The organism is Actinoallomurus purpureus (genome assembly GCF_024055795.1).
Taxonomy (GTDB): domain Bacteria; phylum Actinomycetota; class Actinomycetes; order Streptosporangiales; family Streptosporangiaceae; genus Actinoallomurus; species Actinoallomurus purpureus.
Genome location: NZ_JAMXMY010000007.1, coordinates 287,052 through 341,935, shown reverse-complemented (window position 1 = coordinate 341,935; position 54,884 = coordinate 287,052). Strand labels below are relative to the sequence as shown.

Sequence of the window (54,884 nt, the reverse complement as noted above, 5' to 3'; positions counted from 1 at the left end):
GCGGGGGGTGACGGCCGGCTCGGCGTCCCTTTGCGAGCCCGCGCTCGCGTGCGGCGATTCACTTGACGATCTCCAGGACCGCCATCATGCCCGCGTCCTCGTGATTGAGGATGTGGCAGTGCAGCACCGTCCTGCCCGTGAAGTCGGTGAAGTGGATCCGGACGACGATCCGGCCCTTCGGGGGAACGCTGGCGGTGTCCTGCAGGCCGTGGCCGTGGTGTGGCCGGCCGTTGATGCTCATCAGCTGGAAGTCGTCGACGTGGACGTGGAAGGAGTGCTCTTCGTTGCTGTCGTTGCGGACGACCCATTCCTCGACCGTGCCCAGCTTCGACCGGACGTCGACCCGGTTCATGTCGAACTGTTTCCCATTGATGTAGTACTTGGTGCCCGCCGCGTTCTCGGAGAACACGAGGGTGTGCCGTGCGGCGATCGGGGCGTGGCTCAGGTCCTCGACCGGTGCGAAGGCGGTGGGCAGCGTGACCGGGTGGACCGGCGTCCCTGCGGAGACGACGGTGGCCAGGGTCGCCTGGGGGAACTTGTTTCCACCGGGCCCGGTGCTGTACGGGAGCGTCTCCAGCCGGGTGGTGCCTGGTGGACCGCCTTGGACGAGCACGTCGAACCGGGTTCCCGCGGCGAGGAGGAGTGAGTCCGCGGTCCAGATCCGGTCGACCGGGTTGGCGTCGTGCGCGATCACGTGGAAGCGCTGTCCCCGCAGGTGGACGTAGTAGTAGACATTGGCGCTGACGTTGGCCAGCCGCCAGAGTTGGACCTCGCCCGGCCGGATCTTGATGGTCGGGTCGAGTTGACCGTTGACCGTACGGGTGGTGGGCGCGCTGATCTTCAGGTTCTGTGTCTTGACCGTGTCGCCCTGAACCTGGAAGTCCTTGAGCGCGATGACGTGGTCGGTGATGCCGCGCAACGACCGCGGCAGGTGTTCTTTGAGCCCGTCGACGATGATGATCCCCGACATTCCGCCGGCGACCTGGGGCGCGGAGATGGGGTCCGCGTGCGAGTGGTACCAGTAGGTGCCGGGCGCCAGGTCGCGGGGGAACCGGTAGGAGTAGTGGAAGGTCCGGCCGGGCTCGATGCGGACGAAGATGTTGTCGGAGTGGCCGCTGGGGGACACGTGCATTCCGTGGACGTGCAGGTTCGTCGGCGAGGTCAGCCGGTTCTCCATCGCCAGATCCAGCCTGTCCCCGGGCCGGATCCGCAGTGTGGCGGGCATGTACCGGCCGTTGTAGGTGAGGGCCCACAGCTTGCGACCGCCGACGTCCACCCGGCGTCGTTCCACGACGATCTTCACCCGCAGGAGCCCGTCGTGGCTCACCAGCTGGGGTGGGTCCCGTAGCGCCGCTCCCCCCGGCGCCGATGGTGACGGCGACGGCTCGCCGGCGGAGCCGCTCGGCAGCGGAGCGATGACGAGGGCCACCGCTGCGTACAGGTAGGTCAGGCCGGCTCGAGAGCGCATCACACCCCCCGATGTCGATGCAAGGTCGAACGCCATGCTGGGAGCACCGGATCGGCACCCGTGGGTCACTTACCGTTATCGGCCGGAAACGGACGATTTAAAACATTGTCAAGGGCCCACGGCCACGCCGTACGGGCTGTTGCCGACGGTGACGGTCGCGGTGACCTTGAGGGTCTTGGCGTCGATGACTGCGAGGGTGCCTGCCCCCTGGTTCGTGACGTAGATCGCGGAAGAGCCGACCGCCACGTTGAACGGGTCGGTGCCCGGGGGGCCGACGGAAACGGTCGCCGAGACGCGGTGTCCACGGGTATCGATCACCGAGACCTTCCCGGGGCCGAGAACGGCGACGTACGCCGAGCGGCCGTCCGGTCCGAGCGCCACGTCGAACGGGCCCTCGCCGACCGGCACGGTGGCCGTGATGGTGCCGGTACGGGTGCCGACGACCGAGACGTTCGCCGCCGTCTCGTCGGCGACGTAGGCCGACCGGCCGTCCGGGGCGACGGCGACGCTTACCGGTGACCGGCCTGCGCGAATGGCCCGCACGACCCGGTGCGTACGGGTGTCGATGACCGATACGCTGCCCGATCCGGCGTTGGCGACATAGGCCGCGTTGCCGTCCCGGCTGACGGCCACCTTCACGGGGGACGTGCCGACCGGGATGGACCTGGTCACCCGATTGGTCCGGGTGTCGAGTACGGAGACCCTGTTCGAGCCGCCGTCCGCGACGTAGAGCGCCGTGCCGTCCGGGCTCAGGGCGACACCGCTGGGACTCTTCCCGACCGGCACGGTCCCGACGATCTTGTTGGTCCGGGTGTCGAGTACGGAGACGCCGGCCGATCCGCTGTCCGCGATGTAGGCGTGGCCGCCGGCCGGAGCGACCGCGACGCCTGCGGGTGCCGTGCCGGCCGGCACGGTCGCGACGACCCGGTTCGTTCGGGCATCGATCACGGAGACCGTGTCGTCGAGTTGGTTGGTGACGTACACGTGGCCGTCGCCACCCGAGCGGACGATCGCGGAGGACATCGTCGCCGAGGCCGACCCGGCCGATGCCGCGAGGAGACAACCGGACGCCGACAAGAGCCCGAAAGCGGCCCCCCGCACCGGCCCGAGAGCCCTCCCGCACGGCCGGTCGACGGCACCAGGCCGGTTTCGCCAGGTGGAACGCATCTCGCCTCCTGTGCGCATCGCAGGGGATCCGGTCGTGGCCCGGATCGCCTTTTCGCCGGAGACCGGTCGGCCTGGGCGGCCCCGGTCAGGTCAGGAGTCCACGGGCGTAGTAGTCCTTGTCGTCACGCACGCCGGGAAGGGCGAAGAAGTAGCCGCCGCCCCGCGGGCTGATGTACGGCACCAGCATTTCGTCTTCCAGCCGGTTCTGCATGGTGATGTAGGTGTCGAGCTCACGCTGGAAGCAGCAGAACGCGTGCCCCAGGTCGAGGCCGCCGTGCACGTCGGGGCTTCGGTCGTAGTCGTAGCTGCGGCGCAGGATGGAGCTGGTCGACGCGGTCTGCGGGGTCTGGGGATTGGCGAGGCGGACATGGGAGTGCAGCGGGGTGATCAGGCCCTGCGGGTCGTTGGTGTAGATGGGATCCAGGTCGTCTGACGTGTTGTCGGACACGGCGTACATGGGGGCACCGCTGACCTTGCGGCGGCCGAAGATCCGCTCCTGCTGGGCGACGGGTACCTCCTGCCACTTCTCAAGATCGAAGTGGACGATGCGCACCACCTGGTAGGTGCCCCCCGTCGCCCAGACAGGCTCAGTGGTACGCGGTTGCGTCCAGACGAGCTGGTTCAGCTGGGCGGTGTTCGTCGTGTCCGGGTTGGAGATGCCGTCTTTGAAGCCGAACCAGTCCCGCGGGATTCCGTCGGGGCGCGGTGGATTGCGCTGGCAGTGGATGCGCCAGCGCTGCCTCATCGCGCCGTTGGTGTGGGCCAGGATGTCGAGCAGCGCGTGCACGGTCGTGTCCCGGTGTTCGGCGCAGAGCTGCACCAGAATGTCGCCGTGGGACAGCGCGGGATCCAGGTCGTCGTGCGCGAATGGACTCATGGTGACGAGCTGGGCCGGCTTGCGCGCGGCCAGTCCGTACCGCCCGAAGAGGGTCGCGCCGACGGCGACCGTGATGGTGAGATCATCCGGCGCGGCGTCGGGGCCCAGGATGCCGGTGTCCGGTGGCGCCGCACGCGGCGGCGCCTTCGGCAGCGTGCCTCCCGCGGTGAGGGAGCGGGCCCGCCTGGTCAGCGTGCGGAACAGGTCAGTGAGTTCCGCACGGCCGGAGGCGGTCACGTCGAAGGAGGCGAAGGCTCCGATCGGCTGCGGAGGAGTGGCGATGCCCGCCTGATGGGCGCCGTGGAACGGAATCGCGCTCGTCCTCGCGCCGTCGCCGCTCGCCGAGTCCGCGAGGGCCTCGTCACCGCCCAGCAGGCTCCCGCCCGCGGCCCCGACGAGACCGGCGGCCACTGTGCCCCGAAGGAACGACCGCCGCGCGAGGAGATCCGCCGGACACCCCCCGCCGCGCCACCTGTCCTCTGGGGTGGGAGGCCTCTCGTCAGTCATGGTGTCCTCCCGGAACGAGTCCGGTGGTGTGCCGTGTCTGCGCAGCCCGTATGACCACCATACTCTCGGCACACGCAGGTGTAAGCGCGATCATCTGGTGCCCGGGCGCGAGCGTGCGGGCGTCGGTCTCGTACCGCGGACGCGTGGGCTATGCGAGCGTCTCGGCGAAGCGGTCGACCTGCCCGGGGTCCGGGGACCAGCAGTAGAAGATGATCTCATCGGCTCCGATGCCGGTCAGCCGGTCGACGGCGGCGCGGATCTCACCGGAGGTCGTGAGCATCCTCTGCACGACCAGGTCGGTGTAGTTCGGCGGCAGCTCCGTGTACTCCGGTCCGCTGTAGTAACGGCGAATGTGACCACGCGCCTCTTCGAGAGTCTGGTCCGGGCCGAGCGCGGCGTTGAGCTGGGCGACCAGTTTCGGGCTGCCGGTGCGGTCGGCCGATCGCCATGCCTGCTCGGTGGCGCGGAAGAGGCCGTCCACGTCGTCGATGGGCGACGCGCACAGCAGGCCGTCCCCGAAGCGGGCGATGCGCCGGATGGTCGCCGGCGCGAAGCCGCCGAACAGGACCTCCGGACCGCCATCGCGTGCGGGCGCCGGTCCGATCGGCCCGATGTCCTCGGCGTACGGCTCGCCGGACCAGATGCGACGCATGTCCGTCATGATCTGGTCGAGGCGTGCCCCGCGGCCGTGCTGGTCGATGCCCGCGGCCTTGTAGTCGTCGCGCCGGGCGCCGAGCCCGATGCCGAGCGTGAGGCGGCCGCCGGACAGGCGGTCGAGGGTGGCGGCCTGCTTGGCCATCAGCGCCGGTTGGCGAAGCGGGGCGAGCAGGACCTCGGTCTGCACGCGGATCCGGCCGGTGGCGCCCGCGATCGTGGCCAGCGCCACCAGGGGTTCGGGGTTGTCGTACACCAGGCGATCCAGCAGGGCCAGGGTGCTGAACGGGCCGGCGTCCGCTTTCCGCGCCCAGTCGAGCAGGACCGACGGATCGCCGCCGGGCAGGCCGAGGCCGACGTTCATGTAGGACACCCCCCCGTGTATTCGAACCTACCCAGGTGGTACCCGGGCGGCACGCAGGTGTCATTGACAGCCGTTCGTCGACTCCTTACGCTCACCAAGCGGGCGCTAGGTTGGGTGGAGGTCTGCGTGGCGGCACTGGCCAGTGACATCGGAGGCACCTTCACCGACGTGGTCCTGGTCGCGGACGGCCGCGTCCACGTGGCCAAGACCCTCACGACCCCGGACGATCCGACCGAGGGACTGGTGCGCGGCATCCGCCGGGTGCTGGCCGACGCGGGGGTCGCGGCGGCCTCGGTCGACCGGTTCACGCACGCGACGACGCTCGCCACGAACGTCATCCTCGAGCGCCGTGGCGCGGACGTCGCGTTCGTCACGACGCGCGGCTTCGGTTCGATGCTCGCGCTCGGCCGTCAGGCGCGCGTCGAGGAGGAGCGGTACGACCTGGCGTTCTCGCCGGGCGAGCCGCCGGTGCCCGCGACCCGTACGTTCGAGGTGCCCGAACGCCTCGCGGCCGACGGCACCGTCCTGACCCCGCTCGACGAGAGCGCCGCCCGGCGGGTCGCCGAGCGCGTCGCCGACCTCGGCGTCGCGGCCGTGGCGATCTGCCTGCTGCACTCCCACGCCAACGACGCGCACGAGAAACGGCTGGCGTCCCTCATCGCCGAGCGGCTCCCGGAGGGCACGCCCGTCGTCGTCTCCTCGGAGGTCTGGCCGGAGCTCGGAGAGTACGAACGCGCGACGACGACGCTCATGTCGGCGTACGTCGGTCCCGTGATGGGTTCCTATCTGCGCCGCCTGCGCGATCGCCTGGCCGAGCTGGGCATCACCGCGCCGGTGCACGTCATGGAGTCGGCGGGCGGGGTGCTGCCCGCCGAGCTCGCCGCGTCCCGCGCCGTCTACACGATCGAGTCGGGCCCGGCGGCCGGGGTGGTCGCGGCGACGCGGGAGGGCGCCCGGCACGGACTCGCCGACCTGATCTCCTTCGACATGGGGGGCACCACGGCCAAGGCCGGGCTCGTACGAGGCGGGCGCCCAGGCGTCACCCACGAGTTCCAGGTCGGCGGCAAGGGCAGCTTCGGCGGACGACGACCGGGCACCGGCGTGCCCATCAAGGTCCCGGCGATCGACCTGGCCGAGGTGGGGTCGGGCGGTGGCTCGATCGCCTGGGTCGAGGCCGGCGCGCTGCGAGTCGGGCCGCGTTCCGCCGGGGCCGCGCCCGGCCCGGCGTGCTACGGCCGGGGCGGAGCGCTGCCGACGGTCACCGACGCCGACCTGGTGCTCGGCTACCTCGACCCGGAGGGCTTCGGCGACCTTCGCCTGCGCCCCGACCTGGCCGAGGAGGCCATCGCCCGGCACGTCGCCAAACCGCTCGGCGTCGACGTGGTGGAGGCGGCCGCGGCCGTCCACGACATCGCCGGCGCCCAGATGGGGACGGCCGTGCACGTCGTGACCGTCCGGCGCGGCATCGACCCGCGCGGCTTCACCCTCGTCGCCCTCGGCGGCGCCGCCCCGACTCACGCCGCCGGCCTCGCCGAGCGGTTCGGGATCCGCCGGGTGCTCGTCCCGGCGCGCTGCGGCGTCGGATCGGCCGCCGGGCTGCTCCACGCCGACCTGGCCATCGAGCGATCGCGGACGTTCCTCGCACCGGCCACCACGGCCGACCCGGTCGCGCTGGAGGCCGTGCTCGCCGACCTGGAGAACGCCTGCCGCGCCGACCTCGGCCTGCGCGACGCACGGTGCCGGGTCACGCGTTCGGTCGGCCTGCGCTTCGCCGGGCAGGCGCACGCCTTCACCGTCGAACTCGGCCCGGAGGCGGTCACTCGCGAGGTCGTCGACGCCGCCGTTGCGGAGTTCTACGCCCGGTACCGCGAGTCGTACGGGATCGACCTGCGCGACCCGGCCGAGCTCACCGTCGCCCGTGCGCGCGTCTCCCTGCCCGCCGACGCGGCACACGTCCGCGGTGCGGACCCGCCGCGACCGGCTCCGGACCGCACCCGTCGGGCGTGGTTCGGGGGCGCGTTCCGCGAGGTGCCGGTGCGGGAACGCGCCGCGTGCGCTCCCGGCGAACGGTTCACCGGCCCCTGCGTCGTCACCGAACCGCAGGCGTCGCTCGTCGTGCCGCCCGGCTGGAGCGGCGTCCTGGACGACCACGGCGCGGTGTCGCTGGAGAGGGAGAACGCGGATGCGTGACGACCTGATCGCGGAGATCCTCCGCAACGCCCTGCGCGTCACGGCCGAGGAGGCGAGCATCGTCGTCGTCCGCTCGGCGTACTCCACCTTCATCGTGGAGGGCGCGGACGCGGCGGCGGCGATCCTCGACGCGAACGGCCGCCTGGTCGCGCACTCGCTGTCCACCGCGATCATCCAGTGCGCGAGCCTGCGCAGCGCCCTCCCGTACGTCATCGAGGCCTACCCGCTCGCCGACATGAGCCCGGGCGACGTCTTCTGCCTCAACGACGTCTACCAGGGCGGCGTCCACGCCAACGACCTCCTCGTCTTCCGGCCGGTCTTCCTCGACGGGAGCCCCGCCTACTTCACCGGCACGCTCATCCACGTCGCCGACCTGTCCGGCCTGTCGGCCGGCGGGATGGCCAGCGACGCCACCGACGTGTTCCTCGAGGGTCTCCAGCTGCCGCCGGTTCGGATCGCCACCGCGGCGGGCTGGGACGAGGGCCTGACGCGGGTGCTCGCCGCCAACAGCCGTACCCCCGACAAGCTCCTCGGGGACCTGCGGGCGCTCGTCGCCGGCGCGAACGTCGCCGCCCGCCGCCTGGAGGCACTCGCCGCCGAACAGGACCTCGCCGCCGGGATCGACGGCTACCTCGCGCACACCGAGGCACGGATGCGTGAGGAGCTCGCGCGGCTGCCGAGGGGCACCTACGAGGGCGAGTACGCCGTCGAGGACGGTGACGACCGGCACTGGGTCCGCGTCGCGGTGACCGTCCACGACGACGGCGTCCTGGTCGACTTCACCGGCACCGACCCCCAGGTCGCCACGCCGGTCAACTCGGGGTTCTCCCAGACGCTCGGCGGCGTGATGTACGCGCTGCGCTGCTTCGTCGACCCGTCACTGCCGATGAACGAGGGCTGCTTCGCGCCGGTCGACGTGCGCATGCCCGAGGGGAGCCTGGTCAACTGCACCAAGCCCCACCCCGGCGGAGGCCGGTGGGGGACGGTCGCCGCGGCCGAGGAGGCGATCTTCGCCGCACTCACGCGGGCGCTTCCCGGCCGCGGCGCGGCCGCCTCCGGCATCCTGCAGGCATTCAGCATCAGCGGCGCCGCGCGCCCGTGGCTGCACATGGCGTTCGAGCTCGGCGGCATGGGCGCGCGGTACGGCCGCGACGGTCCGGACGCGACCGGCGCGCTGTTCGGCGGCGGGCGCAACATCATCCCGCAGGTCGAGCCGATCGAGGCCCGGCTGCCGGTGCGCATCGAGGAGGTCGCGCTGATCCCCGACTCCGGGGGCCGGGGCCGCCGGCGGGGCGGGCTCGGAACGCGCACGGTCATCCGGGTGCTGGAGGACGCGCGGGCCGACACGCGCGGCGACCGGCTGCGCCACCCGCCCGCCGGAGCCGCGGGCGGCGGGCACGGGCGCGGCGGCGGCTACTACCGCGAACGCCCCGACGGCACCCGCGAACCGCTGCCGTCCAAGGCGACGCGCTCGCCGCTGCGCGCGGGTGAGGCCCTCGTCGTCGAGACGTCCGGCGGCGGTGGCTACGGCGACCCCGCCGAGCGCGACCCCGAGGCCGTACGACGGGACGTATCCGACGGCAGGACCACCCGGTGAGGTTCGGCATCCCGCTCGGCCTCGTGCACCCGGGGATCTGGCGGGACCTGACGGTGGAGGCCGACCGCCTCGGCTTCGAGTCGGTGTGGATGCCGGAGCACCTGGTCTTCGCCACCGATCTGTCCACCGCGGCCTATCCGGGTACCGGCCGGCCCGGCATCGTGCCGTCGACGCCCCTGTTCGACGCGCCCGCGTACCTGTGCGCGCTGGCCGCCGTCACCGAACGGATCCGGCTGGGCACGGCCGTGCACCTGTTCGCGCTGCGCCATCCGTTCGCCGGCGCGCGGGCGTTCGCGACGCTGGACCAGGTCTCCGGCGGGCGCGCCATCGCGGGTGTGGGGGCGGGCTGGTACGCGGGGGAGTGGCACGCGGCCGGGATCGACTTCGCGAGCCGGGGTCGGCGGCTCGACGAGGCGATCGACGTGGCCCGCCGCCTGTGGACCGAGGACGTCGTCGAGCACCATGGGGAGTTCTTCGACTTCGACGAGGTCGCCTTCGAGCCCAAGCCGCGCGGCATCCCCCTCCTCGCGGGCGGCGAGTCGCCCGCCGCCCTGCGGCGCGCGGCCACCCGGTGCGACGGGTGGATCAGCATGCCGCACACCGTCGAGTCGATCCGCCCGCAGCTCGATCGGCTCCGCCGTCTCCTCGCGGAGGAGCCGCCCGACCGGCCCTTCGAGATCACCGTGCACGCGTATGAGCTGTCCGGCCCCGAAGAGGTCGGTGCATGGGCCGACCTCGGTGTCGACCGGCTGATCGTCCGGCCCTGGACACGAACCGGCGAGGCCCTCGACGGCCTGCGCCGCTTCGCCGCGGAGTACGAGATCCAGCGCGACACGTGAGCCGGCCGGCCGACATCCTTCTCGCTTCTCGCCGGGACGGGCGCGGGGCGTGCTCGCGGCCGGCAAGCGACGGTGCTGGAGGGCTGCCAATCCGTTGACTTTGGGTTATCGCCGTTCCCGGCCCTCCGCGACGGGCCATATTCCCAAGGTCAACAAATGGGCGGGAGGGCGGGGTCGGCACCGCTGCCACTCGAGGCCGACCCCGGCCCACCGTCTCGTCCGACCGGACGCGCGAGGTCGTCGAGACGGCCCCCAAGACCAGCCCGCGATGGCTGCCGCAGGAGCACTGGTCCGTATTGCCTACTATACCGATCGGAAATTATCTGTAAAGCCCGTGCGGAGATCCGATCGCCGAACCTCCCGGTCTCAGCCGGTCTTGAGGGCGTCCAGCACCGCCTCGTACATCGCCGTGCGAATCTTGGCGACCGTTCCGCCGTCCTTGCCCGCCAGGGGAGCGGCGACCTCGAGCGCCGTCGTCAGCACCTCGGCCTCCGGGGCGGTCCGGTGGACGATGCCCGCCTCTCGTGCGTCCTCGGCGCCGTACCGCCGGCCGGTGACCATCGCCTCGTGGGCGGTGACCTTGGGCAGCCGCGCCTGGATCAGCGCGGCCATGCCCGGTGTGAAGGAGAGTCCCAGGTCGACCTCGGGCAGGCAGAAGTACCCGCGGTCGGTCCGCATGACGCGGTGGTCGTGCGTCAGCGCGAGCATGGCTCCGGCCGCGAAGGTGTGACCGTTCAGTGCGGCGACCGTCGGCATCGGCAGTGTGAGGAACCTTGCGAACAGCGCGTGCACCCTGTCGAGATACGGGTTCCACTGGTCGGGGTTGCTCGTCAGCCAGTCGAGGTCGAGGCCGTTCGAGAAGAACTTTCCGGTGCCGGTCGTCACCAGGGCCCGTGGCCCCCTCGTGGCCTCGAGGTCGTCGAGGATCTTCTCGAGCTCATCGAGGAAGCCGGGGCTGAAGCGGTTCTCTCCCTCGTCGAAGCGAAGGATGCGAACGTCCCCGTCCCGCCGTAGCTCGATCATGCCGTCTCTCCTGTGCTACTGGTGAGTAACTGCCGGGACGAGCATCTCATCTCCGCGCCGGTTCCGGCAGAGGCGGTCGTTGGACTGGCCCGAATTCGGCCCCGTGTCGGCGGGCGCGCCCGATAACCTGGGTCCATCGCCTCCGGACGGGAGCGTCCCCCAGCGGAAGAAGGACGGCATGAGCGAGGAATCCGGCTCCGTCGAGATCCTGTTCGTCGACGGCGCAGACGTGCCCATCAAGCACAAGCACGCCGACCGCATGATCGTCATGCGCGACGCCGCCAAGCCCGACGGCGACGCGCTGTACTACACCCCTGCCGAGTGGGAGGCGTTCGTCCTCGGGGTCAAGGACGGCGAGTTCGACGACATGGTGGAAGACGCGCCCCACTCGCCGCAGAGCTCCTGAGGGAGGTCCTCACAGGCCTCCTCGCGGCGGCGGCCGGCCTGCTCCTGCTCTGGCTGGTCCTCGTCGTCTTCCTGGCGCTGGCCCGGCCGAAGGGCGGTGCCCTCGGTGACGCGGTCCGGCTGCTGCCCGACCTGCTCCGGCTCGTCGCCCGGCTCGCGCGTGACCCCACGCTGCCCCGCGGCGTACGCCTCAGGCTGTGGCTGCTGCTCGCCTACCTGGCGATGCCAATCGACCTGATCCCCGACTTCATCCCGATCCTCGGCTACGCCGACGACGCGATCCTCGTCGCGTTCGTCCTGCGATCGGTGATCCGCCGGGCCGGACCGGACGCGGTCGCCCGTCACTGGCCCGGCACCGAGGAGGGACTCCAGGCCGTCCGCCGCCTCACACGGACGTGAGCACGGCCGGGCCGTCCGCGGATCGACGGCCACCGAGGCTCAGCCGTCTGCGGGTCGACGGCCACCGAGGCTCAGTCGTCGCGCAGGGCGCGGTCCAGCCGGAGCTGCGCGGAGACCCGCCGCGGATCGCCGGGCGGCAGCACGGCCGCCAGCCGCATGAGGATCTCCAGGTCGTCGTCCGCCACCTGCGCGTAGCACCACAGCGCGTCGAAGTCGCCGCGGTGCAGCAGCTGCCGGCGCAGTTGCGCGGCCAGCTCGTCCCGCTCGGCCTGCACGGCCGGGGACTCCGAGCGGGGGAGCAGCGGCCCCGGATACAGGCGTACGGCCGCCGTGACGTCTCCGGCCGCCAGTAGCCGGCGTACGGTCAGGAAGTCGGCCTCGACGTCGCAGTCGAGGCGGTACGGCTTCGCCCGGACGATGTTCCCGAGCTGCCCCCGCAGCCGGTGGATCTCCGCGCGTACGGTCACCGGATTGGCCTCGTCGCCGTAGAGGTGCAGCGACGACTGCTCGCCGGTCAGGCCGCTCGGGTGCAGTGCGAGCAGCGCGAGCAGCTCCGCGTGCCGCAGGGACAGCGGGATGCGCCGGCCGTCGAGGACGGCGCAGGGTTGTTCGTCGCCGAGCAGCCGCAGGGTGAGCGAGCACCGGTCGTCGGAGCCGGTGGCGCGCAGGAGGTACGCCTGACCCAGTGTCTCCGCCACCGCCGTGCTGCCGTCGGGCAGGGCGACACGGGCGCCGGCCTCCGGGACGACGACACGTCCGCCGCGCCAGCCGTCGGGATCGGCGGCCAGGATCCGCCCCGTCGTCGTCACGAGGGCCCGGGTGTCCCCGCACACGTGCCGCAGGTACCGCGCGCGCAGGCACTCGTCACGGTGGTTCATCTCCAGGGTCAGCCAGGCCTCGGCCAGCCGGGCCGCGGCCTCCACCAGCGCGACGACGGCCGGGTGCAGGGCGTCGGCCGTCGCGCTGATGTCGACACAGGCGATCACCTGGTTCGTGTCCGGGTCGACGATGGGCGCGCCGGCGCACGACCACGGGTGGAGCACCCGCACCAGATGCTCGGCGGCCCGGACGTAGGCCGGTGCGCGGGTGCTGAGCGCCATGCCGATGCCGTTGGTGCCGATCACCTCCTCGGACCAGCGGAACCCCTCGATCAACCCGACGGTGTCCGCCCGCCGGCGCACGTCGCTCGGTCCCTCGCTCCACAGCACGCGGGCGTCGCCATCGGTGATCACCATCAGGTGGGTGGTGGCGTCGGCGACGCCGCGCAGCGTGTCGCGCAGCTGCGGAAGGTGCCGGTCGAGGGGGTGGGCCGCACGGACGTCGGCCACCCGGGCGGCGTCGATCGCCTGCGGTGCCGCGCGCGTCTCCGGGTCGACCCCCGCGTCGAGCGAACGGCGCCACGACTCACGGATCGGAGGGCGGCCGGTGAGGGCGGCTCCGGTGACGGCCGCCTCGTGCAGCGCGGCGGTCCGGAGATCACAGTCCGCGGGGTTGTCGCACACGTGACTGCTTCGCATGGCGCTTCTCCACTGGGGGCGTGTCTGCCCTGAGCATTGGGGCTCCGGACCCCGGCCGCAAGCGATTCGGCCAAACTGGCGACCTGCGATCATCGCCGTCGGTCATCGAACGGTTGCAACCTGTTTGCAACCCCGGCTCGTCTACCGTACGTTCCGCGACCGCAACGGGGCGTCACCTTTCCGCTCTGGTCCGCGGTCGCACGTGGCGGTCAGCCCGGACCCGTGAGAGGGGACGGATCCGGTGCGCCGCGCACGCGCCCGCCGCCGTTGGGCCCGCCGGGAGAGGAGTGCCCCGGCGGCGGGCGGCCCCCCTCCGGTCATTCCGGGCCGGGGGCGGCCGCGCCGTACAGCAGGAGGCGGAGCGCCTCGGCCGTGCCCGAGGGGTCGCCGGTGGCCAGGCGGCGGACCGCGAGACCGTAGAGCAGCGCGACGACGGCCGGGGCCTTGGCCTCCGGCTCGGGGATGTCCAGGGCGGTGAGGATCGCGGTCGTCAGCCGGTCGTAGGCCTCCACCGAGCGGACGGCGGCCTCCCGTACCAAGGGGTCGCGGGACGCGTGGAGGTGCAGTTCGAGGGTCGCGACCTCCTCGGGGCCGCGCGGCAGGTCGGCGATGGCGCGTTCGGCCTCGACGACGGCCTGTTCGGGGGTGATGCCCTGGAGTCGTGCGGCGATGTCGCTGATCCGGTGGATCTCCGCGTCGACGTACCGGACCAGGGTCTCCCGCAGGAGCTCGGCCTGGCTCGGGAAGTGGTACGTCAGCGAGCCCAGTGCGATGCCGGCGGCCGTCGCGACGCGCCGGTTCGTGACCGCGCCGACACCGTGCTCGCCGATCAGGCGAAGGGTGGCGAGCAGGATGCGCTCTCGTGTGTCTTCCATTGCGGGCCAAGTCTGGCCTATCCGGCCCTTCTCACCGTAGCCCTTTCCGGATTATCGTTCGTTCGAACGAACGAATCCGACTTTCGGGGGATCCGGTGATCGAAGGACTCACCACAGACGCCGCCCGACTCGCCGCGGGCGAGGTCTCCGCGCGCGAGCTCGTCGAGTACTCACTCGACCGCATCGAGCGTGACACGCTCGGCGCCTTCCGCGTCGTCTGCGCCGAGCAGGCATTGGAGGAGGCGGACCGGGCCGACCGGTGGCGCGGAGAGGACCGCCCTCCGCTGCTCGGCGTGCCCGTCGCGATCAAGGACGACACCGACCTCGCCGGGCACATCACCCCCTTCGGCTGCCGCGGAAGCCATCAGCCGAAGACCGCCGACAGCGAGGTGGTGCGCAAGCTCCGCGCGGCCGGCGCGATCGTCGTGGGCAAGACCAACACCAGCGAGATCGGGCAGTGGCCGACCGGGGAGACCACTGGGTTCGGGATCGTGCGGAACCCCTGGGACCTGGGGCGGACGCCGGGCGGGTCGAGCGCGGGTTCGGCGGCGGCGGTCGCGGCCGGCATGGTCTCCGGGGCGGTCGGCTCCGACGGCGCCGGCTCCCTGCGCATCCCCGCCGCGTGGACCGGCCTCGTCGGTCTCAAGCCCCAGCGCGGCCGCGTCTCCGTCTGGCCGCACGTCGATCCCTTCTACGGCATCACGGTCGCCGGCCCCCTCGCCCGTACGGTCGAGGACGCGGCGCTGCTCCTGGACGTGCTGACCGGCAACCACCCCGACGACGTGCACCGCCCGCCCGCGCCCGCCGAGCCGTACCGTCGGGCAGCCGCGCGGGAGCCCGGTCGGCTGCGGATCGCCCTGTCGTTCCGCACGCCGTTCGGCGTGCCGTCCGCGGTCGACCCGGAGATCCGGGCGGCGGTGCTGCGCCTCGCGGGCGTCCTCGCCGATCTGGGGCACGCGGTGTTCCCGGCCGAGCCGGACTACGGGCTGATCGGCCTGAACTTCCTGCCACGCGGGACCGCCGGGGTCGCGGACTGGCTCGACGACACCCCCGACCCCGACCCGGAGCCCGCCACCCGCACCGAGGCGTTCCTCGGCCGGCACATCGGGCGGCGGCTGATTCCCGCCGCGCGCCGCGCCGAGCCTCGTATGGGCCGCCGGATCGGCAGGATCTTCGAGCGCGCCGACGTCGTGCTGACTCCGGCGACCGCGCAGCTCCCGCTGCGGATCGGCGCGCTGAGCGGCCGCGGGTGGTGGGCGACCGGCAAGCTGGCGACCGCGGCCTGCCCCTTCTGCTGGGCGTGGAACGTCCTCGGCTGGCCGGCCATCGGCGTGCCCGCCGGGCTCAGCTCCGCCGGCCTGCCGATCGGCGCGCAGTTCCTGGGCCGGGAGAACGACGAGGCCACCCTCCTGTCCCTCGCCGCCCAGCTCGAAGCCGCCGAACACTGGACCGGCCGCCGTCCGGTGGAGGCCCAGGGCAGCATCCGCGACCTGGCGTAGCGTCTCCTTACCGAGCTGATCCCCGGCCATAGAGGGCACCGGACGCCAGGTTGGCCTTTGGCTCACGTTTAAGTGATCTGTTCCCTTTGTGGATAATCGCCGGTCAATGGGCCGCGTAGCTTGGCGGGTATGGCGGCGTTCCGCGGTGGAGGGGGGCAGTCCAGGGGCCAAGTCGGCCCGACCTCCCTGCTTCCTATCGCCGTGTTCGCCCTGATGGCGGGCGTGGCCGGGTGCGGTTCCTCGTCGGGCACCGGGATGGCGGCGTACGGGACGACGTCCAGCCCCTCGCCGCCGGCGGGCGTGCAGCGCACGATCAAGATCCCGGACTCCTTCGGTGACTACACGCGGATGACCGGCGCGGACGCCCAGGGCGTCATCGAGGCCATCCGCAAGGCCCAGGCCCAGCAGAACCCGGTGTTCGCCGCCAAGATGAAGATCGCGGTCTATGAGAGGCGCGGGAACGCGCAGCAGCGGATCGCCTTCATCGGCCTGGCGGCCGGGGACCATCCGACCATCGCCCAGGAACTGCGGTCGAACCCGCCCTCGGCCGAGGTCGACTCCGCCCTCGCGGCCATGCCGCTGACGGGCCCCAAGGACTACCCGGCCGGGCACCTCGGCGGCACCCTGCGCTGTGCCGCGGGATCGCACGGCGGAGCCGGGTGCGCGTGGGGCGATGGCTCCACCGTGGGCGTGGTCGCGGGTTCCGCTCCTTCCGCGGACGAACTAGCGCGGACGACCCTGGCCCTCCGTAACGCCGCCGAGCGCTGACGGCGTCGACTCCCGAGGTGGGAGGTTCCGGCGTCCGGCCGGGCCTCCCACGGTGTCACCGGTCTACGGCGTCCCCTCCACGAGGCCCGCCTCGTACGCGAGGATCGCGGCCTGGACGCGGTTGCGTACGCCGAGCCGGGTGAAGACGGCGCTGACGTAGGCCTTGACGGTGCCCTCGACGAGATGCAGGCGGCGGGCGATCTGGGCGTTCGACAGGCCGGTGCCGACCAGTGCGAGGACCTCGCGTTCACGGCCGGTGAGGGCGTCGACGCGCGTCCGGGCCTCGGTCCTGCGCGACAGCCCTCCCTGGTTCAGTTCGGCGATGACCCGCCGGGCCACCCGGGGAGACAGGTACGCCCCGCCGTCGGCGACCGCCCGTACGCCCGCGATGAGCTCGCGCGGGTCGCCCGCCTTGAGCAGGAAGCCGGCCGCCCCGTCGCCGAGCGCACGGGCGATGTACTCGTCCTCCCCGAACGTCGTGAGCATGACCACGGCGGTGTCCGGCACCGCCCGCCGGAGCTCCGCCACGGCACCGAGCCCGTCCAGCCGTGGCATCCGGATGTCCAGCAGTGCGACGTCCGGCCGGTGCGAGCGGGCCAGTTCGACGGCCTCCCGCCCGTCGGCCGCCTCCGCGACCACCTCGATGCCGGAGTCCGTGGCGAGGATCGCGCGGACTCCGGCACGGATCATGGCCTCGTCGTCGGCGAGGAGCACCCGGATCATCGATCATCCCTTCGCTGCCGGTCGGCGGCCGACAGGACGTCCTTGGCCACGAGCCGGCCGTCCGCGAAGCACAGCCGGTAGACGTCGCCCACCCCGAGCGGATTGTCGTCCGAGCGGTAGTACCGGCAGGACGCGCCGGGCGGAGGCGCGGGGCCGGAGTCGACCGGGGCGTCGATCATCTCCACCGGTGGCAGTGTGATCGACGAGCGCTGCTCGCCGACCCGCAGCCGCCCGAAGCGCGCCGGGTCCAGGACGGAGTTCTCGGTCGTGTAGAGGTAGTAGGCGAGGAGGGCGACCGCCAGGCTCGCGGCGGTGGACAGCGGCACCATCAGCGCCGTGACCAGGCCGCGCCGGGCCTGCCCGCGCGCTCGCGCCAGTCCGTGTGCGGAACCGGAGCGGTCCGCGGCATCGTCGCCGGGCGACTCGGCGGGGGCCGTGTGCGGCAGCCGGGCGAGCACCTCGAACCCGTCGTCCCGGTGGCCCGCGCGCAGGGTGCCGCCCGCGAGCCGGACGCGCTCCCGCAGCCCCACCAGGCCCAGGCCACTGCCGGGCGCGCGTGGCGAGCCGCCCCGTGGCGGCCCGTTCGTCACCGTCACGACGGTCTCGTCCTCCGACCGCGCCAGGCGTACCGTCACCACGGCACCGGGGGCGTGCTTGGCGGCGTTGGTCAGCGACTCCCGCACGATCCGGTGGACGGCGTGGCCCGCCATGTCCGGCAGCGGCCCGGATCCGCCGTCCGTGCGTTCGTCCAGCAGTTCGACCGGCATGCCCGACGCGCGAGCCCGTTCGACCAGGGCGGTGACGCTCTCCCGGGCCGGGGTCAGCGGCACGACCGGATCCTCGGATGTGCGGTGCGGTTCGCGGAGCACGCCGATGATCTCCCGGAGCCGCTCGGTCGCCGACGCCGCGCCCGCGCGCAGCTCGCCCGCCGCGACGCGATGGCGCTCCTCGAGGTCGGACGCCATCTCCAGGGCGCCCGCGCGCAGGGCGATCAGGCTGAGCTCGTGGCCGAGCGAGTCGTGCATCTCCTGGGCGATGCGCGCGCGTTCGCGCAGGCGCTCGCGGTCCGCGGTGATCCGCTGTTCGCGTTCCAGCCGTTCCGCGCGCTCCCAGCCGGCGCGCACGAGCTCCTGCTGGAGGCGCCGGTAGCGGCCGATCAGCCAGGGACACATGATCAGGAACACCAGCGCGAGGGTCAGGTCGAACCAGGTGACCGCCCACCGGGTCGCCGACCCTTCGACGGTCCCGACCGCGACGGCCAGGACGAGTTCCAGGAGGGCGACCGCGACGAACGACAGCAGCACGGGCCGGTCGCGCGGCAGCCGGCGGCCGGCCAGGTGGCTCATGACGGGCAGCGCGACCACGTAGGCCAGGGAGAACGGCCCCGGGCGCACCGCGACGTACGCCCACTGCAGGAGCGGAAGGGCCGCCGCCCCGTACAGCGCCGCCAGCGGGTGGGACCGCCTGACCGCGACGATGACGCCCAGGGCGATCAGCCCCACCGCCACCACGGGCCACGGCGCGCCCACTCCGCCCTGGGCGGCCCTCTCCAGCAGCACGGTGAGCGCGAAGAAGCCCCAGAGCGGCACATCCCTGACCGACCAGCGCACGGCCGAACCGTACAGGCCCGTCGCTCCGCGTCGATACTGACGAAAGTCGGGTCCTTCCCGGGCCGCCGTCAGTAGCCGGCGCCGGTGAGCATGCCGCCGTCGATGAGGACCTCGCTGCCGGTGCAGTAGCCGGCCTCGTCGGAGGCGAGGAACACCACCAGCGCCGGCACCTCCTCCGCCTTGCCCATCCGCTTCAGCGGCAGCGCGTTGAAGAACGCCTCGGCGCTGCTCGCGGTCGCCGCGACCACGTCCGGGTCCATGGCCATCGCGGTCAGGATGGCGCCGGGGTGGATCGAGTTGACCCGGATGCCGTACGCGCCGAGCTCGCGCGCCGCCGCCTTCGTCAGTCCCCGGACGCCGAACTTGCTGGCACTGTAGGCCGCCAGTCCGGCCGCGCCGATGAAGCCCTCGGTGGAGGAGACGTTGACGATGGAGCCGCCGCCGGCCGCCCGCATCGGCTCGATGACCGACTTCACGCCGAGCCACTGCCCGATGAGGTTCACCTCGATGACCTTGGTGCACTCCTCCAGGGACATCTCCTCGATCGACCGGTGCCTGATGATCCCGGCGTTGTTCACCAGCACGGTGAGGCCGCCGAAGGCCGTGACCGCCGTGTCGACGGCGTTCCGCCAGTCCTCCGGCCGGGTCACGTCCATCGGCGCGAACCGCACCGCGTCACCGAGCTCGGCGGCGAGCTTGCCGCCCTCCTCCTCCAGGACGTCGCCGAACACCACCCTGGCGCCCTCGGCGACGAACCGCTTGACATGGGCCTTGCCCATGCCCCGGGCGCCGCCGGTGATCAGCGCCACCTTCCCGTCGAGCCTGCCCATGACACCTCACGCTCTCCGCCGCTGGTCGCGGACCTTGGCCGCCGCGACCGCCGTGGCGGCCGCCTCCACACTCCGATAGGTCGGTACCCCGGCGGCGCGGGCGATCACCCGCAGTTCGTCCTCGACGCCGGGCGGGGCGTACTCGGCGTTGCGCAGCACGAGGGTCACCCTCGTGCCGGTCAGCTCGCGCTGCAACTCCCCGACGCCGCGCGCGTACGCGAGGAGCGGGTCGGCGCTGTCGCCGAAGGTGAAGAAGCTCTGCACGTTCACGTGGGCGAGCACGTCCGGGTACGGCCGGTCCGCGGCCCGCTGGATCGCCGTGACGACACTCCCGACGAGGTCGGGTCTGGCGCGCGGGCCGACCGGGATCTCCAGCGGGTTGCCGGAGACGGCGCCGACGGGCAGGCCGAGGTCGACCTCGGGCAGCGGGGCGAGCCGCAGCCCGGCGCGGTCGAGCGCGTCGGCGGCGAGCACGCTGGCCCCGCCGCTCGGGCCGATGACGAGGACGTCGGGTGAGGCGGGCACCTTCCGCCCGGCGTGCAGGTCGAGCAGGTCCAGCGCGCCGATCAGGTCGTCCTGCGCGGTGACCAGCGGCAGCCCGGCCTGCGCGGCCAGTGCCTCCCACACGCGGGCGTCGCCGACCATCGCACCCGTGTGCGACGCGGCGGCCCGGTGGCCCTGCGCGGAGCGTCCGCCCACGAGGGCGACCACCGGTTTGGACACGGCCCGCAGTGCCTCGAACAGCGCCCTGCCGTCGCGCGGGTCCTCCAGGTACAGGCCGATGACCGTGGTGTCGTCGTCGGCGGCGAGGTACCGGAGCAGCTCGGCCGGTCCGACGTCGGCGCTGTTGCCGACGGTGGCGACCTTGGAGAAGGCCAGGCCACGGTGCTCGCCGACCTTGACGACCTCCCCGGCCAGCCCGCCGCTCTGCGAGATCAGCGCGATCCGCCCGGGGACTCCGGGCCGCCCGCCGATGAACGTCTGACCGCCCGCCGGGGAGTACACGCCCATGCAGTTGGGACCCAGCAGCCGTACGCCCGCCTCACCGGCCGCGGCGAGGAGCTCCTCTTCCAGACGCGCGGCGCCGGTCTCGCGGAAGCCGCCGCTCATCACCTGGACGAACGGGATGCCACGGGCCTCGCGGACGACGTCCGGGCAGCGCTCGGCTGGGACGGCGACCAGGGCGTAGTCCACGTCGGCCCCCTCCAGGGAGGGCACACAGGGCACCCCGTCGATCTCCCCGGCGGTCGGGTGCACGGCCACGAGCCGGCCGGTGTACCCGGCCGCGCGGTAGAAGCCGAGGAACATGTTGCCGAAGTTCGGCCGCTTGGTGGAGGCGCCCACGACCGCCACGCCGCGCGGTGCGAACAGCCGGGTGAAGTCCCGCGCCGGCCCCGCCGGGGAGGAGGCCACGGGATGTTCGCGCGCGGTCAGGTCGGACCGGCCCAGGAGGCGGGCGTCCACCGCGATCGCGCCCTCGGGCGTGCAGATGACCGGATTCAGCTCGAACTCGGTGAACTCCTCGCCGAGGCTCTCGACGACGCCACCGGGACCGCCGACCGCGAGCAGCAGTTTGACGAGCGCGTCGCGGTCGACCGCGGGGGACCCGCGGAACCCGTCCAGCAGGGCCGCGCCGCGCAGCCGCGAGAGCATCCGCCGGGCGTCGTCCTCGGTGATGGGGCACAGGCCGAGGGAGGTGTCGCGGAGCACCTCGGTCCACACGCCGCCGAGGCCGACCAGCAGCACCGGCCCGAACGACGGGTCGCGGACCGCGCCGACGATCACTTCGACACCGGGGGGCGCCTGCTCCTCGACGAGGTAGCCCTCGACCGTGACGCCCGACGTCGTGAGGGCCGTCCGGATCTCGGCGGCGGCCCGCGCGGCCTCCACCGGTGAACCGAGTCCCAGGCGTACGGCACCCGCGTCGCTCTTGTGCACCAGGCCCGGACCGTACGCCTTGACGACGAGGGGTGGCGTCAGCCCGCTCGCGGCGGCGGCGACGTCCTCGGCGGCCGGTGCCGTCGCGCCGCGCGGCACGGCGATCCCGAACCCGGACACGAACTCCTTGACCCGATGTTCGGGGATCACCGTGTCCGTCTCATCTGTCGATGACTCGGCGCCGCCCGTCACCGCAGCTCCAGCCGGTCGGCGTAGCGGGTGCGGATCTCGCGGCGCAGCAGCTTGCCCGGGCCGCCGGAGGCGTCCTGGGTGTGCGGCAGCTCATCGGTGACGACGACGAGGTCGGGCGCCTGGTGGGCGGGCAGCCGCGCGGCGAGCCGCGCCCTGAGGTCGTCGGCGTCGAGGACGGCTCCGGCCCGGGGGACGACCGCCGCCAGGATCCGCTGCTCGACGGCGTCCTCGCCGTCGGCCTGCGCCGGGACGCCGACGACGCCGGCCTCCGCGACGCCGTCCAGCTCGATCGCCGCGTCCTCCAGGCCGCTGGGCTGGGACCAGACGCCGCGTTTGAGGATGGCGTCCTCGCGCCGGCCGAGCACGGTCAGGAAGCCGTCCTCGTCGATGATTCCGAGGTCGCCGCCGACGTACCAGCCGTCGCGGAGCACCTGCGCGGTCTTGTCCGGCAGCCTGTCGTAGCCCTGCATGAGGTTCGGCCCGGTCAGGTTGATCTCCCCGACCTGGTTCACGAGCCGCTCGCCGTTCGGACCGGTCACGCGCACCGCCGCGGAGGTGCGGGCCCGGCCCGCCGAGGAGATGTCCTGGCTGCCGTCGTCCTGGCGGCCGATGCAGGTGTACGGCGCCTCGGTCTGGCCGTAGTAGCTGACGATCGCCGCTCCGGGCAGCCTCTTCATGATCCTCTCGCGGAGGGACGGGAGCAGGGGCTCGCCGCCGAGCACGATCGCGGTCAGCGACGACAGGTCCACGTCGACGTGGTCGTCCGATCCGAGCAGGGCCGAGAAGAAACTCGGGATGAGGCTGACGTGGGTGACGCGCTCGCGGGGGACGACCTTCAGGAAGTTGGCCGGACCCCAGTCCTGTTCGAGCACCAGCCGCATGCCCGCGTAGAACGCCGGGCCGACCAGCGCGGGAAAGCCGATGCCCCAGATGATGGCGCCGGTGCCCATGACCGAGTCGGCGGCGTGCGGGATGTCCAGCCAGATCTGCGCCGAGGCCAGGCTCGAGGCGTGCGTGTGCCGGACCGCCTTGGGCAGGCCGGTCGTACCCGAGGTGTAGAACAGCGCCATGAGGTCGTCGCCGTGCCCGCCGAGCGGGGGCTCGTCCTCCGTGGCGGCGGACGCCAGTGCGTCCAGGTCGACGGCGCCCTCGGCGGGGCCGCCCACCCTTAGCCAGAGCCGCACCCCGGGCAGCCTCGGCCGTACGGCCGCGACGAGCTTCTCGACGCTCGCGTCGTACACGAACGCCGTGCACTCGGAGTGCTCGACGACCTGGGCCAGGGTGTCCTCCGGCCAGTACGGGTTGAGCGCGCAGACGACCGAGCCCAGCTTCATCTGCGCGAGGTAGACCTCGGCGACGTTCAGCGTCTCGTTCATCAGTGACGCGACGCGCTGCCCGGGGTGGATGCCCGCCTCGAGCAGCGCGTGCGCCACCCGGTTGACCTTCCGGTCGAGCGCGGCGTAGGTGAGGCTGGTCGCGCCGCAGTAGGTCAGCGCCACCTTGTCCGGGGTGCGCAGCGCGCCGGCGGTGAGGATCGCGTGCCCGTAGTTGCCGAAGGGTGATCGCGCCACTGGAGTCTCCTGGTGCGGGGAGGGCCCTGTTCGGGGGAGGTGAGGGGTCATCGGGGCGCGTACACGACGAGGGGGTTGCCGTCGGGATCGCGCAGCACGGCACGGGTCTCGTGCGGCCCCTCGTCCGGGCCGCCCACGAGCCGCGCGCCGGCCGCGGTGAGCCGTTCGACGGCGGCCGCCACGTCGGCGACCTTGAACGACGCGGCCGGGTGGCCGCCGGTGACGTCCTCCGCCGGCCCGGCCAGCGCGAACGTCGTGCCGCCTGCGTCCAGCGCGGCGAACCGGCCGCCGTCGGTGAACTTCACGGTGAGCCCGAGGCCGTCGCGGTAGAAGGCGACGGCCCGGTCGACGTCGCTCACCGGATACAGGACGTTGCCGATCTTCAAGCTGGCCTCCAGTTGGGGATGCGGCCGAATCCGGGGAGGTCGTCGAAGCGGACCCGCACGGGCATGCCGATCCGTACGCCCTCCGGTGCGATGTCGCCGACGATGCCGCCGAACGCCCGGACGCCCTCCTCCAGGTCGATCCAGGCGATGACGTACGGGGCCTGGAACCCCGGCAGGAACGCGCGGTGGACGACGCTGAAGGTGTGCACCACGCCGCGCCCGGACACCGCCTCGTACGGCAGGTCGGTGCCGCCGCAGTGCGGGCAGGCGGGCTCGGGGAGGTGGACGCGGCGTCCGCATCCGCGGCAGCGCTGAACGGCGAGTTCGCCGCGCCGGCACGCCTCCCAGTAGGGCGCGGTCAGCGCGCTCGGCCGGGGCAGCGGGCGCGGGTCCATCGAATGCCAAGCTAGCGCACGCTTGGTAGGCGGGCAAGGCACGGCGATCTTCGATGTCCGGCCCGCTTTGACGGCGGCCACTACGATTGTCCGCCGGGGGGACGTTAACGCTGGGGAAAAACGGGGCCGATGAGAAACAAGAAACTCTGGCTGGTCGTCGCTGTCGTCGCGGTGGTGCTCGTGGGCGCCGCGGGCGGCGGGGCGTACGTCCTGCTGCGCACGAAGGGGAGCCCGGGGGAGACCGCCGAGGAGTTCCTGGCCGGGTGGCGGCACGGCGACCTCGCGGCGATGCGGGCCGTGACCGTCACGCCGCCGGCCGACTTCGACCAGTACTACCAGGGGCTGCGAACCGGTCTGGGCGCCACGAAGGTCGACGCCTCGCTCGGCAGGGTGACCAAGCGGGGCAAGCAGGCGACCGCCCCCTTCACCGCCGCCCTCACCCTGCCGGCGGGGGTCTGGAAGTACCCGGGGAGCCTCCGGCTGGTGACCAGCGACCACAAGTGGAAGGTCGCCTGGACCCCGGAGGCCGTCCACCCCGACCTGCACGCCGGCCGGCGCTTCACGACCTCGTACAAGTGGCCGAAGCGGGGCAAGGTCGTCGCCGGCGACGGCACGGCCATCGACGGCGCCGGCGTCTCCGGCTCGGTCCAGCAGCTCGTCGGCGGTGCCGCGCCCCTGACCGCCAAACAGGCGAAGAAGCTCGGCACGCCGTACGCCAAGGGCGACGTCGTGGGGCAGTGGGGCATCCAGCAGCGCTTCGACAAGCGGCTGGCCGGCACGCCCACCACGACGATCTCGACCGCGGACGCGTCGGGCCACGTCGAGAAGGCCGTCGGCGGCTTCACCGGCAAGCCGGGCCAGGACGTCAAGACCAGCCTGGACCTGCGCGTCCAGCAGGCGCTCTCGAACGCGCTCCAGGGGCAGGGCAAGCCGACCTCCATGGTGGCGATGCGCCCCGCGACCGGGCAGATCCTCGCGGTCGGCAACATCCCGGGCGGGTTCGACCGGGCCATGCAGGGCACCTACGCGCCCGGTTCGACCTTCAAGGTCGTCACGGCGTACGCGCTGCTGCAGGCCGGGCTCACCCCCTCCTCCGCGGTGCAGTGCCCCAAGACCGCCAACATCGGCGGGCAGACGATCCACAACTCCGAGGACGAGGGCGGCGGGGGCATGACGTTCAAGAACGCGCTCGCCCAGTCCTGCAACACGGCGTTCGCCCTGCAGACCCAGAAGCTGCTCAGCGCGGCGAAGCTGACGAGCGCGGCGAACACGTTCGGCTTCAACCAGAAGATCGATCCCGGTGTCACCGTCGGCCCCGGCAGCTTCCCCACGCCGACCAGCGACGCCGAGAAGGCCGTGGCCGGCTTCGGCCAGGGACGCGATCTGGCCAACGCGCTCAGCATGGTCGGCGTGGCGGCCGGTGTCGCGGACGGCACCTGGCGGCCGCCCGTGCTCGTCACCGAGCCGCAGGTGCCGCAGAAGGCCAGGCCCGCCCGGCTGAACTCCACGGCCAGGAGTCAGCTGGAGGAGATGATGCGGGCCGTCGTGACCTCCGGCACCGCCAAGCCGGCCGGGCTGCCGTCCGGCACGGCGGGCAAGACCGGAACGGCGGAGTTCGGCTCGGCGCAGAAGGGCAAGAAGCCGCCGACGCACGCCTGGTTCATGGGCTACCGCGGTGACGTTGCGTTCGCCGTCGTCGTGGAGGGCGGCGGGTTCGGCGCCAAGGCCGCCGCCCCCATCGCCGCCCGCTTCCTCAAGGCCCTGTGAGGGGCCGGCGTTCGGCGAGCGCGCCGCGCGACAGGCGGTCCGCGCGCCGCGTGCTCTCCGGCAGGCGGTAGCGCGGCGTCAGCCGCAGGGTCACCGCGCAGGCCGTCTCCAGGTCGGCGCGGTGACCGACGGAGACGAACACCGGCCGGACGCCCGTCTGCGTGCGCAGCGCGCGGCCGACGACCTCCTCGCCGTCTGTCACGGCGCTCCAGGAGCCGCGGTCGGCGCCGGGCTCGTCGTACGTGCCGACCAGCCGCGTCTTGCCGACGCCGATCGCGGGCAGGCCGGTGAGCACGCCCAGATGGCAGGCCAGGCCGAACCGCTTCGGGTGGGCGAGCCCGTGACCGTCACAGATCAGCAGGTCGGGGGTGACGGTCAGCCGGCGCAGACCCTCGATCAGCGCCGGAAGCTCACGGAACGCGAAGAGCCCCGGCACGTACGGGAACATCGGCCGGTCGAGGACGATGGCCTCCTCGACCACCGTGAGATCGTCCAGATCGAGGACGACCACGGCGGCGGCGAGCCGATCCTCGGCGTACGCGACGTCGAGTCCCGCGACGGTCCGTACGGAGAGCGGGCCGGACGAGGTCAGGTCGACGCGGGATCGAAGCCGGTCCTGGACGGCCTCGGCCTCACGAACGGTGGCCGGCCATGGGGGGAGATCCGGTACATCCACGAGGGGTCACGCTACCGGGAACCAGCCCGGGCGCCGATCGGACTACCCAAGCAAGTGCTCGCTCGCTTATCGTGGCGGCATGCCGATCACCCTGGCGGACCTCGCGGGCCCGCGGCACAGCGCCGTCCTGGTGATGGAGATGCAGCGCGGCGTGGTCGGCGACCTCGCGGGCTTCCCCGAACTCGCCGAGGCCTGCGCCGAGCGCGACGTCGTCCGCAACGCCGCCCGCGTCGCGACCGCCGCCCGGGCCGCCGGCGTCCCGGTCGTGCAGTGCACCGCGGCGTTCCGCGCCGACCGGGCCGGCAGCCACACCGACAACGCGCCGTTCATCCGCAGACTCCTGCGCGACCCGGCGCACATGCTGGAGGGGACGCCGGCGATCGAGGTCGTCCCCGAACTGTCCGACCCGGCGGACCTGGAGTCACGGCGCCACCACGGCTTCTCGCCGTTCACCGGCACCTCCCTCGACCAGACGCTGCGCTCTCTCGGCGTCCGCACCGTCATCGCCGTCGGCGTCTCACTCAACCTCGGCGTCCCCGGCCTGTGCCTGGAGGCCGTCAATCTCGGCTACCGGGTCGTGGCCGTCACCGACGCGATGGCGGGCATTCCCGCCGACTACGCCGACGCCGTGCTGACCCACACGATCAGCCTGCTCGCCGCCCGGGTGACCGCCGGCGAGCTCGAACGGGCCTGGAACAGCAGCACCCGAACCTGAGGAGACCGGATGGAAGGGTTGTCGCTCGCCGGGCGCACCGCGCTGGTGACCGGAGGCGCCGGCGGGATCGGCACGGCGATCTGCGCCGACCTGGCCGCGCTGGGCGCGCGCGTCATCGTCGCCGACCTCGACGAGGAGGCCGCCCGCAAGACCGCCGCCGGGCTCCCGGACGCGGTCGCCGAGCGGGTGGACCTGGCGGACCCGGCGAGCATGGACGACCTGGCGGCCCGCGCCGGCTCTCCCGACATCCTCGTGCACAACGCCGGGGTCAGCATCGTGGAGCCGTTCACCGACAGCGACCCGGCGGCCTGGGACCTCATGTGGAAGATCAACCTGCGCGCCCCCATGTACCTCACGCGCCTGCTGCTGCCGGGGATGCGGGACTGGGGCCGGCTGGTGTTCATCTCCTCCGACGGCGCGCGGGCGGGCTCGGGCGGCGAGGGGGCCTACGCCGCGACGAAGGCCGGGCTGTTCGGCCTGGCCAAGACCCTGGCGCGCGAGGCCGCCCGGCAGGGCGTCACCAGCAACGTCGTCTGCCCGGGACCGACCGACACCCCGATGCAGCACGCCGTGGCCGAACACCACCCCGGGCTGCTGGAGAAGATCGCCCGGCAGATCCCGCTGCGCCGCATCGGCCGGCCCGCCGACGTCGCGGGTCTCGTCGCGTTCCTGTGCACCGACCGGGCCGGCTACATCACCGGCCAGACGCTGTCCGTCAGCGGCGGCATCACGATGTGCTGACGGTGCGGGGGACGAGGGAGGGCGGCGCGTCAGGCGCCCGCGCACCGCGCCGGTGGGAGCGAGCGCCATCACACACAGCCGTAGGCGGCCTCCAGGAGGCGGTAGGCGCGGACGCCGCCGGAGACCTCGTCGCCCATCCGGTTCGGGATGTACGCGAGCGCCAGGCCGCTCTCGATGTCGCCGAGGCTGATGGAGCCGCCCAGGCCCGTGTGCCCGAACGCGGAGTCCCAGCCGGCCCTGGGCGTGAGGAAGACCAGCGACGGCCGCATGAAGCCCAGGCCGAAGGAACTGTCGACGTACATCACGCGGTCCGGGCCGGCGACCCGGCGCACGACGGCGTCGCGCAGCGTCGTACGGCCGACGATCCGGCCGGCCAGGAGGTCGCGGTAGAAGCCGGCGAGCGCCCGGGCCGTGGTCACCATGCCGAGCGCGGGCCAGCCGGCCCGCAGCATCTGCGGGTTGTTGTTGCCGCCGGGCAGGCTGTTGATGTCGGGGTTGCCGAAGGTGCGGCCCAGGAGGCTGCCCGGGTCGCGGAACCCGGCCATCATCTTGGCGAGGGGATCGTTCGGGTTCATGGGCATGGGCACTTCGCCGGTCGCGCTCTGGCCGCGGCCCGCGCCGCCCTTGTCCGCCTTCCGGCCCGCGCTGAGCCGGGCCGCCCGCTCGATCACGTCGTCGGGCGCGCCGACGTGCAGGTCCAGGTTCAGCGGCCCGGCGATCTCGTCGCGGACGAACTCCCCGACGGTACGGCCGGAGCAGCGGCGGACGATCTCCCCGGCCAGCCACCCGTAGGTCAGCGCGTGGTACCCGTGCGCGGTGCCGGGCTTCCACTCCGGCTCCTGCGCCGCCAGCAGCGCGGCCATCGCGGAGGGGTCGTGGGCGTCGGCGACCGGCACGTCGCGGCGGAGCGCGGGCAGTCCCACCTGGTGCGACAGCAGGTGCTCGGCGGTCGCGGCCTCCTTGCCCGCCGCGCCGAACTCGGGCCACCACGACGTCACAGGGGCCTCCAGGTCGTACCGGCCGCGTTCGGCGAGCAGGAGCGCCGCCGTGCCGGTCACGGCCTTGGTGCAGGAGAACGCCAGGCACGGCGTGTCGCGCAGCCAGGGCCGGCCGGACCTGCGGTCCGCCACCCCGCCCCACAGATCCACGACGCACCGGTCGCCCATGTGGACCGTGACGGCCGCGCCGAACTCCTCGCCGCGTTCGAAGCCGTCGGTGAACGCCGTCCGGACCGCCTCGAACGCTGGATCGCAGTGACCTTCGATCATGTGCCTGACTCCTGAAGGGGGCAATTGTGAGTGAGTCTAATAATTGGGGACGGTGGGGGGACGACGACGAGCGGGGCGCGCTCAACCTCCTCACCCCCGACGTCGTCCGGGCCGCCGTCTCCTGCGTACGGGAGGGCCGGCCGCTGAGCCTGTCGCTGCCGATCCGCGGCGCCACCTCGTCTCCGGCCCCGACCACCGTCCCGCACCTGCGTGGCCGTCCGCTGCCTCAGCACTTCATGTCGGTCGACGCGGGCGACTACGCGGCCGGCGCCCGGCCGATCGGCGCGGGTCTGAAGATGGCCGACGACGCGCTGGTCGTCACGCCGCACGGCACGACCACGCACATGGACGCGCTGTGCCACATGTGGACCGGTGACCGGCTGTACAACGGGCACCCGGCCGGACGGGTCCGCTCGTACGGCGCGTCGCGGTGCGGCATCGACAAGGCCGGTCCGGTGGTCGGCCGCGGCGTGCTGTTCGACGTGCCGCGGCTCCGCGGCGTCCGTCACCTGGCCGCCGGGGACCGCGTCTCGGCCGATGACCTGGCGGCGTGCGGCGTGGAGGTGCGCTCCGGGGACGTCGCCGTCGTCCGTACCGGATGGCCGCTGACCTGGCAGGAGTCCCCGGAGGCGTACTGGGCCGGGCAGCCGGGCCTGTCGGCCGGCGCCGGGCGCTGGCTGGCGGACCGGGACGTCGCGATGGTGGCGTGCGACAACGCCGCGATCGGCGGCCTGAACGAACGCCAGCTCGCCGACGAGGACCTCGACGACGACCTTCACCTGATCTTCCTGTGGCGGCACGGGATTCACCTGGCCGAGATGCTGTGGCTGGAGGAGCTCGCCGCCACGGGCCGTACGGACTTCCTGTTCGTCGCGGCGCCCCTGGCCATCGAGGGCGGCACGGCCAGTCCGATCAACCCCCTGGCGGTCCTGTGATCCGGCGCGTCACCGGCCGGGGTGGCCGCCTCCGCCGTACGCCGCGTCGAGGGCGTCGTAGTCCGGCGTGTACCCCTTCTTCGGGATGGACGCGGCGAACTCGACATGGCGCGGCTTCTTGTACGAGGCGATCTGGGACCGCACGTGCTCGACGACCTGCTCGCGCGTCAGCGACGCGCCCTCCTTCAGGACGACGATCGCCTTGACGTTCTGGCCCCATTCGGGGTCCGGCACGCCGATCACGGCCGCGTCGGCGACGGCCTCGTGCGACTTCAGCGCGCGCTCGACCTCGGCGGGATAGATGTTCTCGTTGGCCGATTTGATCAGCCGCAGCCTCGGGCCGATGAACGTGAGGGTGCCGTCGGGCTCCCGGCGGCCGAGGTCGCCGGTGTGGTGCCAGCCGCCCGCCGTCTTGGCCGCGTTCAGCTCGGGCCGGTTCCAGTAGCCGCTGAACACGCCGGGGCCCCGGGCGCAGATCTCGCCGGTCTCCCCGGCGGGCACCTCGTTCCCCTCCGGGTCGAGAATGCGCACGTGGGCGAGCGGGGAGGTTCGCCCGGCGTACCCCTGCCCGCCGGGGGCCAGGCCGAGGAACGTGAGCATGCCGCCCACCTCGGTCTGCCCGTAGCCGCCCATCTTCGAGGCGCACCACGGGCTGTCGTCGACCGTGATCATGGCGTCCCACTCGGGGGAGTGGGAGACGAAGCGCAGCGACGACAGGTCGTAGGTGCCGCCGGAGTTCGCCTCGACGAGCTGGTCGATCATCGGGCCGAACAGGAACGCCTGGGTGCAGCGCTCGGCCTCGATGAGCCGGCAGACCTCCTTCGGGTCGTACGCGGGGGTGAAGACGTTCGTGCCGCCGAGCTGGAAGGTGGCCAGGCAGAACATCATCGTTCCGACGTGGAAGAGCGGCCCGCAGCCGAGGTAGGTGAAGCCGTCCTCCATCTGCCGGATGTGCAGGATCGCCATGGAGTGCGCGATCAGCGCCGAGTGGCTGAGCAGGGCCGCCGCCGGCCGCCCGTCGAACGCCGCCGTGTACTGGGCGAGCACCGGGCGATCGGGTGCGACCTCCACGGCGGGCTCCGTCGGAGCGCCGGCGGCGGCCCAGGCGTCGTACTCCTCGCCGGCGGCGATCCAGCGGGCCCATGCGGCGGTACGGGTGCGGGCCTGCCCGGCCGCCTCGGACTCCTCGAACACGACGACGGCGGGCCGCAGGTCGTCCAGGACGAACGTCAGTTCGTCGGCGCTCTGCCGCCAGTTGGCGGGACAGAAGATCGCGCCGAGCCGGGCGGCGGCCAGCAGCAGCTCCAGGACCCGGAAGGAGTTGCGGCCGAGCCACAGGACGCGCTCGCCCGGCGCGACCCCGTCGGCGGCCAGCGCGGCGGCGAGCCGGTTCACCCGCTCGTCGAGCCCGGCATAGGTCAGGCGTACGTCCGCGTCCACGACCGCCAGGCCGAGTGGCCGGCCGCGCCGGTGCTCGCCGAGAACGTCTCCCAGGGTCAACCCGTGTACGGACATCACGTCTCCTGTCGAATCCCGCGCGTGCAGAGGTCGGGTCGGGTGTGCGTGTCGTGGAGGCGGGGCTTGCGCGGGTGCGATCCGGGGTGGGCGTCAGCGGAAGGCCGGCATCACCTCGGCGGCGAAGAACCGCAGGACCTTCTTCATCTCCTCGATGGGGACCGGCCGGGTGCTGCCGAAGTCGCACATGAGGTTGGCGAACCCGAAGTCCTGGATCATCTTGATCTGGTTGATGACGCGGTCAGGGTCGCCGATGACCTCCAGCTGCTCCCAGCGGAAGTCGTTGCCGACCTCCCCGCCCTTGAGGTAGCGGTCCTGCCAGTACTCGAAGCCCTTGGCGACCTGGCCGGTCCGGGAGTCGATCGGCGCGCTCTGCCGGTTGAAGATGCGCGACCGGTCGAATGAGCTCTCGAAGCGGGCCTGGTCGGCTCGGGCCTGCTCGACGGTCGGCGCGACGTACACCGACCGGCTGGCCACGAGCTCGGTCCCCTCGGTGTCGACGCCGCTCGCCCGTGCGGTCTCGTGCCAGGTCTCCGCGGCCTTGGCGATCTTCTTGAAGGGCGCGGAGGGGTCGGCGAGGATCGGCAGCCCGCGCGCGGCGTACAGCTCGACGGTCTCGGGGCTCACGGCGGCGACGTGCAGCGGCGGGTGCGGTCGCTGCACCGGCCGCGGCATGAGGGTGACCTCCTTGCCCGTGCCGTAGAACTTGCCCTGGAAGTGGACGTTCTCCTGCGTCCACAGCGCGATGATCATGTCGAGTGCCTCGTTGAAGCGCTCGCGGGCCTCGCCCAGGTCGACGCCGAAGCTCTCGAACTCCACACTCTGGTAGCCGCGGCCGATGCCCATCTCGAGTCTGCCGCCGGACAGCAGGTCGACCATCGCGGCCTCCTCGGCCACGTGGACGGGGTTGTGCAGCGGCAGCACGACGATCCCGGTGCCGAGTCGCAGCCGTTCGGTGCGCGCGGCGAGGTGGGACAGCAGGGGGAAGATGTTCGGAATGACGCCGTAGTCGCGGAAGTGGTGCTCGGCCACCCAGAGTCCGTCGAAGCCCAGCTCTTCGCAGAGCTCGGCGATCTCGATCTGGTAGTCGTACACCTCCCGGACGGTCTGCCCTTCGAACCGGTGGAAGAGGTGGAAGGTGGAGAACTTCATGACGAATAGGGCCCCTTCTCCCGCTGTCGCCTCGGCGTGCCGCGACCGGCCGTGTACCAAGCGCTCGCTTGGTAGCGTAGCAGGCATGTCGCCCGGGATGGAGTCCTGGAAGAGGTCGGGGAGATGGAATACCTGCCGTGAATTGCCGCATACAGGCGGTGATACCTACAAAATATGTCAAACTACGTATTTGCCCGCAGTGATCGTTTCCCTAGCCTCTATGTCAGAGATCGTCATTCTCGGGGGAGCGGCGACCCTGATCGGCGTGGGGGAAGGAGGCCTGCGATGGGCGGCGTGTCCTGGGCCTGACCGGCCCAGTGGGACGGGCGGCCGGGCGAAAGCCCGGCCGCCCTCGCGCGTCCGGCGGAAGGCCTTCGACCTGGCCGAACGCACGGCGGCGCACCTGGCGGGATGAACCGGCCCGCAGAGAGCCGCGGAGCGAGAGCGCGGCGTTGGGAGGCGCCCGGTGACCGCCGGGGCCCTTCTCGTATCGTCTGCAGCGAAGCATCGACCGAGGAGGGGACATGGCCGGATTCCGGCACGTGGTGGTTTTCCGGTGGAACGAGAGCGCGACGGACGAGCGGAGGCGGGAGGTGGTGGGCCGGCTGAACGCCCTGCCCGGCGCCATCCCCGAGATCGCGGCGTACCACGTGGGCGGCGACGCCGGGCTGAACGACGGCAACTTCGACTTCGCCGTGGTCGCCGACTTCGCCGACCGCGACGCCTATGTCGTCTATCGCGACCATCCGGTGCACCGCGCGGTCATCGACGAGTACATCAAGCCGATCCTCGCCGAACGCGCCGCGGTGCAGTACGACCTGTGACGCGCTGAGCGTCCGGAGCCCCTCCCGCGCCCGCCGAACGCCGGGAGGGGCCTGCGGGGATCGAGACGACCGCCAGCCCGCCGAACAGCGGGCTCGCGGGGCCGGCTCATGGGGCGGGTTTGCGGGCGACACCCGCCAGTCCGCCGGGGATGTCCCGTCCTGCGGCGCGCCAGACGGCCATGTTGACCAGCCCCGGCGAGACGGGCTCGAAACCGTGGAGGAAGCGTTCGATCTGGTCACGGGTGCGCGGGACCAGCGGGGTCGTGGCGTTCTTGTAGGCCGCGGTGACCTTCTCGGCGCTCTCGGGGTCGACCCCGTCACTGCACGCGGCGGAGAGTGCCAGGTGACTGCCCGGTGCGAGGCGATCCCCGAAGCGTGCGACGATCGCCGCCGGGTCCTCGTCATCGGTGACGAAGTGCAGCACGTCGATGAAGAGGACACCGACCGGCTCGGCGAAGTCGATGAGCCCCTCGTCCTCGATCCGGGACAGAACCGCATCGGGTTCGCGGATGTCCGCCTCGACGACGGCGACCCCCTCCCCGTCCGCGCGCAGCGCCCTGCTGTGGGCGGCGACGATCGGATCGTGGTCCACGTAGACGACGCGGGCGTCCGGGTGGACCTCGCGGGCGATCTCGTGAACGTTCGGCGAGGTGGGGATTCCGGCCCCCAGGTCGACGAACTGGCGTACGCCCTGGTCGGCGATGAAACGCACCGCCCGGGTCAGGAAGCCGCGATTGGCCACCACCAGCTCACGCAGGGCGGGGAACGCGGTGAAGATGCGCTCCGCGGTCTCCCGGTCGACGGCGTAATTGTCCTTGCCTCCGAGCGCGTAGTCATACATCCGCGCCGAACTCGGGATGTTCACGTCGAAGGCGGGAGGAGTCCCATTGTCGCTTGGCACGGGAGTCAGTATGCCCTGTCAAGATCGTTTCCGGGGCCGGATCGGGCCAGCTGCCGAGCAAGCGATTGTTATGACAGACTGGCGGCACCATGCCGGGTCGCCCCCGCCAGCGCGGCCCCTGCCGCCCGGCCGTCGCGGGCATGACGCCCGCCGACATCGACGTGGCCCTGCTCTACGACGCGTACTCCTGGCTGGTCCCCCGGCAGCTGGAGGACTTCGGGCTGTGCGGCCGATCTGACCTGGCCGAGACGCTGCACCACGGCCTCGGCACCGTCAACCCGCACGGCGGGCTGCTGTCGGAGGGCTACGTCCACGGCCTCAACAACGTCGCCGAGGCGGTGCGCCAGCTGCGCGGCGAGGCGGTGCGCCAGCTGCGCGGCGACGGGGTGAACCAGGTCGCCGGAGCCGAGGTCGCCCTCTGCACCGGCTTCGGCGGCTCCTACGGCAGCGCCGCCATCCTCACCCGCTGACGCGGTACTACAGTCGTCCCCTAAGTGAGACTCAGGAGGTCGAGGATCTTCGGGTCCCTGAGTGCCGCGACGACGTCCGCTCCCAGCACCACCACCGCGCCCGGCAGGTCGACCGACCGCAGCATCGCGTGGAGAACGCTCGCATGAGGCTCCTCGGCCAGAGCTCGCAAGCAGCGGTCGGCCTCGTCCTTGCGGTCACCGTAGAGAAGTGACCGAGCGTGACACAGGACCGCTCGGCGGGTGTGGAACGCTCCGGCCCGGCCCCGGACGAGGTCGGCTCGATTCAGGCCGAAGACCTGGATCGTCACCTCTCCTTTCGCCGTGAGGTGTCGATATTCGCCGGTCGCTAAGGCCAATCTCAGATGCTCATTTGGATCTTCTGTTGAGGGGTCGATCAAAAGGGGTGTGCCTTGAGGGTCGCAGGGATACGTATCGCGTTTCTGATTGCTGTTGCAGAAGCTGCAGGCAAGTAGATGATTCGGCCACTCGAAGGTTCTCAGCGGGGCGCGACTGATGGGTTCGAAGTGGTCGATGTCGGTTCCGAGGTTGTCCCCGCAGTACATGCAGCGCATGATCCCTGCGGCCATGCGGTTCAGTCGTTCGCGTAGCCCCTGCCGCTCGGCGGACGCGGACTTCCAGGCGCGCCGCGCCGCCTCGGGGGAATGCGCGTTCGCTTTCAGGGCGGTCGTACGGGCGCTCAACCGCGATCCCAGCCCATCGTCCAAGGGATGCCGCATGATCGGGATCATCTCTCGCGCCCCAACCGAGCCGCCACCTCGTCGATGCGGGCGCTGAGCGAACTGGTCAATGCGCTGCTCAGTCTCTTGTATTCGTTGGCCTCGGCTTCTGACGCCGATCCGTCCAGCACCTTGACCTCAAGGTCGCCGAGCCTTCGACGAAGCTTCTCCGCAACGGCGGAGTATGGTGATCCGATGCCGAACAAATCGCTGAGAACCGCGTCGTCGCCGCTGCCGTAGACAACCCGTTCGTATAGGTCGTCATCTACCGCGTGGGGCGATTTTCGCTCGCCGGGGCCAGGGAGGAGGATGAGACCGCCCGGGTCCGCGCTCTGGCAGACATAGGGACTGTGGGTCGTGACGATGAACTGTATCTGAGGGAAATGCTCCTTCAGCCAGGTGCCGATCACCTTCTGCCAGCTCACGTGTAGATGCGCGTCGACCTCGTCGATCAGAACGACGCCCGGGTACGGGAGCGTGGGGGTGTCGCCTTGGTACTCCAGCGTGAGGTCGCGGTATGCGATGTGCATCTGCCGCACCATGTCGACCACCAGCGCGGTGACAGCACGGTATCCATCACTCATCTCCCGTAGCGGAAATTCGGTGCCCTGGTGCGAGACCCACAGTCCTTCCGAATCAACCCGGCAGACCTGGAATCCGTCGGGCAGAAGACCATCGCCGAGAAGGCTCAGCACCGTCCGGAGGAATTCCGCGGCTCCGCGCCGGCCCTCGAGTTGGTACAAATGCTGTTCGATCAGCCAGCCGATGCCATCCGCCAAAGAGACGCTCTCGTCGAACAGCGAAGACACCTGACGTGCGACTTTCGAAGCGCCGCCTCCTCGGCGTCTCCATGCTCCGGCCGTCCCCAAGTGGCGAAACGGCCCGTAACCCGCGTAGAACCATCCGAGAGAGGTCCCGGCGACAGAGTGAATTCCGTGGGGACGTGCGAGTGAGTCGACTCCTGTACCGGAGAATTCGGGCTCTTGGAGATCCTGTCCCTGGCCGGTATCTGATGACGGCCCTACGAAATCCATCCAAACCCTAGGCTCTGATGCGGGGTTGTCGAACAGAGTGGGCTGGTACGCATCCATGGCGGATGCGCGGAGTGTGGCCGCCATCCTCGCGGTCGTGCTGCCGGTGCTTATCCAATCGGCGAGGCTTGGAATGAATGCCGTGGATCGCGGGCCTGCGAGCAATAGGGCCAATGCCTGGAGAAGTGTTGATTTACCCGATCCGTTTCTGCCGGCGAGTACGGTCCAGCCGGCGAGTGATCCGTCGGGGCGAGAGAAATCGAGCTCAACCGAGCGATCGCCAGAAAAGCCGCGTACGCCGGATATCTCCAGCCTGGCGACATGCATGACGACCTCCGACTGATGAATCCCGACCTTGGGCGACCCAGTGTAACGTCGCTTTCGGTCACCGTGGCGGGCATGCACTTTATGGTCATCCGGGCATGCTGCGTCACGCGAAAAGGTGATCTCGGGTTCGCGGCAAGCCCGCAGGGGGTCGAGGATCGGGCCGGCACCATACCCAGTAGCGGTCGAGCGGCGTACGGTTCGCGCATGCGTCCGTCCCGTGCCGTGCTGATCGACGTGATCCTGACGATCGGCGAGGTGATCGGTCTGTGCATCACCGTGTCGGTGGCCCGCGAGCCCCGTTCGAGGCCGGTCGACCTCGGGGCGTAAATCGTGGTCGCGCTGATCGCGCTGCCGATCCCGCTGCACCGGCGGTGGCCGCTCGGCGTCCTCCTCGCCTCCTCCGCCCTGCTCTTCGTCTACTACTCGACCGGATATCCGGGGTTCTCCCCGGCGTACGTGCTGTCGGTCCAGCTGTACTTCGCCGCCCTGGCCGGAAAGTGGCGCTGGGCCACCGGCGTCACGGTGTTCTACCTGATCGCCGGGTACGTCGTGACCCTGGGGCTCAAGGGCGAGTCGGTGATGCAGACGCTGAGTGACTCCCTGCCGCAGGTCACCCTGCTGGCCGGGATCATCCTGTTCGGCGAGTACGCGCGCAGCCGACGCGAGCTTGCCGCCGAGCGGCTGCGGCAGGCCGAGGAGAGCCGCGAGCGGGAGACCGCCCGGCGCGTCGTGGAGGAGCGTCTGCGGATCGCCCGGGAGCTGCACGACACCGTCGCGCACAGCATGGTCACGATCACCGTGCAGGCCGGCAGCGCCCTGCACCTGCTCGGCGACGGGGACGACGGTTCGCCACGCGGCGGGGGCCGGCCGGAGGGTTCACGGTGTCCGCCTGCCTGCCGGCCTGGATCGTCGGCGCCGCGGCCGTCATCGCCGTCGGTTTCAGCTTCGCCGCACCGGCCGACAACGACTTCTCCGGAGGCAAGGCCGAGTCCTCCCAGGCCCAGGATCTGATCAAGAAGCACTTCCCCAGCCAGGAAGGCGACACGCTCACCCTCGCCATCCGCGCCGACGGCGGGATCGACGCCGTACGGCCCCGGGTGGAGAAGGTGCTCGGCGAACTCGCCCACGCCCGGCATGTCACATCCGTGAGCTCGCCGTACCGGGCGCCGGGTCAGGTGTCGCCGAACCGCCGGACGGCCTTCGCCCCGATCCAGCTCGACAGGGGGTCCGGCGACGTGCCGAAGCAGGACGTCGCGGCGATGATCTCCGACGTGCGCGCGGGGTCCGGGGACGGGCTGACGCTCGCCCTCGGCGGCGCCGCGGTGGTGAACGCCGAAACGCCCGGCGGTGGGCCGGCCGAATCAAGATCGTCTCCGGAGCCGGATCGGGCCAGCTGCCGAGCAAGCGATTGTTATGACAGACTGGCGGCACCAGGCCGGGTCGCTCCCGCCAGGGCGGTCCCTGCCGCCCGGCCGTCATCGGGTGAGGTGCCATGCAGGGTTTCTCCGGAAAGGCGGCGATCGCCGGGATCGGCATGACCGACCTGTCCCGGAGCTCCGGCCGCACCGAACTGCAGCTGGCGGTCGAGGCCGCGCGCCGGGCGATCGAGGAGGCGGGGCAGCAGCCGGACGCGATCCTCAGCTACCACCTCGGCGACTCCGCCCCCGTGATCCACGTCGCCCGGGAACTGCGGATCGAGCTCGGCTGGCACAACGAGATCTACGGCGGCGGCACGCAGTCCGCGTCGATCCTCGGCGACGCCGCCATGCTCATCGACGCGGGCCTGGCCCGGACCGTCCTCGTCTACCGGGCCCTCAACGGCCGGTCCGGACGGCGGATGAACACCCTCTCCCTGAAGCTGGGGGAGGGGGTCGAGGAGCAGTTCACCCATCCGTACGGCCTGGCCGGACCGGTGCTGCAGTTCGCCCTCGCCGCCCAGCGCTACCTGCACGACACCGGTCTCACCGAGGAGGACCTGTGCGCGGTCGTCCGCGGTTCCCGCGCCCACGCCGCGGCCAACCCGCGGGCGCTGCGCCGCGAGCAGGAGGACTACTGGGCGAGCCCGCCCGTGGCCTCGCCTCTGCGCCGCGCCGACTGCTGTCAGGAGACGGACGGCGCCTGCGCCCTGGTCGTCACCTCCGCCGACCGGGCGCCGGGCGCCCCGCGCGTCCACGCCGTCGTCCGCGGCGGGGGGCCGGGTGCCTCGGCCATGGACAGGACCGGTGACGTGACGAGGATCTTCTCCTCCCATGTCGCCGGTCCGCTCTACGCGGCCGCGGGCATGACACCAGCGGACGTCGACGTGGCCCTGCTGTACGACGCCTACTCCTGGCTGGTCCCGCGCCAACTGGAGGACTTCGGGCTCTGCGCGCGGGCGGACCTGTCCGACGCGCTCCGCCAGGGACTCGCCACCGTGAACCCGCACGGCGGGCTGCTGTCGGAGGGGTACGTCCACGGCCTCAACAACGTCGCCGAGGCGGTGCGGCAGCTGCGCGGCGACGGAGTGAACCAGGTCCCCGGCGCCGAGGTCGCCCTGTGCACCGGCTTCGGCGGCAGCTACGGCAGCGCCGCCATCCTGGTCCGCTGAGCGGATCAGCCGACCGTGCGCCGCCACGCGTCGACGAGGTGGTCCGGTCCCCAGACCTGGGTCAACGGGAGTGCGTCGACCACTCCGGAGCGCGTCACGGCGACCAGGGGGGTCTGATGGTCGCTTCCGGGAACCGAGAAACGGTCCCGGGCGAGGCAGTCATAGTCGTGCCGTGAGAACGGCTGGTCCTCCAGCCACTTGATCGAGCCGACGAAGTGGATCCGGTTCGCGACCGGTGATCGATCGGCTCCTATCAGATCGATCTCCGGATTGTTCTGCCGGTTCCACCAGCCACCGATCGCCTCGGTCTCCGGCCACTCGTCAGCAGGGAGCATCATGGCCAGGGATTCCCTGATCACCGGCTCGACGGCCCGTCCACGCCAGGAGGTCCATGATCGTTCGATGCGGCGGTGAACCAGATCGCCTCGGCCACGCTCGCTTTCCGCGATCCCCCGTTGCAGGAACGCCAACCAGAACCTGAGGTAGGGATCTGCCACCCGGTAGCGCTTGTTCTTGCTGTCAAGTTTTCCGGAGAGCGGAATGTCGACGGCTATGACGCGTTTAGCGATCAAGTTCGCCAGGATGGGTGAGAGCGTTCCCGAGGGGATCGGGGAGCCCGCGCCGGCCTTGTTGGCGATGGAACCGAATGTCCGTTCGCCTGTGCCGATCGACTCCAGGACGGTCCGGGTGTATGTGGCCTCGGGGAATTCGCCGAGCAAGGTGAGCTCCCCCGCCATCAACAACGGCGAGAGGGGGTTGGCCAGGCTGTCCCTGAGGTAATCGGCGCGGGTCATTCCCGGCTCCCACGGCCTGATCACCTCTGGTAGCCCACCGGTGATCAGGAAGGCGTCGATCGTCTCGGCGGCGGGCAGTCCCGTCATCGACTGGACGTCACTGAGGCTGAGAGGGCGAACGGTCATTCTGGCCGCTCGTCCGAAGAACGGTCGTCCGTACTCCTGGAGCGACTCCATAATCGACAGGTCACTGCCGACGAGAATCATCAGAACGGGCTTGTTCGACAGATGGCGATCCCACGCGGTCTGGAGAGCGCCTTCGAACTCCCCGTCCTGTTCGATCAGCCACGGCACCTCATCCAGAACGACGATGCTGGGCGTGTCGTCCGGAAGGGCCACGGCAAGGGACCGCAGGGCCTGGTTCCAGTCGCGGGGCTCGAGTCCTTCGATCAGCTCGGCACCCCGTAGACCGGATTGGCCGATGCCTTCTATGAAGTCGGAGCGTTCGGCGGCCGCATTCCTGCCACGAGTCGCCTGAAAGACGACATACGGCACCGCCGACCGATCGCAGAACTCCTGCACAAGGCGTGACTTTCCGACTCGGCGGCGGCCCGTCATGATCAGTGCCTGCCCGCGGGTGCTCCCCTTGCCCGCGGAGACGAGCTCCAGCTGGCGGTCCAGCAACGCCAGATCGGCCACCCGTCCTCTGAACTCCATGTCGAGCCCCCCGAAGTAAGATCGAACCAACGTAGATTGCATCTTACGTAGATGTCATCTTACTTAAGTCGGGAGTTCTGGGCGGCCCCTGCACACCGGCAGGTCTCACGGGCGAGCCGCCGCACCGGCTTCCTGCTCCGTACGGACGACCACGGCCATCCGCTACCACCACCGCCGTACTCCCCGAGGAGTACGGCCGCCGCGAAGTGTCATCGCCGGGCTGACGCGCACGGGCGCGACCGGCCGTCACCCTCGGGACGCCATTGACACGTCCACGAGGTGATCCCCATGTACGACGGACCGCTCGCACGGCTGGCCCGTTTCTGTCATCGCCGCAGGCGCCTGGTCCTGGCGGCCTGGATCGTCGGCGCCGCGATCATCATCGCCGTCGGCTTCAGCTTCGCCGCACCCGCCGACAACGACTTCTCGGGAGGAAAATCCGAGTCCTCCCGTGCCCAGGAGCTGATCAAGCAACACTTCCCGGGCCAGAACGGTGACACCCTCACCCTCGCCATCCGCGCCGACGGCGGCGTCCAGGCCGTACGGTCCCGGGTGGAGAAGGTGCTCGGCGACCTCGCCCACACCCCGCACGTCGTGTCGGTGAGCTCGCCTTATCAGGCGCCCGGCCAGGTGTCGCCCGATCAACGGACGGCGTTCGCCCCGGTCCAGCTCGACAAGGTGTCCGACGACATGCCGGTGAAGGACGTCACCGCGATGATCTCCGACGTGCGGAAGGCGTCCGGGGACGGCCTGGCCCTCGCGCTCGGCGGCAGCGCGGTGATCAACGCGGAGACGCCCGGGGGCGGGCCGACGGAGGGCATCGGGCTGCTCGCGGCCGTCATCGTGCTGCTCATCGCGTTCGGATCGCTGCTGGCGATGGGCCTGCCGATCGTCACCGCGGTGTTCGGGATCGGCACCGGCCTGGCCGGCATCGGCCTGCTCGGCCACCTGCTGCCCGCGCCGGGCTTCAGCCCGATCGTCGCCGGCCTCATCGGCCTTGGCGTGGGCATCGACTACGCGCTGTTCATCGTCACCCGGTACCGCGAGGCCCTGTCCGAGGACGGAGCCGACCCCGAGCACGCCACCGTCGTCGCCATCGCGACCGCCGGGCGGTCGGTGCTGTTCGCGGGCACGACCGTGGTCGTCGCGCTGATGGGCCTGTTCGTCATGGGCCAGCGGCTGCTGAACGCCGTCGCCGTCGCCGCGTCGCTGACGGTGCTGATGACGATGGTCACCGCGATCACCCTGCTCCCCGCGTTGCTCGGCTTCACCGGCCGGAACATCGACCGGTTCGGGCTGCGCCTCCTGACCCGGCGGCGCGCGCGCCGTCCGCTGTCCGAGCGGTGGGCCGGGGTGATCCAGCGGCGGCCGGTCCTCGCCCTCGCGACCTCCGCGATCGCGCTGCTCACCCTGGCCGTGCCGACGCTGTCGATGCGGCTGAGCTTCACCGACTCCAGCACCCAGCCCCACGACACGAGTGCCTACGCCTCGCACCGCATCCTCGCCGACGGCTTCGGCGCCGGATACGACGCGCCGCTGGTCGTGGTGGCCCGCCCGCCCGGTGACGCCCGGCCGGTGGCCGACGCCGTCCGGAGCACGCCCGGGGTCGCCTCGGTGACGCCCGTACGGACCAGCCGGGACGGGACGACCGCCATGTTCGTCGCGTACCCGAAGACGGGTCTGCAGGACGCCGCGACGCCGAGGCTGGTGCACACCCTGCGCGCGGCCATGGCCGCGCGGCGCGACGCCGGCGGCCCGCAGGTGTACGTCGGCGGCCCGAACGCCGGGACGATCGACTTCGCCGACGCGGTCACGTCCCGGCTGGTCTTGCTGATCGCGGTGGTCGTGGGCCTGTCGCTGCTCCTGCTCCTGGTGCTGGTCCGGTCGGTGGCGATCGCGATCAAGGCCGCGCTGATGAACCTGCTGTCCATCGGGGCGGCCTACGGTGTGCTCACCGCCGTCGTCCAGTGGGGATGGCTGGGGCGTCAGCTCGGCTTCCCGACCGGGATGCCGGTGACCGCGTGGGTGCCGCTGTTCATGTTCCCGATCCTGTTCGGGCTGTCCATGGACTACGAGGTGTTCCTGATCTCCCGGGTCCGTGAGGAGTACGACGCGGGCGTGGCGACGCGGGAGGCCGTCACGCGGGGGCTCGCCCGTACCGCCCGTGTGATCACCGCCGCTGCGGCGATCATGGTGTGCGTGTTCCTGTCAGTGCTGCTCGGCGCGGACATCGCGGTCAAGCAGATGGGCCTGGGGCTGGGCGTGGCCGTGCTCATCGACGCGACGGTCGTCCGCATGGTCCTCGTCCCGGCGGTCATGGAGCTCCTCGGCGGGGCGAACTGGTGGCTGCCCGGCTGGCTCGCCCGCCTGCTGCCCGCCGCCGAACCCGCCACCGCCGCGCCGCGCGTGCCGGTCCGCGCCGAGTAGGCGGGGGCGGTGTAGACCGTGAGCGCGGAGGTAGGTCAGGAGCACGCGGCCGAGGAGCAGACGCACACGGACATGCTCGCCGAACGCATCGTCCAGCTCGGCTGAAGTGACCGCGCCGCGGGCGCCCGGGTCGGCAGTGCCCGGCCTGTGGCGCCCGGCGCGGCCTCAGTGATGCTTGGAGATGCCGTCGAACAGGACCTTGATGTAGTGGTCGGCGAGGCCGTCGGCGTCGAGCCGGCCCTCGGGGTGGAACCACCGGACCGTCACCCAGATGGTGTCGCGGATCATCCGGTAGGTGAGCTTCGGCTCGATGTCGTCGCGGAACAGGCCGCTCTCCTGACCCCGCTTGATCTGGTCGACCCACAACCGCTCGGTGTCGGCCTCGGCCTTGGTCAGATAGTCGAACCGGTCGAACTGCTTGAGGTAGTTCCAGTCGTTCTGCAGCACCATGATGGCGGCGCGGTGCGGGACCAGCGTGCCGAAGCAGATGCGCACGAGCTCGGACAGGACCTCGCGCGGGTCACCGCCCCTCGCCAGCGCCGCCTGGTTCGCGGCGGCCAGCACGTCGAAGAAGGACGTCAGGATCTCGTCCACGATCGACTCCTTGGAGTCGAAGTGGTGGTAGAGACTCCCGGACAGGATGCCGGCCTCGTCCGCGATGTTGCGGACGGTCGTAGCCTGGTACCCCTTCTTCGCGAAGAGCTCCGCGGCGAGCTTCACGAGGTGGTCGCGGCGCTCGGAGGCGAGCGCCGACGAGCCCTTCGCGCGCCGGCGGCCGCCCCCCGCGGTGCCGGTGCGGGCGTCGGCCCGCTGCCGTCCGTTGTCCTTGCTCGTGGTCGTCACCCCCTCATTATGGCGTGTCCGCCCAACCGCTTGTTCAAGTGCCTGTCACGTCCCGTCACCGGCGGGCCCGGACGCGCCGGACGGCCGCCCTGGTCCCCTCACATGTTCGCGACACCGGCGCGGCGGCGCATAGGCTCACATGACCGATTGTGATCCTGTTCGAGGAGAGGGCAGCATGCCGCGTGCGATCCTGTTCGACCTGTTCGGCGTCATCGCGCTGCCCCAGACGCCCGACGCCAAGCGCCGGATCGAGGAGATCGCCGGCGTCGAGCCGGAGGCGCTGTGGGACGCCTACTGGGCGCTCCGCAAGCCGTACGACGCCGGACAGCCCAGCGCGGAGTACTGGGCGGCGGTCGCCGACAGGGTGGGCGTGCGGTTCACCTCCGAGACGATCCGCGCGTTGATCGAGGCGGACCTCGCGAGCTGGACCGACGTCGACCCGGCCATGGTCTCCCTCCTCGGCGAGCTCGCTGGGCAGGAGCGCACCCTCGGCCTGCTGTCGAACATCATCGCCGACCTGGTCCCGGTGTTCGAGGAGCGGCACGGGCCGTGGCTCGCGCACTTCGACGCGTTGACGTACTCCTGCGCCATCGGCGTGGCCAAGCCCGACCACCGCGCGTTCGAGATCGCCGCCGAACACCTCGGCGTCGCGCCCGCCGACTGCCTGTTCATCGACGACACGGAGGTCAACGTCCTGGCCGCCCGCGAGGTCGGCATGCGCGCCGAGGTCTTCCACTCCCCGGACCAGGCCCGAGACCTGACCGCCGGGTAGCGCGCCGCGCCGTAGCCGCAGGCGCCGAGGGGGCCATGATCGGCGAGGGTTTTCGCACCGATAGAGGCGAAAACCCTCGATGATCAACGGTATGGCCTCCATAGTCTGCGGATGGAGTTCGCTCTCCCCGGAGGGGCCATGGAGCTACGTGCTGACTTCTCGACGGGTGAGCGCATTCGTCACTTCCGTGAGAAACGGCATGCGGGGTGACCACCGTTGATCACCTGGTCCGAGACGGCCGGTGGCCGGGGACTTGTGTACCGGCGCGGAAACGGCGCAGGCGGACGAGAAGAAGGATCAGCGCGGCGGTCAGGAATCCGGCGAGCGTGCCGGCCGGTCTCAGGAGGCAGGTGACGAATGACGGCAATACGCCTGACGCGCTGGCTTTCTTCGAGAAGGTGAGAGCGCCGGTCGCCGTGTGCTCGATCCGGCCGCTTCGCAGGGTGAGGCGGAACGTCCACGGGCCCTCCGGCAGGTCCGGGCCCAGGGGCACGGTGATCTGTCCCTGATCGCCGGGCGCCAGTGTCGTGCCGCGGATGACCGGGAGGGGGCCGGTGCGCAGGGAACCGGGGCCGGCGGACAGGAACAACCGCCCACCGAGGTCGATGGCGCGCCGGCCGGTGTTGGAGACGGTCGCCACGACCGTCCGTTGTCCGCCCCTGGTTCGCTGCGGCCGTACCTCGCCGATCGTGAAGTCCGACGGCGGTTCGCCGCCCGGGCCGACGTCGAGATACGTGCGTATCCCGACCCGGTTGACCAGGGCGATGTTCGCCTTACGGCTCCGCGCGACGGAGGACACCTGTGCCCAGATGACGGCGTACCGCTCGCCTTTCGTCGCCCATGGCGGTACGGCGATGGTGGCCTCGACCGATTCGCCGGCGTGCGCCTTCAGGGCGAGCCGGGAACGGTCGAGCGTGATCCATGAGGTCAGCTCGTTACCGGTGGCGCCCGGTGCGAAGGTGAAGCGGTGGCCGCTGATTCCGGCGGCGCCGGCGTAGAGCGTCACATGCTGGGGCGTTCGCGAGGTGCTGTCGACCCGCAGGCGCCGGGTGAGCGTGGTGCCGGGATCGACGTGGTCGTCGATGAAGACGCGCGCGCGTGGATCGTCCGTCCGATCTGACGGAGTCCCGACGAGGCTGATGCCGATGGCACCCTCGTCCCCAGGACGCGCGTGCCTCCCGTCGGCATGCGCGGTCGCCGGTGTGGCACCGAACAGGTGAAGGGCGAGCACGAGAAGTGTCGCCGAGGCGGGCCGCCGGGCTTCAGACAACGGACTGGCTCACCGTACCGGTGTAGGTCCCCGAACCCGCCAGGGCGGGGATGTTGACCACGATGGTGGGGTTCCAGGTGGCGGAGTTGTCACCGGATCCGATCGTCTTGCTGAACGCGGTCCGGGACACATTCAGCGACTGCGCGGCCGCCGCGTTGGCCTGCCCGGGAACGAAGGTTCCGGTTCCGGTGGTGGCGGTGGCGGTGCCGGACCAGTACAGGACGGCGCTGTTGGAGATGGTGTTGCCGCCGGTGGTGAAGTTCGTGGCCGACGCGCTCGCCGTCCACGTGGCGGTGAGCACGGCACGCTGATCCGTGACCGTGGTAGAGCCGAGATGTTTGCTGATCTGGGTGCCCGGCGCGCCACTCCCGAGGCTGACCGGGCTAGCGGGCACGCTGATGGTCAGCCCGCCCGGCGCCGTCACCACGGCGGTCGTCGTGGTGGGGCACGCGGTCGGCGACGTGCAGGTGCCGGCGTGAGAGGGCAGGGCGACGAGCATGGCGACCACCACGGCGGCGCTCGCCGACGGAATGCCGAGGCGGTTTCTGGGCAACTGTCGATCTCCTCCGCCGAAACAATCCGCCTGGGGTCGGGCGCTTGCGCGAGCGTACCCTGCTCGGTGGTCGAAATTTGAAAACCATCCGAGTAAGTGTCAGGTAATTATTTGATCGGCTTCCGGATGGTGCGGGTGGTATGTCGTCGGCTGCGGCTTGGAACGGTCGCCCGATAACTGCGGTTGATGCGAGGTTCGACTGCTTCTTTGAACGGCATTTGCCGTCCACGGGAGCGATCGGAGAACACGGTTCGGTCTGGGGGGCTAAGCTGCCATTGATTTTCTTCGTGCACCGCCGGGCGGATGCATGTATGCGGCGCTGATGCGAACTTTCGGGGACCGGGATGAGGAAGAGCCACGGACGCGGTCCATCGCTGATCGTTTCGATCGCGCTGGTTCTCGGCACGGGCGCTCCGGCCGCCGCCTCCCCGGTGCGGGGACCAGACCACCCTCATACGCTCCAGCCCTGGCGGTCGCCGGCGGCGACGGCCTGGTGTCCCCCGACGACGCCCGCGTCGCCGCGGACCGGGGGGACGAGCGGGGCGGTGACGCCGGCTCGGTCCGCCGCCGGCTCGCCGACGTCCGCCGCCGACGGGACCGGCACGTCGTCGCCGTCCGCGAACCCGGCGGTCACACCACGGGAACCCGCGGCGAGCGACTCGCCCGACCCGGCGCCTTCCAGCGACCTGCCGGAGGCCACGCCACGGGCCGGCTCCGGCGGCCCGGCGGTGCCGGGCCGCTCGGGCGGTCGGTCAGCATCCGATCTCCTCCTGCCCGGGCCGGGCGAACGCGCCGGGCCCGGTCCTTCGGCCGCTGGTGCGCGAGAGGTCCGGCGCCGGATCGACGGCACGCCGGCCCGCTGGCACGCCTCAGATACCGGACGGCGCCGGCGGTCCGCCATCCCACCGGCGACATCCAGGCTCCACCGCCGGCCCGCCCGGGGCGCGCGAGCGGCGGAACCGGACCGTCGTGATCGAACGTCCGTCGCACACCGGCCGGTTCGGGTTCCGGCCCGTCGGCCGGCGTTGCCCGCCCGGCGGCGCCGCCCGGTGCCAGCTGATCTCCGGAAGGCCGGACGGTTCGCCCTGTCCCCGGGTGAGGCCCGCCTCATCCCAGGCGGCCGGGCCGGGGCGCGACCCGACCGTTCCTGCGCGGCCGACGGCTCCCGCGTGGTGCGACGGTCGATGACCGCGGCACTCGCGAACACGTTGACGATCACCGTACCCGGCACGGCGAGTCTGGGCAGCGCCCTTCCCGGCGGCACGATCAGCGCCTCCATGGGCACGGTGACCGTGACCGACAGCCGGCTCGGGACGGTCGGCTGGACGGCGACCGTGTCGGCCACGAACCTCACGACCGGTGGCGGCACGACGGCCGAGACCATCACGAACGGCAACATCGCGTACTGGTCCGGTCCGGCCACCGCTTCGGTCGGAGGTAGCTTCCGTACCCCGGGCCAGACCACTGCGGCACAGCGAGTGCCGCTGTCCACGACGGTGACCGCGTTCTCGGCGTTCAAGGCGCTGGGCACCAGCACCATGAGCTGGGCGCCGACGCTCGTCGTCACCGTCCCGGCGTCGGCCGTCGCGGGCACCTACACTGCCGTGGTCTCCCATTCGGTCGCCTGACGGCCCGCGCCGGGATCCGGCGAATACCCGGTGAGATCGCCTGGCGACATTACCGGTCGAAAGTCCATTTTCGGCACCACGGTTCGTGGCGTGTGGCGACGCGGAATTCTTCTGCGGAAACCCTCCTGCTCTGTGTCGATCTGGTCCGCTGAATTGACCGACTCATGACCGGGCGTGAATGTAGGCCATGGCGGAATTGGGAGATATCTGGATCGTCGGGCCGGGCGGGACTCGCAGTGCTGTTCGGGCCGGGGCCGTCAGGGCGTACATCTGATGCCGAGTCGATTCGCGGCGGTCCAACGTCGCGGCCCTTCACATCGTTCAATCGAATCCCGGCGGCCTATCCGCGTTATTCCGAACTCTTCGGTGGAAGGGATGTCATGCGTTACCGCATTCGACCATTCAGATACCTGTTCGCGGCCATGGCGCTGGTGCTGGCGATAGCCGCACTCATGCCTGCGGCGTCCGCTACTCCGCCGGGCCAGCGGGTCCTGCCCCCGTACGTGAAGCTGTGCCTCAAGCTCAAGCGCATGCCCCAGCACCGGAACATCCGGTGTCACTACCCACCCACGCAGCGAGTCGCCGTCGGCGCGCCGGCGCAGGCTCTAAGGGCGCTGCAGACTCAAAAGACCTTCCAGCCTCCAAAGGCCTTCCAGCCCCCAAAGGCACTCCAGGCTCGAAAGACGCCAACGATCAGTGAGATATCCATACCGACCAGCCCGGCGACGCCCGTCGGCATCATCAGCGGCCCGGACGGCAACCTGTGGTTCACCGAGAACTACGCGAACAAGATCGGGAAGCTCACCACCGGCGGTCTGTTCACCGAGTACTCACTGCCCACCGCCGATGCCGGGCCGACCCACATCACCGTCGGCTCGGACGGCGCCCTCTGGTTCACCGAGTCCAACGCCAACCAGATCGGGAAGATAACGACCTCCGGGACGATCACCGAGTACTCCGTGCCGACCAGCGGCGCCTACCCCTGGGGCATCACCGCCGGGCCGGACGACAACCTGTGGTTCACCGAGCTCGAGGGCAACAAGATCGCGAAGCTGACGACCTCCGGGACCCTCACCGAGTACTCCCTGCCGACCAGCGGCGCCTACCCGTTGCGCATCACCTCGGGCCCGAACGGCGCCTTGTGGTTCACCGAGGCCCAGGTCGGCGCGATCGGCCAGATCACCACGTCCGGGTCGGTCACCGAATACACCATCCCGAGCAGCGGCGCGATGCCGATCGGGATCACCACTGGTTCGGACGGGAACCTGTGGTACACCGACGGCAACGGAAAGGTCAGTTCCGTCACCACCGGCGGATCGTTCACCGAGTACTCGCTGAGCGATCCGAACAGCTTCCCGTGGGGCATCACCGCCGGCCCGGACGACAACCTGTGGTTCGTCGAGCAGTCCGCGAACAACCTCGCCAGCGTCAGCACCTCGGGGACGATCAGCGAGTACGCGGTCCCGACCAGCGTCTCCGGACCGCTCGACATCACGGTCGGACCCGACAGCAACCTCTGGTTCACCGAGGACTACGTCGACAAGATCGCCAAAGCGGTCCTGTGAACACGGGCCGGCCGGCAGCCGCTCGCGCGATTCCGGCGGCTGCCGGCCGGCCTGGCGCTCACGTCCGGCCCGACCGTGGCCCGCCCTGCCGGAGAGCAGGTGGCGTCACCTCGTCCTTGACCGCCGGCGAAGCAGGAACAGCGGCACGCCGCCCACCACGATGACGAGGCCGGCCAGCGCCGGGACCGTGTACGCGGAGTTCGAGGTCAGGGCGATCGCCGTGCCGGTGCCCTTATCCGGGAACGAGACGGTGGCCGATACCGTCCGGCTGACCATGCCGCTCCGGAGCGTCAGCCGTGCCTTCCACGGGCCGTTCGGCATCCGCCTGTCCAGCACCACCATCACCGGTGCGGTGTCTCCGGGAGGCAGCGTGACGCCGAGCGTGGCGGCGTACGGGCCGGCCCTCAGGCCGCCGGGGCCGTCGGACAGCCAGAGCGTCCCGCTCACGTCGAGCGCACGGCCCCCGGTGTTGTGGACCTGGGCGACGAGTCGCGGCCGGCCGTCCTCGGCGCGGGCCGGGGTCAGCTTCTCGATCCGCAGGTCCGACGGCGGCTCGCCGCCCGGGCCGATGTCGAGGTAGATGGGGATCCCCACCCGGTTGGTGACCCCGACGTTGTGCTTGGCATCGGGCCGGGCCGTGACCTGCGCCCAGATCACGCCGTACCGCTCGCCCTGTGATGCCGTCGCCGGTACCCGGATCGTGACACGCGCGGTCTTCTTGCCGAACGCCGACAAGGTGACCGCGGGCTGGTCGAGCGAGGTCCAGGTCGTCAGCTCGTTCGGGGTGCGATCGGGGGTGATCGTGAACCGGTGGTGCGCGATCGTGGCGGCTGCGGCGTACAACTGGACGTGCAGTGCCTTCCGGAAGGTGCTGGAGAGCTCCACCCGTCGCTTGATGGTGGTGCCGGGGGCGAGATGGTCGACGATGCCGGTACGCGCGCGCGGGTCGTGGCGCCGGGCCACGGGCGCCTCGGCCAGCCGGATGCCGAAGCCGCCGGTGCCCTTCCCGCCCGCGACCGCGCCTGCCTGGGGCGCCATGCTGACCGTGCTCTGGGACAGCGCGGTCAGCAGCGTCACGGCGGCAAGTCGGATCAACTCGCGACCACCGAGTGGGTCACGATTCCGGTGTAGGTGGTGACGTGGGCGGTGACGGGCACGTTGACCAGCAGGGTGGGAATCCAGTTGGCGGTGTTGCCCCCGGTTCCGCCGGTGTGGCTGTAGGCGGTGAAACCACCCGAGCTCAGCGGACCCGCCGTTCCCGCGGTGAACGTCCCGTCACCGGTAAACGTGGCCGTGTTCGGGGTGTAATTCACATCCGCGGCGGGAATTGCGCCCGTACCGGCGGTGGGGGAGAAATCCGTGGAGGACACCGTGGCCGTCCACGGTGCGGGATTGAGGCCGCGTGCGTCGGTGACGGTGACACCGGTGACGCCACCTCCGCTGAAGCTCCCGGTGATGGTTCCGCCGGGCGCGCCGTTGCCCAGGGAGACGGCCGTCGGTGCCGAGATCGTGAGTGTTCCGGCGGTCACGCCGAAGGTCACGGTCGTGTCCGCCGCGTTCGCCGCTTGCGGCAGGGCGGCGATCGCCAGAGCGATCGCGCCACCTGTTGCGTATCCAATGCGATGCATGTGTCCTCCTATGTGCGGCATGGAATGCGTTTCGGTCGCGGTGATGCGATGCTTTCGCTCGATGTCGCCGCTGCGGCCCACGGGAGATCACTTTAAATAATTGACTAATCGACCGGAGTAAAGGCCGATTATGGGGGCCGCAAATTCCGGGAACGGAGTTGGAATTCCGGCGTTTAACGCGATTTCCGCCGCATTGCGGCGATCAGGAGGCGGACCAGCCGGACCAGCGGTGGACGGTCATGGCGATGACGGGGCCGTCGGGGGGATGGGCGCGGTACTGGCGGTAGCGCTCGCGGAGCAGGCCGATCGGCGCCGCCATCGCCTCCGGATCCTCGATGATCTCGGCGGTGGCGTCGGCGCGGACCCACCACAGGCGGGACCACTCGTCCTCGTAGTGGTCGGCCAGCACGGCGACGCGAGGGTCGGCCTGGATGTTGCGCAGCCGCTTGAGATCCCGGGTGCGCTTCGGCTTGGCGTCGACGGCCGAGTAGATCCGGTCGCCGTCGACCGCGAACGTCACGACGACCAGATGTGGACGCCCGGTCTCGTCCACGGTCGCCAGGCGCACGGCGCGCGCGGACGCGAAGCGGGCGCGCGTGATCTGCTCCGGAAGCCTCATCCTCCGAGGTTGTCACGGGTGCGGGCCGCGAGGCGTCAGGCGGCCCGCGACGGGCGGACCGTGTCGTCGTGGGAGAAGGCGGCGTGACGGCCGCGTAACGAATGTGTTGCGGGCTATTGACACCCCCTGCGCCTCCCGGATTCCCTCGTGGGAGCGCTCCCACCGCAAACCGGGCTCACCAAGGGTTCCGGCAAAACCCCGCCTATGGAGACGACCTGAGAGGGGTCCGTCATGAGGGTCAACATGCATCGCGGGCGAATTGGTGCCCTGGCGATCGTGCTGTCCGCCGCGCTCGCGGCGGCGACGGCGTGCTCGGGGGACGACGGCAAGACGAGCGATTCGAACAGCTCGAACGAGAAGATCACCCTGACGGTCGACGACTTCGGCACCTTCGGCTACCAGGACCTTTACAAGCAGTTCATGGCCCAGCACCCGAACATCAAGGTGACCGAACGCAACGTCCCGAAGCTCGACGACTACCTGCCGCGGCTCCAGCAGTGGATCGCGGCCGGCGCCGGTGCCGGCGACGTGGTGGCGATCGAAGAGGGCATCATGGTCAAGTTCAAGGCCCAGCCCGACAAGTTCGCCGACCTCAAGCAGTACGGCGCGGCGTCGCTGCAGAACAACTTCCTGCCGTGGAAGTGGCAGGGCGGCATGAGCCCGGACGGTTCCAAGCTGATCGGCCTCGGCACGGACGTCGGCAGCATGGCGCTGTGCTACCGCAAGGACCTGTTCAAGAAGGCCGGCCTCGCCTCGGACCGCGACGCGGTCACCAAGCTGTGGCCCACCTGGGACGACTTCATCAAGGTGGGTCAGCAGTTCACGTCGAAGGTCGGGGGCAAGACCAAGTTCATCGACAGCCCCGAGACGTACTACAACACGATCCTCATGCAGGAGGCCGGCAAGGGCTCCAACCAGACGTACTTCGACCAGGGCAACAAGTTCGTCATGGAGTCGAACCCGGCCGTCAAGACGGCGTTCGACGAGACCGTGAAGATGTCCCAGGCCGGACTCGCCAACGGCGTGCAGTTCCTGTCCGACCCGTGGAGCCAGGCGCTGAAGAAGGACGCGTTCGCCACCGCGCCCTGCCCGGCGTGGATGCTCGGCCTCATCAAGCAGTTCGGCGGTGACGAGCAGCAGGGCAAGTGGGACGTCGCCGGTGTGCCGGGCGGCGGCGGCAGCTGGGGCGGCTCCTGGCTGGCGGTGCCCACGCAGAGCAAACACCCGAAGGAGGCCGCCGAGCTGGTGCAGTTCCTGACCAGCGCGCAGGGGCAGGTCGCCGCGTTCAAGGCGGCCAACAACCTGCCGTCCTCACCGCAGGCGCTGAACGACCCGGCGGTCAAGGCGTTCGCCAACCCGTACTTCAACAACGCGCCCGTCGGCCAGATCTACGCTCCGGCCGCGATCAACCTCAAGCCGGTGTACCTCGGCGCGGACAACCAGGAGGTCAGGCAGGCCGTCGAGGCGGACCTGCGCGCGATCGCCCAGGGCAAGCTCTCGCCCGGCTCCGGCTGGAGCAAGGCCGTCTCCGACGCGAAGAAGGCTTCGGGCAGCTGAGACCGGCGGGCGGCGCCGGCCTTCCCCAGGAACGTCGGCCGGCGTCGCCCGTCTCCCCTGCTCGCCCGTCTCCGCGAAAGGACCTCGGACATGGCTGTCGACCTGCGGCCCGCCCCGGCCGCACCGCGCGCCGCACCACCCGGGCGGCGCGGCTGGCGCGCCCGGCTGTCCCGGCTGGACCTGAAGGTCTCGCCCTACCTGTACATCTCCCCGTTCTACCTGCTCTTTCTGCTGTTCGGGCTGTTCCCGCTCGGCTACACCTTCTGGGTCTCCCTGCACCGCTGGGAGATCATCGGTGACCACCAGTTCGTGGGCCTGCGCAACTACTCGCGGCTGCTGACCGACGACCAGTTCTGGAACGCCGTCGTCAACACCTTCGGCATGTTCGTCATCGCGACCGTGCCGCAGCTGCTGCTCGCGCTCCTGCTGGCCAACGCGCTGAACCGGCGGCTGCGGTTCCAGACGCTGTTCCGGATGGGCGTGCTGCTCCCGCTCGTCACGTCGGTCGCGGCGGTCGCGATCGTGTTCACCCAGATCTACGGCCGCGACTACGGCATGGCCAACTGGCTCCTGCACTTCCTCGGCGTGCACAAGATCGACTGGCAGGCGAACCGGTGGGCCGCCTGGGTGGCCGTCTCCACCATGGTCGACTGGCGCTGGACCGGCTACAACGCCCTCATTTTCCTGGCCGGCATGCAGGCGATCCCGCGCGACCTGTACGAGGCGGCGGCCATCGACGGCGCGGCACGGCGGCAGCAGTTCTGGCGGATCACCGTGCCCCTGCTGCGCCCCACGATCGTGTTCGTGTCGATCATCTCCACCATCGGGGGCCTGCAACTGTTCACCGAGCCGCTGCTGTTCAACTTCGGGTACATGAACGGCGGCTCGCTGCGGCAGTCGCAGACCGTGGCGATGTACATGTTCGAGAACGCCTTCAACCGCTTCCAGTACGGCTACGGCTCCGCGGTCGCCTGGATGCTCTTCCTGATGATCCTCGTGTTCTCCCTCGTCAATTTCCTGCTGATCCGCCGTTTCGCCGGAGGTGGCGAGAAATGAAGGAGACCGTTCTGCGGCGCTCCCGGAAGGCCGTCGCCGGCTCCGCGCGGCTGTGGGAGGCCAGCCCGCTGACGT

The 54,884-nt window shown here is 71.2% G+C and carries 52 protein-coding genes and 1 pseudogene (1 of these 53 only partly in view); 24 read left to right on the top strand and 29 right to left on the bottom strand.

All coding sequences use genetic code 11. From position 1 onward, the window contains the following. Nucleotides 1–58: 58 nt before the first annotated feature. The 4 genes from NE236_RS16280 to NE236_RS16265 all read right to left on the bottom strand — a co-directional run bounded on the left by NE236_RS16280 (nucleotide 59) and on the right by NE236_RS16265 (nucleotide 5,037). On the bottom strand, nucleotides 59–1,468 hold the full coding sequence (locus tag NE236_RS16280; RefSeq protein WP_252842809.1) for a multicopper oxidase family protein: 1,410 nt from the start codon (nucleotides 1,466–1,468) through the stop codon (nucleotides 59–61). Between the two features lie 108 nt (nucleotides 1,469–1,576). Then, entirely contained in the window at nucleotides 1,577–2,491 is a 915-nt protein-coding gene (locus NE236_RS16275; protein WP_252842808.1) for a YVTN family beta-propeller repeat protein, read from the bottom strand. A 229-nt stretch (nucleotides 2,492–2,720) separates the two neighbouring features. Continuing rightward, the gene (locus NE236_RS16270; protein ID WP_252842807.1) at nucleotides 2,721–4,019 is read right to left on the bottom strand and encodes a Dyp-type peroxidase; all 1,299 of its coding nucleotides are present in this window, start codon (nucleotides 4,017–4,019) and stop codon (nucleotides 2,721–2,723) included. 148 nt (nucleotides 4,020–4,167) lie between these two features. Beyond that, nucleotides 4,168–5,037 carry an LLM class flavin-dependent oxidoreductase gene (locus NE236_RS16265; RefSeq protein WP_252842806.1) on the bottom strand — a complete coding sequence of 290 codons (870 nt, stop codon included), beginning with the start codon at nucleotides 5,035–5,037 and terminating at the stop codon, nucleotides 4,168–4,170. Nucleotides 5,038–5,163: 126 nt separating this feature from the next. Between NE236_RS16265 and NE236_RS16260 the strand changes: the two genes are divergently transcribed. Genes NE236_RS16260 through NE236_RS16250 form a run of 3 tightly spaced genes read left to right on the top strand, consistent with a single transcriptional unit; the run spans nucleotide 5,164 to nucleotide 9,663 of the window. Then, complete coding sequence (locus tag NE236_RS16260) at nucleotides 5,164–7,227, top strand: hydantoinase/oxoprolinase family protein (RefSeq protein ID WP_252842805.1); 2,064 nt, start codon at nucleotides 5,164–5,166, stop codon at nucleotides 7,225–7,227. After that, nucleotides 7,220–8,824 carry a hydantoinase B/oxoprolinase family protein gene (locus tag NE236_RS16255; protein WP_252842804.1) on the top strand — a complete coding sequence of 535 codons (1,605 nt, stop codon included), beginning with the start codon at nucleotides 7,220–7,222 and terminating at the stop codon, nucleotides 8,822–8,824. Before NE236_RS16260 ends, NE236_RS16255 begins: the two co-directional genes overlap by 8 nt. Further along, nucleotides 8,821–9,663 carry a TIGR03619 family F420-dependent LLM class oxidoreductase gene (locus NE236_RS16250; protein ID WP_252842803.1) on the top strand — a complete coding sequence of 281 codons (843 nt, stop codon included), beginning with the start codon at nucleotides 8,821–8,823 and terminating at the stop codon, nucleotides 9,661–9,663. The genes NE236_RS16255 and NE236_RS16250 overlap by 4 nt, the downstream gene beginning before the upstream one ends. 366 nt (nucleotides 9,664–10,029) lie before the next feature. Here the strand turns inward: NE236_RS16250 and NE236_RS16245 are convergent, their stop codons facing one another. Then, nucleotides 10,030–10,686 (bottom strand): enoyl-CoA hydratase/isomerase family protein, encoded by a 657-nt coding sequence (locus tag NE236_RS16245; RefSeq protein ID WP_252842802.1) that lies wholly within the window; start codon nucleotides 10,684–10,686, stop codon nucleotides 10,030–10,032. A gap of 178 nt (nucleotides 10,687–10,864) precedes the next feature. Here NE236_RS16245 and NE236_RS16240 point away from each other — a divergent pair, with 178 nt between their 5' ends. Both NE236_RS16240 and NE236_RS16235 read left to right on the top strand, forming a co-directional pair. Beyond that, a complete protein-coding gene (locus NE236_RS16240; RefSeq protein ID WP_252842801.1) occupies nucleotides 10,865–11,092 on the top strand; it encodes a DUF397 domain-containing protein in 228 nt (75 codons plus the stop codon). Continuing rightward, complete coding sequence (locus tag NE236_RS16235; RefSeq protein WP_252842800.1) at nucleotides 11,008–11,490, top strand: YkvA family protein; 483 nt, start codon at nucleotides 11,008–11,010, stop codon at nucleotides 11,488–11,490. Before NE236_RS16240 ends, NE236_RS16235 begins: the two co-directional genes overlap by 85 nt. Nucleotides 11,491–11,561: 71 nt before the next feature. On the opposite strand, the gene NE236_RS16230 is transcribed toward NE236_RS16235, so the two are convergent. Both NE236_RS16230 and NE236_RS16225 read right to left on the bottom strand, forming a co-directional pair. After that, complete coding sequence (locus NE236_RS16230; protein ID WP_252842799.1) at nucleotides 11,562–13,007, bottom strand: GAF domain-containing protein; 1,446 nt, start codon at nucleotides 13,005–13,007, stop codon at nucleotides 11,562–11,564. Between the two features lie 317 nt (nucleotides 13,008–13,324). Beyond that, nucleotides 13,325–13,882: a TetR/AcrR family transcriptional regulator gene (locus NE236_RS16225; RefSeq protein WP_252842798.1), complete on the bottom strand. Its 558-nt coding sequence runs from the start codon at nucleotides 13,880–13,882 to the stop codon at nucleotides 13,325–13,327. A 95-nt stretch (nucleotides 13,883–13,977) separates the two neighbouring features. On the opposite strand from NE236_RS16225, the gene NE236_RS16220 reads away from it, so the two are divergent. Further along, nucleotides 13,978–15,381 (top strand): amidase, encoded by a 1,404-nt coding sequence (locus NE236_RS16220; RefSeq protein WP_252842797.1) that lies wholly within the window; start codon nucleotides 13,978–13,980, stop codon nucleotides 15,379–15,381. Between the two features lie 201 nt (nucleotides 15,382–15,582). Next, nucleotides 15,583–16,149: a hypothetical protein gene (locus tag NE236_RS16215; RefSeq protein ID WP_252842796.1), complete on the top strand. Its 567-nt coding sequence runs from the start codon at nucleotides 15,583–15,585 to the stop codon at nucleotides 16,147–16,149. Between the two features lie 63 nt (nucleotides 16,150–16,212). On the opposite strand, the gene NE236_RS16210 is transcribed toward NE236_RS16215, so the two are convergent. From NE236_RS16210 to NE236_RS16180, 7 genes are all read right to left on the bottom strand, one after another. Next, a complete protein-coding gene (locus NE236_RS16210) occupies nucleotides 16,213–16,872 on the bottom strand; it encodes a response regulator (RefSeq protein WP_252842795.1) in 660 nt (219 codons plus the stop codon). Next, a complete protein-coding gene (locus NE236_RS16205) occupies nucleotides 16,869–18,482 on the bottom strand; it encodes a sensor histidine kinase (protein WP_252842794.1) in 1,614 nt (537 codons plus the stop codon). Before NE236_RS16205 ends, NE236_RS16210 begins: the two co-directional genes overlap by 4 nt. Before the next feature lie 68 nt (nucleotides 18,483–18,550). Then, nucleotides 18,551–19,312, bottom strand: coding sequence for a glucose 1-dehydrogenase (locus NE236_RS16200; RefSeq protein WP_252842793.1), 762 nt, complete (start codon nucleotides 19,310–19,312; stop codon nucleotides 18,551–18,553). Nucleotides 19,313–19,318: 6 nt separating this feature from the next. Beyond that, complete coding sequence (locus NE236_RS16195; protein ID WP_308209105.1) at nucleotides 19,319–21,442, bottom strand: acetate--CoA ligase family protein; 2,124 nt, start codon at nucleotides 21,440–21,442, stop codon at nucleotides 19,319–19,321. Next, complete coding sequence (locus NE236_RS16190) at nucleotides 21,439–23,064, bottom strand: class I adenylate-forming enzyme family protein (protein ID WP_372494354.1); 1,626 nt, start codon at nucleotides 23,062–23,064, stop codon at nucleotides 21,439–21,441. Before NE236_RS16190 ends, NE236_RS16195 begins: the two co-directional genes overlap by 4 nt. Then, a complete protein-coding gene (locus NE236_RS16185; RefSeq protein ID WP_289850432.1) occupies nucleotides 23,061–23,399 on the bottom strand; it encodes a VOC family protein in 339 nt (112 codons plus the stop codon). Before NE236_RS16185 ends, NE236_RS16190 begins: the two co-directional genes overlap by 4 nt. Next, entirely contained in the window at nucleotides 23,396–23,794 is a 399-nt protein-coding gene (locus NE236_RS16180; RefSeq protein ID WP_252842790.1) for a Zn-ribbon domain-containing OB-fold protein, read from the bottom strand. Before NE236_RS16180 ends, NE236_RS16185 begins: the two co-directional genes overlap by 4 nt. A 129-nt stretch (nucleotides 23,795–23,923) precedes the next feature. Between NE236_RS16180 and NE236_RS16175 the strand changes: the two genes are divergently transcribed. Continuing rightward, complete coding sequence (locus tag NE236_RS16175; protein ID WP_252842789.1) at nucleotides 23,924–25,561, top strand: penicillin-binding transpeptidase domain-containing protein; 1,638 nt, start codon at nucleotides 23,924–23,926, stop codon at nucleotides 25,559–25,561. Here the strand turns inward: NE236_RS16175 and NE236_RS16170 are convergent. Then, on the bottom strand, nucleotides 25,548–26,237 hold the full coding sequence (locus tag NE236_RS16170) for an endonuclease V (protein ID WP_252842788.1): 690 nt from the start codon (nucleotides 26,235–26,237) through the stop codon (nucleotides 25,548–25,550). The genes NE236_RS16175 and NE236_RS16170 overlap by 14 nt on opposite strands. A gap of 79 nt (nucleotides 26,238–26,316) precedes the next feature. Between NE236_RS16170 and NE236_RS16165 the strand changes: the two genes are divergently transcribed. Both NE236_RS16165 and NE236_RS16160 read left to right on the top strand, forming a co-directional pair. Then, nucleotides 26,317–26,952 carry an isochorismatase family protein gene (locus NE236_RS16165; protein WP_252842787.1) on the top strand — a complete coding sequence of 212 codons (636 nt, stop codon included), beginning with the start codon at nucleotides 26,317–26,319 and terminating at the stop codon, nucleotides 26,950–26,952. Between the two features lie 9 nt (nucleotides 26,953–26,961). Beyond that, nucleotides 26,962–27,693, top strand: a complete 732-nt coding sequence (locus NE236_RS16160; RefSeq protein WP_252842786.1) for an SDR family NAD(P)-dependent oxidoreductase — start codon at nucleotides 26,962–26,964, stop codon at nucleotides 27,691–27,693. Nucleotides 27,694–27,761: 68 nt separating this feature from the next. Here NE236_RS16160 and NE236_RS16155 read toward each other — a convergent pair whose 3' ends face one another. Beyond that, complete coding sequence (locus NE236_RS16155) at nucleotides 27,762–28,961, bottom strand: serine hydrolase domain-containing protein (protein ID WP_252842785.1); 1,200 nt, start codon at nucleotides 28,959–28,961, stop codon at nucleotides 27,762–27,764. A gap of 23 nt (nucleotides 28,962–28,984) precedes the next feature. Here NE236_RS16155 and NE236_RS16150 point away from each other — a divergent pair, with 23 nt between their 5' ends. Beyond that, nucleotides 28,985–29,896, top strand: a complete 912-nt coding sequence (locus tag NE236_RS16150; protein ID WP_252842823.1) for a cyclase family protein — start codon at nucleotides 28,985–28,987, stop codon at nucleotides 29,894–29,896. A 9-nt stretch (nucleotides 29,897–29,905) separates the two neighbouring features. On the opposite strand, the gene NE236_RS16145 is transcribed toward NE236_RS16150, so the two are convergent. Beyond that, a complete protein-coding gene (locus NE236_RS16145) occupies nucleotides 29,906–31,411 on the bottom strand; it encodes an AMP-binding protein (protein WP_252842784.1) in 1,506 nt (501 codons plus the stop codon). A 93-nt stretch (nucleotides 31,412–31,504) separates the two neighbouring features. Then, nucleotides 31,505–32,563, bottom strand: a complete 1,059-nt coding sequence (locus NE236_RS16140; RefSeq protein WP_252842783.1) for an LLM class flavin-dependent oxidoreductase — start codon at nucleotides 32,561–32,563, stop codon at nucleotides 31,505–31,507. Between the two features lie 524 nt (nucleotides 32,564–33,087). On the opposite strand from NE236_RS16140, the gene NE236_RS16135 reads away from it, so the two are divergent. After that, complete coding sequence (locus NE236_RS16135; RefSeq protein WP_252842782.1) at nucleotides 33,088–33,387, top strand: Dabb family protein; 300 nt, start codon at nucleotides 33,088–33,090, stop codon at nucleotides 33,385–33,387. A 106-nt stretch (nucleotides 33,388–33,493) separates the two neighbouring features. On the opposite strand, the gene NE236_RS16130 is transcribed toward NE236_RS16135, so the two are convergent. After that, nucleotides 33,494–34,288, bottom strand: coding sequence for an SAM-dependent methyltransferase (locus tag NE236_RS16130; RefSeq protein WP_252842781.1), 795 nt, complete (start codon nucleotides 34,286–34,288; stop codon nucleotides 33,494–33,496). Nucleotides 34,289–34,416: 128 nt separating this feature from the next. Here NE236_RS16130 and NE236_RS16125 point away from each other — a divergent pair. Beyond that, nucleotides 34,417–34,758: pseudogene (locus NE236_RS16125) on the top strand (thiolase C-terminal domain-containing protein); the annotation flags it as partial. Between the two features lie 20 nt (nucleotides 34,759–34,778). Here NE236_RS16125 and NE236_RS16120 read toward each other — a convergent pair. Both NE236_RS16120 and NE236_RS45530 read right to left on the bottom strand, forming a co-directional pair. Beyond that, the gene (locus tag NE236_RS16120; RefSeq protein WP_252842780.1) at nucleotides 34,779–35,507 is read right to left on the bottom strand and encodes an HNH endonuclease family protein; all 729 of its coding nucleotides are present in this window, start codon (nucleotides 35,505–35,507) and stop codon (nucleotides 34,779–34,781) included. Next, on the bottom strand, nucleotides 35,504–36,853 hold the full coding sequence (locus NE236_RS45530) for an AAA family ATPase (protein ID WP_504915079.1): 1,350 nt from the start codon (nucleotides 36,851–36,853) through the stop codon (nucleotides 35,504–35,506). Before NE236_RS45530 ends, NE236_RS16120 begins: the two co-directional genes overlap by 4 nt. Between NE236_RS45530 and NE236_RS16105 the strand changes: the two genes are divergently transcribed. From NE236_RS16105 to NE236_RS16090, 4 genes are read left to right on the top strand one after another with little or no spacing between them, the layout of a single operon-like run. Next, on the top strand, nucleotides 36,848–37,180 hold the full coding sequence (locus NE236_RS16105; RefSeq protein ID WP_252842779.1) for a hypothetical protein: 333 nt from the start codon (nucleotides 36,848–36,850) through the stop codon (nucleotides 37,178–37,180). The two genes, NE236_RS45530 and NE236_RS16105, sit on opposite strands and share 6 nt — an antisense overlap. A 3-nt stretch (nucleotides 37,181–37,183) precedes the next feature. Further along, complete coding sequence (locus tag NE236_RS16100) at nucleotides 37,184–37,864, top strand: histidine kinase (RefSeq protein WP_252842778.1); 681 nt, start codon at nucleotides 37,184–37,186, stop codon at nucleotides 37,862–37,864. Next, nucleotides 37,747–38,391 (top strand): MMPL family transporter, encoded by a 645-nt coding sequence (locus NE236_RS16095; RefSeq protein WP_252842821.1) that lies wholly within the window; start codon nucleotides 37,747–37,749, stop codon nucleotides 38,389–38,391. The genes NE236_RS16100 and NE236_RS16095 overlap by 118 nt, the downstream gene beginning before the upstream one ends. Next, nucleotides 38,346–39,440, top strand: a complete 1,095-nt coding sequence (locus tag NE236_RS16090) for a thiolase C-terminal domain-containing protein (RefSeq protein ID WP_252842777.1) — start codon at nucleotides 38,346–38,348, stop codon at nucleotides 39,438–39,440. Before NE236_RS16095 ends, NE236_RS16090 begins: the two co-directional genes overlap by 46 nt. Before the next feature lie 5 nt (nucleotides 39,441–39,445). On the opposite strand, the gene NE236_RS16085 is transcribed toward NE236_RS16090, so the two are convergent. Next, on the bottom strand, nucleotides 39,446–40,873 hold the full coding sequence (locus NE236_RS16085) for an ATP-binding protein (protein WP_252842776.1): 1,428 nt from the start codon (nucleotides 40,871–40,873) through the stop codon (nucleotides 39,446–39,448). A gap of 306 nt (nucleotides 40,874–41,179) precedes the next feature. Here NE236_RS16085 and NE236_RS16080 point away from each other — a divergent pair, with 306 nt between their 5' ends. Then, entirely contained in the window at nucleotides 41,180–43,318 is a 2,139-nt protein-coding gene (locus NE236_RS16080; protein ID WP_252842775.1) for an MMPL family transporter, read from the top strand. 165 nt (nucleotides 43,319–43,483) lie between these two features. Here NE236_RS16080 and NE236_RS16075 read toward each other — a convergent pair whose 3' ends face one another. After that, nucleotides 43,484–44,161: a TetR/AcrR family transcriptional regulator gene (locus NE236_RS16075; RefSeq protein ID WP_252842774.1), complete on the bottom strand. Its 678-nt coding sequence runs from the start codon at nucleotides 44,159–44,161 to the stop codon at nucleotides 43,484–43,486. Nucleotides 44,162–44,336: 175 nt separating this feature from the next. On the opposite strand from NE236_RS16075, the gene NE236_RS16070 reads away from it, so the two are divergent. Then, complete coding sequence (locus NE236_RS16070; RefSeq protein ID WP_252842773.1) at nucleotides 44,337–44,933, top strand: HAD family hydrolase; 597 nt, start codon at nucleotides 44,337–44,339, stop codon at nucleotides 44,931–44,933. A 220-nt stretch (nucleotides 44,934–45,153) separates the two neighbouring features. On the opposite strand, the gene NE236_RS16065 is transcribed toward NE236_RS16070, so the two are convergent. From NE236_RS16065 to NE236_RS16055, 3 genes are all read right to left on the bottom strand, one after another. After that, a complete protein-coding gene (locus NE236_RS16065) occupies nucleotides 45,154–46,203 on the bottom strand; it encodes a peptidase (protein ID WP_252842772.1) in 1,050 nt (349 codons plus the stop codon). Beyond that, nucleotides 46,196–46,756 (bottom strand): hypothetical protein, encoded by a 561-nt coding sequence (locus NE236_RS16060; RefSeq protein ID WP_252842771.1) that lies wholly within the window; start codon nucleotides 46,754–46,756, stop codon nucleotides 46,196–46,198. Before NE236_RS16060 ends, NE236_RS16065 begins: the two co-directional genes overlap by 8 nt. A 451-nt stretch (nucleotides 46,757–47,207) precedes the next feature. Beyond that, nucleotides 47,208–47,456, bottom strand: a complete 249-nt coding sequence (locus NE236_RS16055) for a hypothetical protein (protein WP_252842770.1) — start codon at nucleotides 47,454–47,456, stop codon at nucleotides 47,208–47,210. 349 nt (nucleotides 47,457–47,805) lie between these two features. Here NE236_RS16055 and NE236_RS16050 point away from each other — a divergent pair, with 349 nt between their 5' ends. Beyond that, nucleotides 47,806–48,384, top strand: coding sequence for a hypothetical protein (locus NE236_RS16050; RefSeq protein WP_252842769.1), 579 nt, complete (start codon nucleotides 47,806–47,808; stop codon nucleotides 48,382–48,384). Between the two features lie 380 nt (nucleotides 48,385–48,764). Then, nucleotides 48,765–49,949, top strand: a complete 1,185-nt coding sequence (locus tag NE236_RS16045; protein WP_252842768.1) for a Vgb family protein — start codon at nucleotides 48,765–48,767, stop codon at nucleotides 49,947–49,949. Between the two features lie 105 nt (nucleotides 49,950–50,054). On the opposite strand, the gene NE236_RS16040 is transcribed toward NE236_RS16045, so the two are convergent. The 3 genes from NE236_RS16040 to NE236_RS16030 form a co-directional block, all read right to left on the bottom strand. Then, entirely contained in the window at nucleotides 50,055–51,026 is a 972-nt protein-coding gene (locus tag NE236_RS16040) for a COG1361 family protein (protein ID WP_252842767.1), read from the bottom strand. A 14-nt stretch (nucleotides 51,027–51,040) separates the two neighbouring features. Further along, complete coding sequence (locus NE236_RS16035; protein ID WP_252842766.1) at nucleotides 51,041–51,658, bottom strand: hypothetical protein; 618 nt, start codon at nucleotides 51,656–51,658, stop codon at nucleotides 51,041–51,043. Between the two features lie 121 nt (nucleotides 51,659–51,779). Further along, entirely contained in the window at nucleotides 51,780–52,196 is a 417-nt protein-coding gene (locus NE236_RS16030; RefSeq protein ID WP_252842765.1) for a TIGR03668 family PPOX class F420-dependent oxidoreductase, read from the bottom strand. Between the two features lie 231 nt (nucleotides 52,197–52,427). On the opposite strand from NE236_RS16030, the gene NE236_RS16025 reads away from it, so the two are divergent. The 3 genes from NE236_RS16025 to NE236_RS16015 all read left to right on the top strand — a co-directional run. Then, complete coding sequence (locus NE236_RS16025) at nucleotides 52,428–53,753, top strand: ABC transporter substrate-binding protein (protein ID WP_252842764.1); 1,326 nt, start codon at nucleotides 52,428–52,430, stop codon at nucleotides 53,751–53,753. Between the two features lie 90 nt (nucleotides 53,754–53,843). Further along, entirely contained in the window at nucleotides 53,844–54,809 is a 966-nt protein-coding gene (locus tag NE236_RS16020; protein WP_252842763.1) for a carbohydrate ABC transporter permease, read from the top strand. Further along, nucleotides 54,806–54,884, top strand: partial view of a carbohydrate ABC transporter permease gene (locus tag NE236_RS16015; protein ID WP_252842762.1) — the 5' end (the start) only. 797 nt of this gene lie beyond the right edge of the window; 79 of the gene's 876 nt are visible here — the first part of the coding sequence; it begins with the start codon at nucleotides 54,806–54,808; the stop codon falls past the right edge of the window. Before NE236_RS16020 ends, NE236_RS16015 begins: the two co-directional genes overlap by 4 nt.

Coding starts and splice junctions, on each gene's coding strand:
- NE236_RS16280 (WP_252842809.1), bottom strand. CDS start 1,468: ATGCGCTCTCGAGCCGGCCTGACCTACCTGTACGCAGCGGTGGCCCTC.
- NE236_RS16275 (WP_252842808.1), bottom strand. CDS start 2,491: ATGTCCTCCGCGATCGTCCGCTCGGGTGGCGACGGCCACGTGTACGTC.
- NE236_RS16270 (WP_252842807.1), bottom strand. CDS start 4,019: ATGACTGACGAGAGGCCTCCCACCCCAGAGGACAGGTGGCGCGGCGGG.
- NE236_RS16265 (WP_252842806.1), bottom strand. CDS start 5,037: ATGAACGTCGGCCTCGGCCTGCCCGGCGGCGATCCGTCGGTCCTGCTC.
- NE236_RS16255 (WP_252842804.1), top strand. CDS start 7,220: ATGCGTGACGACCTGATCGCGGAGATCCTCCGCAACGCCCTGCGCGTC.
- NE236_RS16245 (WP_252842802.1), bottom strand. CDS start 10,686: ATGATCGAGCTACGGCGGGACGGGGACGTTCGCATCCTTCGCTTCGAC.
- NE236_RS16240 (WP_252842801.1), top strand. CDS start 10,865: ATGAGCGAGGAATCCGGCTCCGTCGAGATCCTGTTCGTCGACGGCGCA.
- NE236_RS16230 (WP_252842799.1), bottom strand. CDS start 13,007: ATGCGAAGCAGTCACGTGTGCGACAACCCCGCGGACTGTGATCTCCGG.
- NE236_RS16225 (WP_252842798.1), bottom strand. CDS start 13,882: ATGGAAGACACACGAGAGCGCATCCTGCTCGCCACCCTTCGCCTGATC.
- NE236_RS16210 (WP_252842795.1), bottom strand. CDS start 16,872: ATGATCCGGGTGCTCCTCGCCGACGACGAGGCCATGATCCGTGCCGGA.
- NE236_RS16200 (WP_252842793.1), bottom strand. CDS start 19,312: ATGGGCAGGCTCGACGGGAAGGTGGCGCTGATCACCGGCGGCGCCCGG.
- NE236_RS16190 (WP_372494354.1), bottom strand. CDS start 23,064: ATGACCCCTCACCTCCCCCGAACAGGGCCCTCCCCGCACCAGGAGACT.
- NE236_RS16180 (WP_252842790.1), bottom strand. CDS start 23,794: ATGGACCCGCGCCCGCTGCCCCGGCCGAGCGCGCTGACCGCGCCCTAC.
- NE236_RS16175 (WP_252842789.1), top strand. CDS start 23,924: ATGAGAAACAAGAAACTCTGGCTGGTCGTCGCTGTCGTCGCGGTGGTG.
- NE236_RS16165 (WP_252842787.1), top strand. CDS start 26,317: ATGCCGATCACCCTGGCGGACCTCGCGGGCCCGCGGCACAGCGCCGTC.
- NE236_RS16160 (WP_252842786.1), top strand. CDS start 26,962: ATGGAAGGGTTGTCGCTCGCCGGGCGCACCGCGCTGGTGACCGGAGGC.
- NE236_RS16155 (WP_252842785.1), bottom strand. CDS start 28,961: ATGATCGAAGGTCACTGCGATCCAGCGTTCGAGGCGGTCCGGACGGCG.
- NE236_RS16145 (WP_252842784.1), bottom strand. CDS start 31,411: ATGTCCGTACACGGGTTGACCCTGGGAGACGTTCTCGGCGAGCACCGG.
- NE236_RS16140 (WP_252842783.1), bottom strand. CDS start 32,563: ATGAAGTTCTCCACCTTCCACCTCTTCCACCGGTTCGAAGGGCAGACC.
- NE236_RS16135 (WP_252842782.1), top strand. CDS start 33,088: ATGGCCGGATTCCGGCACGTGGTGGTTTTCCGGTGGAACGAGAGCGCG.
- NE236_RS16120 (WP_252842780.1), bottom strand. CDS start 35,507: ATGATCCCGATCATGCGGCATCCCTTGGACGATGGGCTGGGATCGCGG.
- NE236_RS16105 (WP_252842779.1), top strand. CDS start 36,848: ATGCATGACGACCTCCGACTGATGAATCCCGACCTTGGGCGACCCAGT.
- NE236_RS45530 (WP_504915079.1), bottom strand. CDS start 36,853: ATGCATGTCGCCAGGCTGGAGATATCCGGCGTACGCGGCTTTTCTGGC.
- NE236_RS16090 (WP_252842777.1), top strand. CDS start 38,346: ATGCAGGGTTTCTCCGGAAAGGCGGCGATCGCCGGGATCGGCATGACC.
- NE236_RS16080 (WP_252842775.1), top strand. CDS start 41,180: ATGTACGACGGACCGCTCGCACGGCTGGCCCGTTTCTGTCATCGCCGC.
- NE236_RS16070 (WP_252842773.1), top strand. CDS start 44,337: ATGCCGCGTGCGATCCTGTTCGACCTGTTCGGCGTCATCGCGCTGCCC.
- NE236_RS16045 (WP_252842768.1), top strand. CDS start 48,765: ATGCGTTACCGCATTCGACCATTCAGATACCTGTTCGCGGCCATGGCG.
- NE236_RS16030 (WP_252842765.1), bottom strand. CDS start 52,196: ATGAGGCTTCCGGAGCAGATCACGCGCGCCCGCTTCGCGTCCGCGCGC.
- NE236_RS16025 (WP_252842764.1), top strand. CDS start 52,428: ATGAGGGTCAACATGCATCGCGGGCGAATTGGTGCCCTGGCGATCGTG.
- NE236_RS16020 (WP_252842763.1), top strand. CDS start 53,844: ATGGCTGTCGACCTGCGGCCCGCCCCGGCCGCACCGCGCGCCGCACCA.